Annotated in this window: 58 protein-coding genes and 1 pseudogene (2 of these 59 only partly in view); 29 read left to right on the top strand and 30 right to left on the bottom strand. The window is 60.5% G+C overall.

Annotated features, from left to right (window positions below; translation table 11 throughout):
* On the bottom strand, window positions 1-1,999 hold the 5' portion of the coding sequence (locus BW33_RS23950) for an NADP-dependent isocitrate dehydrogenase (RefSeq protein WP_047601680.1). It extends 227 nt beyond the left edge of the window; 1,999 of the gene's 2,226 nt are visible here — the first part of the coding sequence; its start codon is at window positions 1,997-1,999; the stop codon falls past the left edge of the window.
* 481 nt (window positions 2,000-2,480) lie between these two features.
* Between BW33_RS23950 and icd the strand changes: the two genes are divergently transcribed.
* Window positions 2,481-3,737 (top strand): NADP-dependent isocitrate dehydrogenase, encoded by a 1,257-nt coding sequence (gene icd / locus BW33_RS23945; RefSeq protein ID WP_047601677.1) that lies wholly within the window; start codon window positions 2,481-2,483, stop codon window positions 3,735-3,737.
* 61 nt (window positions 3,738-3,798) lie between these two features.
* Here the strand turns inward: icd and BW33_RS23940 are convergent, their stop codons facing one another.
* Window positions 3,799-4,080 carry a cold shock domain-containing protein gene (locus tag BW33_RS23940; protein ID WP_047602023.1) on the bottom strand — a complete coding sequence of 94 codons (282 nt, stop codon included), beginning with the start codon at window positions 4,078-4,080 and terminating at the stop codon, window positions 3,799-3,801.
* A 224-nt stretch (window positions 4,081-4,304) separates the two neighbouring features.
* Between BW33_RS23940 and clpS the strand changes: the two genes are divergently transcribed.
* Together clpS and clpA are read left to right on the top strand one after the other, a co-directional pair.
* Window positions 4,305-4,688: an ATP-dependent Clp protease adapter ClpS gene (gene clpS, locus BW33_RS23935; protein ID WP_027614670.1), complete on the top strand. Its 384-nt coding sequence runs from the start codon at window positions 4,305-4,307 to the stop codon at window positions 4,686-4,688.
* Window positions 4,689-4,718: 30 nt separating this feature from the next.
* Window positions 4,719-6,989, top strand: coding sequence for an ATP-dependent Clp protease ATP-binding subunit ClpA (gene clpA, locus BW33_RS23930; protein ID WP_007964841.1), 2,271 nt, complete (start codon window positions 4,719-4,721; stop codon window positions 6,987-6,989).
* Between the two features lie 969 nt (window positions 6,990-7,958).
* On the opposite strand, the gene infA is transcribed toward clpA, so the two are convergent.
* From infA to trxB, 4 genes are all read right to left on the bottom strand, one after another.
* A complete protein-coding gene (gene infA, locus BW33_RS23925; protein ID WP_002553999.1) occupies window positions 7,959-8,177 on the bottom strand; it encodes a translation initiation factor IF-1 in 219 nt (72 codons plus the stop codon).
* Between the two features lie 112 nt (window positions 8,178-8,289).
* Window positions 8,290-8,997, bottom strand: coding sequence for an arginyltransferase (locus BW33_RS23920; RefSeq protein ID WP_047601675.1), 708 nt, complete (start codon window positions 8,995-8,997; stop codon window positions 8,290-8,292).
* A gap of 57 nt (window positions 8,998-9,054) precedes the next feature.
* Window positions 9,055-9,735 (bottom strand): leucyl/phenylalanyl-tRNA--protein transferase, encoded by a 681-nt coding sequence (gene aat, locus BW33_RS23915; protein WP_047601673.1) that lies wholly within the window; start codon window positions 9,733-9,735, stop codon window positions 9,055-9,057.
* Between the two features lie 62 nt (window positions 9,736-9,797).
* On the bottom strand, window positions 9,798-10,757 hold the full coding sequence (gene trxB / locus BW33_RS23910) for a thioredoxin-disulfide reductase (protein ID WP_047601671.1): 960 nt from the start codon (window positions 10,755-10,757) through the stop codon (window positions 9,798-9,800).
* A gap of 309 nt (window positions 10,758-11,066) precedes the next feature.
* On the opposite strand from trxB, the gene BW33_RS23905 reads away from it, so the two are divergent.
* The 6 genes from BW33_RS23905 (at window position 11,067) to cysG (ending at window position 18,763) form a co-directional block, all read left to right on the top strand.
* On the top strand, window positions 11,067-13,475 hold the full coding sequence (locus BW33_RS23905; protein WP_047601669.1) for a DNA translocase FtsK: 2,409 nt from the start codon (window positions 11,067-11,069) through the stop codon (window positions 13,473-13,475).
* Window positions 13,476-13,553: 78 nt separating this feature from the next.
* Entirely contained in the window at window positions 13,554-14,174 is a 621-nt protein-coding gene (lolA, locus tag BW33_RS23900) for an outer membrane lipoprotein chaperone LolA (protein WP_047601668.1), read from the top strand.
* A 201-nt stretch (window positions 14,175-14,375) separates the two neighbouring features.
* Entirely contained in the window at window positions 14,376-15,698 is a 1,323-nt protein-coding gene (locus tag BW33_RS23895) for a replication-associated recombination protein A (protein ID WP_003223849.1), read from the top strand.
* Window positions 15,698-16,072: a fluoride efflux transporter CrcB gene (gene crcB, locus BW33_RS23890; protein ID WP_027614675.1), complete on the top strand. Its 375-nt coding sequence runs from the start codon at window positions 15,698-15,700 to the stop codon at window positions 16,070-16,072. Before BW33_RS23895 ends, crcB begins: the two co-directional genes overlap by 1 nt.
* A 15-nt stretch (window positions 16,073-16,087) precedes the next feature.
* Complete coding sequence (gene serS, locus BW33_RS23885) at window positions 16,088-17,368, top strand: serine--tRNA ligase (protein WP_003223852.1); 1,281 nt, start codon at window positions 16,088-16,090, stop codon at window positions 17,366-17,368.
* Entirely contained in the window at window positions 17,369-18,763 is a 1,395-nt protein-coding gene (cysG, locus tag BW33_RS23880; RefSeq protein ID WP_047601666.1) for a siroheme synthase CysG, read from the top strand.
* Window positions 18,764-18,886: 123 nt separating this feature from the next.
* Here cysG and BW33_RS23875 read toward each other — a convergent pair whose 3' ends face one another.
* From BW33_RS23875 to BW33_RS23840, 8 genes are all read right to left on the bottom strand, one after another.
* Complete coding sequence (locus BW33_RS23875) at window positions 18,887-19,888, bottom strand: glutathione S-transferase family protein (RefSeq protein WP_047601664.1); 1,002 nt, start codon at window positions 19,886-19,888, stop codon at window positions 18,887-18,889.
* A 91-nt stretch (window positions 19,889-19,979) separates the two neighbouring features.
* Window positions 19,980-20,981 (bottom strand): glycosyl transferase family protein, encoded by a 1,002-nt coding sequence (locus BW33_RS23870; protein ID WP_047601663.1) that lies wholly within the window; start codon window positions 20,979-20,981, stop codon window positions 19,980-19,982.
* Window positions 20,978-21,313 (bottom strand): TusE/DsrC/DsvC family sulfur relay protein, encoded by a 336-nt coding sequence (locus tag BW33_RS23865; protein WP_047601662.1) that lies wholly within the window; start codon window positions 21,311-21,313, stop codon window positions 20,978-20,980. Before BW33_RS23865 ends, BW33_RS23870 begins: the two co-directional genes overlap by 4 nt.
* Window positions 21,310-21,603, bottom strand: coding sequence for a sulfurtransferase complex subunit TusB (gene tusB, locus BW33_RS23860; protein WP_047601660.1), 294 nt, complete (start codon window positions 21,601-21,603; stop codon window positions 21,310-21,312). The genes BW33_RS23865 and tusB overlap by 4 nt, the downstream gene beginning before the upstream one ends.
* The gene (tusC, locus tag BW33_RS23855) at window positions 21,603-21,959 is read right to left on the bottom strand and encodes a sulfurtransferase complex subunit TusC (RefSeq protein ID WP_047601658.1); all 357 of its coding nucleotides are present in this window, start codon (window positions 21,957-21,959) and stop codon (window positions 21,603-21,605) included. The genes tusB and tusC overlap by 1 nt, the downstream gene beginning before the upstream one ends.
* Before the next feature lies 1 nt (window position 21,960).
* A complete protein-coding gene (tusD, locus tag BW33_RS23850; RefSeq protein WP_047602022.1) occupies window positions 21,961-22,353 on the bottom strand; it encodes a sulfurtransferase complex subunit TusD in 393 nt (130 codons plus the stop codon).
* 220 nt (window positions 22,354-22,573) lie between these two features.
* Window positions 22,574-23,278, bottom strand: a complete 705-nt coding sequence (locus BW33_RS23845) for a YoaK family protein (RefSeq protein ID WP_047601656.1) — start codon at window positions 23,276-23,278, stop codon at window positions 22,574-22,576.
* 25 nt (window positions 23,279-23,303) lie between these two features.
* Entirely contained in the window at window positions 23,304-23,633 is a 330-nt protein-coding gene (locus BW33_RS23840) for a DUF6388 family protein (protein WP_047601655.1), read from the bottom strand.
* 134 nt (window positions 23,634-23,767) lie between these two features.
* Between BW33_RS23840 and BW33_RS23835 the strand changes: the two genes are divergently transcribed.
* Window positions 23,768-24,118 carry a hypothetical protein gene (locus tag BW33_RS23835; protein ID WP_047601654.1) on the top strand — a complete coding sequence of 117 codons (351 nt, stop codon included), beginning with the start codon at window positions 23,768-23,770 and terminating at the stop codon, window positions 24,116-24,118.
* Between the two features lie 110 nt (window positions 24,119-24,228).
* Here the strand turns inward: BW33_RS23835 and BW33_RS23830 are convergent, their stop codons facing one another.
* Window positions 24,229-24,654, bottom strand: coding sequence for a GNAT family N-acetyltransferase (locus tag BW33_RS23830; RefSeq protein ID WP_047601653.1), 426 nt, complete (start codon window positions 24,652-24,654; stop codon window positions 24,229-24,231).
* A 147-nt stretch (window positions 24,655-24,801) separates the two neighbouring features.
* Here BW33_RS23830 and BW33_RS23825 point away from each other — a divergent pair, with 147 nt between their 5' ends.
* From BW33_RS23825 to BW33_RS23810, 4 genes and pseudogenes are all read left to right on the top strand, one after another.
* Window positions 24,802-25,239 carry a hemerythrin domain-containing protein gene (locus BW33_RS23825; RefSeq protein WP_041074240.1) on the top strand — a complete coding sequence of 146 codons (438 nt, stop codon included), beginning with the start codon at window positions 24,802-24,804 and terminating at the stop codon, window positions 25,237-25,239.
* Between the two features lie 222 nt (window positions 25,240-25,461).
* Entirely contained in the window at window positions 25,462-26,097 is a 636-nt protein-coding gene (locus BW33_RS23820) for a lytic polysaccharide monooxygenase auxiliary activity family 9 protein (protein WP_047601651.1), read from the top strand.
* Window positions 26,098-26,137: 40 nt separating this feature from the next.
* Window positions 26,138-27,139 (top strand): annotated as a pseudogene (locus BW33_RS23815) (chitinase); the annotation flags it as partial.
* Window positions 27,140-27,291: 152 nt separating this feature from the next.
* Window positions 27,292-27,882 carry an NUDIX domain-containing protein gene (locus tag BW33_RS23810; protein WP_047601649.1) on the top strand — a complete coding sequence of 197 codons (591 nt, stop codon included), beginning with the start codon at window positions 27,292-27,294 and terminating at the stop codon, window positions 27,880-27,882.
* 129 nt (window positions 27,883-28,011) lie between these two features.
* On the opposite strand, the gene BW33_RS23805 is transcribed toward BW33_RS23810, so the two are convergent.
* Window positions 28,012-28,527 carry a methylated-DNA--[protein]-cysteine S-methyltransferase gene (locus tag BW33_RS23805; protein ID WP_047601648.1) on the bottom strand — a complete coding sequence of 172 codons (516 nt, stop codon included), beginning with the start codon at window positions 28,525-28,527 and terminating at the stop codon, window positions 28,012-28,014.
* A gap of 150 nt (window positions 28,528-28,677) precedes the next feature.
* Here BW33_RS23805 and ggt point away from each other — a divergent pair, with 150 nt between their 5' ends.
* Together ggt and BW33_RS23795 are read left to right on the top strand one after the other, a co-directional pair.
* Window positions 28,678-30,405, top strand: coding sequence for a gamma-glutamyltransferase (gene ggt / locus BW33_RS23800; protein WP_047601646.1), 1,728 nt, complete (start codon window positions 28,678-28,680; stop codon window positions 30,403-30,405).
* A gap of 69 nt (window positions 30,406-30,474) precedes the next feature.
* Window positions 30,475-31,008: a cysteine hydrolase family protein gene (locus BW33_RS23795; RefSeq protein ID WP_047601645.1), complete on the top strand. Its 534-nt coding sequence runs from the start codon at window positions 30,475-30,477 to the stop codon at window positions 31,006-31,008.
* 1,093 nt (window positions 31,009-32,101) lie between these two features.
* On the opposite strand, the gene BW33_RS23790 is transcribed toward BW33_RS23795, so the two are convergent.
* The gene (locus tag BW33_RS23790; RefSeq protein WP_047601644.1) at window positions 32,102-32,743 is read right to left on the bottom strand and encodes a TetR/AcrR family transcriptional regulator; all 642 of its coding nucleotides are present in this window, start codon (window positions 32,741-32,743) and stop codon (window positions 32,102-32,104) included.
* Window positions 32,744-32,887: 144 nt separating this feature from the next.
* Here BW33_RS23790 and BW33_RS23785 point away from each other — a divergent pair, with 144 nt between their 5' ends.
* Window positions 32,888-33,346, top strand: coding sequence for a GNAT family N-acetyltransferase (locus BW33_RS23785; protein ID WP_047601643.1), 459 nt, complete (start codon window positions 32,888-32,890; stop codon window positions 33,344-33,346).
* A gap of 128 nt (window positions 33,347-33,474) precedes the next feature.
* Window positions 33,475-34,110, top strand: a complete 636-nt coding sequence (locus tag BW33_RS23780) for a hypothetical protein (protein ID WP_047601642.1) — start codon at window positions 33,475-33,477, stop codon at window positions 34,108-34,110.
* A gap of 41 nt (window positions 34,111-34,151) precedes the next feature.
* Here the strand turns inward: BW33_RS23780 and BW33_RS23775 are convergent, their stop codons facing one another.
* On the bottom strand, window positions 34,152-34,697 hold the full coding sequence (locus BW33_RS23775; RefSeq protein WP_047601640.1) for a hypothetical protein: 546 nt from the start codon (window positions 34,695-34,697) through the stop codon (window positions 34,152-34,154).
* Window positions 34,698-34,779: 82 nt separating this feature from the next.
* Window positions 34,780-35,070, bottom strand: coding sequence for a DUF7693 family protein (locus tag BW33_RS23770; protein WP_047601639.1), 291 nt, complete (start codon window positions 35,068-35,070; stop codon window positions 34,780-34,782).
* 157 nt (window positions 35,071-35,227) lie between these two features.
* Between BW33_RS23770 and BW33_RS23765 the strand changes: the two genes are divergently transcribed.
* On the top strand, window positions 35,228-36,673 hold the full coding sequence (locus BW33_RS23765) for a SulP family inorganic anion transporter (RefSeq protein ID WP_047601638.1): 1,446 nt from the start codon (window positions 35,228-35,230) through the stop codon (window positions 36,671-36,673).
* A 104-nt stretch (window positions 36,674-36,777) separates the two neighbouring features.
* Here the strand turns inward: BW33_RS23765 and BW33_RS23760 are convergent, their stop codons facing one another.
* Window positions 36,778-37,671: a DMT family transporter gene (locus tag BW33_RS23760; protein ID WP_047601637.1), complete on the bottom strand. Its 894-nt coding sequence runs from the start codon at window positions 37,669-37,671 to the stop codon at window positions 36,778-36,780.
* 90 nt (window positions 37,672-37,761) lie between these two features.
* Here BW33_RS23760 and BW33_RS23755 point away from each other — a divergent pair, with 90 nt between their 5' ends.
* Both BW33_RS23755 and BW33_RS23750 read left to right on the top strand, forming a co-directional pair.
* Window positions 37,762-39,093: an aminotransferase-like domain-containing protein gene (locus BW33_RS23755; RefSeq protein ID WP_047601636.1), complete on the top strand. Its 1,332-nt coding sequence runs from the start codon at window positions 37,762-37,764 to the stop codon at window positions 39,091-39,093.
* A 64-nt stretch (window positions 39,094-39,157) separates the two neighbouring features.
* Window positions 39,158-39,544 carry a c-type cytochrome gene (locus BW33_RS23750; protein WP_047601635.1) on the top strand — a complete coding sequence of 129 codons (387 nt, stop codon included), beginning with the start codon at window positions 39,158-39,160 and terminating at the stop codon, window positions 39,542-39,544.
* Window positions 39,545-39,607: 63 nt separating this feature from the next.
* On the opposite strand, the gene BW33_RS23745 is transcribed toward BW33_RS23750, so the two are convergent.
* The 3 genes from BW33_RS23745 to BW33_RS23735 all read right to left on the bottom strand — a co-directional run bounded on the left by BW33_RS23745 (window position 39,608) and on the right by BW33_RS23735 (window position 42,652).
* Entirely contained in the window at window positions 39,608-41,251 is a 1,644-nt protein-coding gene (locus tag BW33_RS23745) for a sensor domain-containing diguanylate cyclase (RefSeq protein WP_047601634.1), read from the bottom strand.
* A 227-nt stretch (window positions 41,252-41,478) separates the two neighbouring features.
* The gene (locus tag BW33_RS23740; RefSeq protein ID WP_047601633.1) at window positions 41,479-41,958 is read right to left on the bottom strand and encodes a hypothetical protein; all 480 of its coding nucleotides are present in this window, start codon (window positions 41,956-41,958) and stop codon (window positions 41,479-41,481) included.
* A gap of 124 nt (window positions 41,959-42,082) precedes the next feature.
* The gene (locus BW33_RS23735) at window positions 42,083-42,652 is read right to left on the bottom strand and encodes a chorismate mutase (protein ID WP_152546150.1); all 570 of its coding nucleotides are present in this window, start codon (window positions 42,650-42,652) and stop codon (window positions 42,083-42,085) included.
* Window positions 42,653-42,778: 126 nt separating this feature from the next.
* Between BW33_RS23735 and BW33_RS23730 the strand changes: the two genes are divergently transcribed.
* Window positions 42,779-44,137 (top strand): MATE family efflux transporter, encoded by a 1,359-nt coding sequence (locus tag BW33_RS23730; RefSeq protein WP_047601632.1) that lies wholly within the window; start codon window positions 42,779-42,781, stop codon window positions 44,135-44,137.
* A gap of 98 nt (window positions 44,138-44,235) precedes the next feature.
* On the top strand, window positions 44,236-44,796 hold the full coding sequence (locus tag BW33_RS23725; protein WP_047601631.1) for a YceI family protein: 561 nt from the start codon (window positions 44,236-44,238) through the stop codon (window positions 44,794-44,796).
* Between the two features lie 15 nt (window positions 44,797-44,811).
* On the opposite strand, the gene BW33_RS23720 is transcribed toward BW33_RS23725, so the two are convergent.
* Both BW33_RS23720 and BW33_RS23715 read right to left on the bottom strand, forming a co-directional pair.
* On the bottom strand, window positions 44,812-45,024 hold the full coding sequence (locus tag BW33_RS23720) for a YXWGXW repeat-containing protein (RefSeq protein WP_047601629.1): 213 nt from the start codon (window positions 45,022-45,024) through the stop codon (window positions 44,812-44,814).
* A 41-nt stretch (window positions 45,025-45,065) separates the two neighbouring features.
* Window positions 45,066-45,389 (bottom strand): YXWGXW repeat-containing protein, encoded by a 324-nt coding sequence (locus BW33_RS23715; protein ID WP_047601627.1) that lies wholly within the window; start codon window positions 45,387-45,389, stop codon window positions 45,066-45,068.
* A 255-nt stretch (window positions 45,390-45,644) separates the two neighbouring features.
* On the opposite strand from BW33_RS23715, the gene BW33_RS23710 reads away from it, so the two are divergent.
* Window positions 45,645-46,331, top strand: coding sequence for a GNAT family N-acetyltransferase (locus BW33_RS23710; protein ID WP_047601625.1), 687 nt, complete (start codon window positions 45,645-45,647; stop codon window positions 46,329-46,331).
* Between the two features lie 354 nt (window positions 46,332-46,685).
* Here BW33_RS23710 and BW33_RS23705 read toward each other — a convergent pair whose 3' ends face one another.
* Together BW33_RS23705 and BW33_RS23700 are read right to left on the bottom strand one after the other, a co-directional pair.
* Window positions 46,686-47,804 carry a DmpA family aminopeptidase gene (locus tag BW33_RS23705; protein WP_047601622.1) on the bottom strand — a complete coding sequence of 373 codons (1,119 nt, stop codon included), beginning with the start codon at window positions 47,802-47,804 and terminating at the stop codon, window positions 46,686-46,688.
* A 75-nt stretch (window positions 47,805-47,879) separates the two neighbouring features.
* On the bottom strand, window positions 47,880-48,995 hold the full coding sequence (locus BW33_RS23700) for a polyamine ABC transporter substrate-binding protein (protein WP_047601620.1): 1,116 nt from the start codon (window positions 48,993-48,995) through the stop codon (window positions 47,880-47,882).
* A 111-nt stretch (window positions 48,996-49,106) separates the two neighbouring features.
* On the opposite strand from BW33_RS23700, the gene BW33_RS23695 reads away from it, so the two are divergent.
* Entirely contained in the window at window positions 49,107-49,886 is a 780-nt protein-coding gene (locus BW33_RS23695) for a helix-turn-helix transcriptional regulator (RefSeq protein WP_047601618.1), read from the top strand.
* 127 nt (window positions 49,887-50,013) lie between these two features.
* On the opposite strand, the gene BW33_RS23690 is transcribed toward BW33_RS23695, so the two are convergent.
* On the bottom strand, window positions 50,014-50,955 hold the full coding sequence (locus BW33_RS23690) for a class I SAM-dependent methyltransferase (protein ID WP_047601616.1): 942 nt from the start codon (window positions 50,953-50,955) through the stop codon (window positions 50,014-50,016).
* A gap of 199 nt (window positions 50,956-51,154) precedes the next feature.
* On the opposite strand from BW33_RS23690, the gene BW33_RS23685 reads away from it, so the two are divergent.
* Both BW33_RS23685 and BW33_RS23680 read left to right on the top strand, forming a co-directional pair.
* Window positions 51,155-51,568 (top strand): response regulator, encoded by a 414-nt coding sequence (locus BW33_RS23685; RefSeq protein WP_047601614.1) that lies wholly within the window; start codon window positions 51,155-51,157, stop codon window positions 51,566-51,568.
* 78 nt (window positions 51,569-51,646) lie between these two features.
* Entirely contained in the window at window positions 51,647-52,315 is a 669-nt protein-coding gene (locus BW33_RS23680) for an HAD-IA family hydrolase (RefSeq protein ID WP_047601612.1), read from the top strand.
* 117 nt (window positions 52,316-52,432) lie between these two features.
* On the opposite strand, the gene BW33_RS23675 is transcribed toward BW33_RS23680, so the two are convergent.
* A complete protein-coding gene (locus BW33_RS23675) occupies window positions 52,433-53,092 on the bottom strand; it encodes a methyltransferase family protein (RefSeq protein WP_047601608.1) in 660 nt (219 codons plus the stop codon).
* Between the two features lie 181 nt (window positions 53,093-53,273).
* Here BW33_RS23675 and BW33_RS23670 point away from each other — a divergent pair, with 181 nt between their 5' ends.
* The gene (locus tag BW33_RS23670; protein WP_047601606.1) at window positions 53,274-54,071 is read left to right on the top strand and encodes an SDR family NAD(P)-dependent oxidoreductase; all 798 of its coding nucleotides are present in this window, start codon (window positions 53,274-53,276) and stop codon (window positions 54,069-54,071) included.
* Between the two features lie 30 nt (window positions 54,072-54,101).
* On the top strand, window positions 54,102-54,512 hold the full coding sequence (locus tag BW33_RS23665; protein ID WP_047601603.1) for an SRPBCC family protein: 411 nt from the start codon (window positions 54,102-54,104) through the stop codon (window positions 54,510-54,512).
* A 126-nt stretch (window positions 54,513-54,638) separates the two neighbouring features.
* Here the strand turns inward: BW33_RS23665 and BW33_RS23660 are convergent, their stop codons facing one another.
* Window positions 54,639-55,034, bottom strand: partial view of a sensor histidine kinase gene (locus tag BW33_RS23660; protein ID WP_047601601.1) — the 3' end only. Its footprint extends 999 nt past the window's final position; the window shows 396 of its 1,395 coding nt (coding positions 1,000-1,395); the start codon falls outside the window, past its right edge; its stop codon occupies window positions 54,639-54,641.

Below are 55,034 nucleotides of genomic sequence, written 5' to 3'. Positions count from 1 at the left end.
AGTACATCGCCAGGTAGAAGTGGCTGCCGCGGTTGTCGATGTTGCCGACTTTGCGCGATGGCGACTTGTTGTTGTCGAGGAACTGGCCAGTGGCCTGATCCAGGGTTTTCGACAGAACCAGCGCTTTCGGGTTGTTGTAGTTCACACCCAGATGCTCGAGGGACGCTGCCAGCGCGAGGAATTCGCCCAGCGAATCCCAGCGCAGGAAGTTCTCTTCGACCAGTTGCTGCACGTGCTTCGGAGCCGAACCGCCGGCGCCGGTTTCGAACAGACCACCGCCGTTCATCAGCGGCACGATCGACAGCATCTTGGCGCTGGTGCCCAGTTCCATGATCGGGAACAGGTCGGTCAGGTAGTCGCGCAATACGTTGCCGGTTACCGAAATGGTGTCCTTGCCTTCGCGGGTGCGCTGCAGGGTGTACTTCATGGCATCGACCGGCGCCATGATCTGGATGTCCAGACCGCTGGTGTCGTGATCCTTCAGGTAAGCCTGAACCTTCTCGATCACCACGCCGTCGTGGGCTCGCATCGGGTCCAGCCAGAAGATCGCCGGGGTGCTGCTGGCGCGAGCACGGTTGACGGCCAGTTTGACCCAGTCCTGGATCGGCGCGTCTTTGGTCTGGCACATGCGGAAGATGTCGCCGGCTTCAACAGTCTGTTCCATCAGCAGGTTGCCCTTGCTGTCGGTGACGCGAACCACGCCGTCAGCCTTGATCTGGAAAGTCTTGTCGTGCGAGCCGTACTCTTCGGCTTTTTTCGCCATCAGGCCAACGTTTGGCACGCTGCCCATGGTGGTCGGATCAAACGCGCCGTGGGCTTTGCAATCTTCGATCACGGCCTGGTAGATGGTTGCGTAGCAACGATCCGGGATTACTGCCTTGGTGTCGTGCAGCTGACCGTCGGTGCCCCACATCTTGCCGGAGTCACGGATCATTGCCGGCATCGAGGCGTCGACGATGACGTCGCTCGGCACGTGCAGGTTGGTGATGCCCTTGTCGGAGTTGACCATCGCCAGCGATGGACGCGCGGCGTAGACCGCTGCGATGTCAGCTTCGATCTGTGCTTGCTGTTCGGCCGGCAGGGCCTTGATGCGAGCGTACAGGTCGCCGATGCCGTTGTTCAGGTTGAAGCCGATCTGGGCCAGCACATCAGCGTGCTTGGTCAGGGCGTCTTTATAGAACTCGGCAACGATCTGGCCGAACATGATCGGGTCGGAGACCTTCATCATGGTCGCTTTCAGGTGCACCGAGAGCAGCACGCCTTGCGCCTTGGCGCTTTCGATTTCAGCGGCGATGAACGCGCGCAGGGCGTTTTTGCTCATCACGGCGCAGTCGAGGATCTCGCCAGCCTGAACGCTGGTTTTTTCTTTCAGGACGGTCGCGGTACCGTCTTTGGCGATCAGCTCGATTTTCACAGCGTCAGCGGCGTCGATCAGGGCAGCTTTTTCGCTGCCGTAGAAATCGCCGGTGCTCATGTGAGCGACGTGGGACTTGGAGTCTTTGGCCCAGGCGCCCATTTTGTGCGGGTGCTTGCGCGCATAGTTCTTGACCGACAGCGGAGCGCGGCGGTCGGAGTTGCCTTCACGCAGAACCGGGTTCACGGCGCTGCCCTTGACCTTGTCGTAACGCGCCTTGGCTTCTTTTTCGGCGTCGTTGGTCACGGTTTCCGGGTAGTCCGGCAGGTTGTAACCCTGGGCTTGCAGCTCTTTGATCGCCGCTTGCAGCTGAGGCACCGAAGCGCTGATGTTCGGCAGCTTGATGATGTTGGCTTCAGGCGTAACGGCCAGGTCGCCCAGTTCGGCGAGGTGGTCGGCTACGGCTTTGTCGCCCAGTTGCTCGGGGAAGCTGGCCAGGATGCGCGCTGCAAGAGAGATATCGCGGGTTTCCACGGCGATATCGGCCGAGGCAGTGTAAGCCTCGATGATCGGCAGCAGGGAATAGGTGGCGAGGGCTGGAGCTTCGTCGGTGAAGGTATAGATGATCTTCGAGCGGGTGGGCATATTCGGATTAACTCTCTCTTCTTTGCTAAAGCGTGCGCAGAAACTCGAGGGGCGCCGGGTAAGCGCGTTCGTTCAAAGTCATCCATGAACCGAATGTCGAGATTCTTCGCGGTGATGTTGGGTGCATCAGTAGAGCGTCAAGCAGTCAGGCTGCGATAACAACCCGACCAATCAGGCGGAAAGTCTCGTTCTAGAGAGGCCAGCCGTCGTGACCCTTTGGTCAGCGGGCGGCATTATACATAGGTAGCTGGCAATCTGCCGATGGTTCATATGCAACCCGTCTCGTCCATTGGTCTAAAGGTCGCAGGGGCGGGTGGGGCGTAGAGTCGCTGCGAATGCTTGAGTTTGGCGCTTTTCCCTTTGCTTTCAGGCTTGTACGAAGCCAGATGTGCCCGCGCCGTGAACAGAGGGTTTGCGTGTTGATTTAACTGGGTTACGCTCGAACCAAGCCAGATGTTCAATCCAAACAATGGAGTTCAGCATGGGTTACAAGAAGATTCAGGTTCCAGCCGTCGGCGACAAAATCACCGTCAATGCAGACCATTCTCTCAATGTTCCTGATAACCCGATCATCCCCTTCATCGAAGGTGACGGCATTGGCGTCGACGTCAGCCCGGTGATGATCAAAGTGGTTGATGCTGCCGTGGCCAAGGCCTACGGGGGCAAGCGCAAGATTTCCTGGATGGAGGTTTATGCTGGCGAAAAAGCGACTCAGGTCTATGACCAGGACACCTGGCTGCCCCAGGAAACCCTGGACGCCGTGAAAGATTACGTGGTCTCCATCAAGGGCCCGCTGACCACCCCGGTCGGTGGTGGCATCCGCTCCCTCAACGTTGCCCTGCGCCAGCAACTCGATCTTTATGTATGCCTGCGCCCGGTGGTGTGGTTCGAGGGTGTACCGAGCCCGGTGAAAAAGCCCGGCGACGTCGACATGGTGATCTTCCGCGAGAACTCCGAAGACATTTATGCCGGTATCGAATGGAAGGCCGGCTCCCCTGAAGCCACCAAGGTCATCAAGTTTCTGAAAGAAGAAATGGGCGTCACCAAGATCCGGTTCGACCAGGATTGCGGTATCGGCATCAAGCCTGTTTCCAAGGAAGGCACCAAGCGTCTGGTGCGCAAGGCCCTGCAATACGTGGTGGACAACGACCGCAAGTCGCTGACCATCGTGCACAAGGGCAACATCATGAAATTCACCGAAGGTGCCTTCAAGGACTGGGGTTACGAGGTGGCGAAGGAAGAATTCGGCGCCGAGCTGCTCGATGGCGGCCCATGGATGAAATTCAAGAACCCGAAAACCGGCCGTGAAGTCATCGTCAAGGATGCCATCGCCGACGCCATGCTCCAGCAGATCCTGCTGCGTCCGGCCGAGTACGACGTGATCGCCACGTTGAACCTCAACGGTGACTACCTCTCCGACGCCCTGGCGGCTGAAGTGGGTGGTATCGGTATCGCGCCGGGCGCCAACCTGTCCGACACCGTGGCCATGTTCGAGGCGACACACGGTACCGCGCCGAAGTACGCCGGCAAGGACCAGGTCAACCCGGGTTCGGTAATTCTGTCGGCCGAGATGATGTTGCGTCATCTGGGCTGGACCGAAGCGGCGGATCTCATCATCAAGGGCACCAACGGCGCCATCAAGGCCAAGACCGTGACCTATGACTTCGAGCGTCTGATGGACGGTGCCACGCTGGTATCGTCTTCGGGCTTCGGTGAGGCGATCATCAAGCACATGTAAGTAGTGCAGGTACAAAAAAACCGCCTTCGGGCGGTTTTTTCATGACCGGGTAACGGTTAGGTCAGCCCGGTACCTTTTCTGTATGAGGGGCATGCGTAGCCGCTTCGCTTGCCACGGGCGCCGCTGTGATCTTTACCGCGTGCAGGCCTTTGGGCCCCTGGACGATGTCGAAGTTGACGATCTGTCCGGCCTTGAGGGTTTTATACCCGTCCATGTCAATGGCGGAGTAGTGCGCAAAGAAATCGACCTCTTTGCCGTCCTCGTCTCGTCCTTCGCGGGCATCGGTGTTGATGAAGCCGAATCCCTTGGCATTGTTGAACCACTTGACCTTGCCGACAGCCATGCTCAAATCCCTCTGCAACAGACTCCATCGCTGGAGTATCATCCAGGACATCCGCAATCTAATCCGTTAAAAGGATTGACTCCGCGGATCTTTTTTACCCACTGTGGGCTCTATTGGTTGTAACACCGTTTTCCCGATAGTCAAGGTGACCGGGCAGTCGGAGTTGAAAAGGTGTACAGCCGCCCCCACCACTGTATTTGCACAACTGACGAACCTTTCTTTCCATGCATGCAATCAGCCAGATTCGACTAACATTCAATCAGGATCGCCCGCTTCTCCAAAAGGATCATCCAGAGGAGCACGACGACGATTCGGCAGGCGTTGCTGTTCAGGAAGCAAAGCCTGCGTTACAGGCGCCGCCGATGTACAAGGTGGTTTTGTTCAACGATGACTACACACCGATGGATTTCGTCGTCGAAGTGCTCGAGGTGTTTTTTAACCTGAATCGCGAGCTGGCGACCAAGGTCATGCTGGCCGTTCACACAGAAGGACGGGCAGTATGTGGAGTGTTTACCCGCGACATCGCCGAGACAAAGGCCATGCAGGTCAACCAGTACGCCAGGGAAAGCCAGCATCCGCTACTCTGTGAAATCGAGAAGGACGGTTAATCGCCGACCACTTGGGTATGAGGTGAAGCTATGTTAAACCGCGAGCTCGAAGTCACCCTCAATCTTGCCTTCAAGGAGGCTCGTTCGAAGCGTCATGAATTCATGACCGTCGAACACCTGCTGCTGGCCCTATTGGACAATGAGGCTGCCGCCACCGTATTGCGTGCCTGCGGCGCAAACCTCGACAAACTCAAGCACGACCTGCAGGAGTTCATCGACTCCACCACGCCACTGATCCCCGTCCACGACGAAGATCGCGAAACCCAGCCAACCCTGGGCTTCCAGCGTGTACTGCAACGTGCTGTCTTTCATGTGCAGAGCTCGGGCAAACGCGAAGTAACCGGCGCCAACGTGCTGGTTGCAATCTTCAGTGAGCAAGAGAGTCAGGCCGTATTCCTGCTGAAACAGCAGAGCGTTGCGCGCATTGATGTCGTCAATTACATCGCCCACGGCATTTCCAAAGTGCCAGGGCACGGCGATCACTCTGAAGGTGAACAAGATATGCAGGACGACGAGGGCGGTGAGTCTTCTTCTTCAGGCAATCCGCTGGATGCTTATGCCAGCAACCTCAACGAACTCGCGCGCCAGGGTCGCATTGACCCGCTGGTCGGCCGCGAATCGGAAGTCGAGCGTGTCGCGCAGATTCTCGCGCGTCGGCGCAAGAACAATCCGTTGCTGGTCGGTGAGGCAGGCGTGGGTAAAACCGCGATTGCCGAGGGTCTGGCCAAGCGTATTGTCGACAACCAGGTGCCGGATCTGCTGGCCAATAGCGTCGTCTATTCGCTCGACCTCGGCGCTCTGCTCGCAGGCACCAAGTATCGCGGTGATTTCGAGAAGCGCTTCAAGGCGCTGCTCAATGAACTGAAAAAGCGTCCGCAGGCGATCCTGTTCATCGACGAGATCCACACCATCATCGGTGCGGGCGCTGCGTCTGGTGGCGTGATGGATGCCTCCAACCTGCTCAAGCCGCTGTTGTCGTCTGGCGACATCCGCTGCATCGGCTCGACCACTTTCCAGGAATTCCGCGGCATCTTCGAGAAGGATCGTGCGCTGGCACGACGCTTCCAGAAGGTCGATGTCGTCGAACCGTCGGTGGAAGACACCATCGGTATTCTGCGCGGCTTGAAAGGGCGTTTCGAACAGCACCACAACATCGAATACAGCGATGAGTCGTTGCGCGCCGCTGCTGAACTGGCATCGCGCTACATCAATGACCGGCATATGCCGGACAAGGCCATCGACGTGATCGACGAGGCCGGTGCCTATCAGCGCCTGCAACCGGTCGAGATGCGCGTCAAACGCATCGAAGTGCCGCAGGTTGAAGACATTGTGGCGAAGATCGCGCGGATTCCGCCGAAACACGTCACCAGCTCCGACAAGGAACTGCTGCGTAACCTGGAGCGCGACCTGAAGCTGACGGTGTTTGGTCAGGATGCGGCGATCGATTCGCTGTCCACCGCGATCAAGCTGTCCCGTGCCGGGCTCAAGTCGCCTGACAAGCCAGTCGGTTCGTTCCTGTTCGCAGGTCCCACCGGTGTCGGTAAAACCGAGGCGGCGCGGCAACTGGCCAAGGCGTTGGGGATCGAGCTGGTGCGCTTCGACATGTCCGAGTACATGGAGCGCCACACCGTATCGCGTCTGATCGGTGCGCCTCCGGGCTATGTCGGCTTTGATCAGGGCGGTCTGTTGACCGAAGCGATCACCAAGCAACCGCACTGCGTGTTGCTGCTCGATGAAATCGAGAAGGCGCATCCGGAAGTCTTCAACCTGCTGCTGCAGGTGATGGACCACGGCACGCTCACCGACAACAACGGGCGCAAGGCGGACTTCCGCAACGTGATCGTGATCATGACCACTAACGCCGGTGCCGAAACCGCGGCGCGTGCTTCGATCGGTTTCACCCATCAGGACCACTCGTCTGATGCGATGGAAGTGATCAAGAAGAGCTTCACGCCGGAGTTCCGTAACCGTCTGGACACCATTATCCAGTTTGGTCGCCTCAGCCATGAGGTCATCAAAAGCGTGGTGGACAAGTTCCTTACCGAACTGCAGGCGCAGCTGGAAGACAAGCGTGTGTTGCTGGAGGTTACTGATGCGGCGCGCAGTTGGCTGGCGGCCGGTGGTTACGATTCGGCGATGGGCGCACGTCCGATGGCGCGTCTGATTCAGGACAAGATCAAGCGTCCGCTGGCGGAGGAGATTCTGTTTGGCGAGCTGGCTGAGCATGGCGGTGTGGTGCACATCGACATCAAGGATGGTGAGTTGACGTTTGACTTCGAAACCACGGCTGAGATGGCCTGACAGCTGTAAAACAAGAGGGCGCCTTCGGGCGCCTTTTTGTTGTCTGATATTTTGGGTGTATATCCGTTTCTGCGGTAACGGCTGCTTAGGGTTCCGCCCTTACGGCGGGTCACCTTTTCCAAACGCCGAAAAGGTAACCCAAAAGGCTTTACCCTGACGTTCGGCCCTCGCTTAGGCTCGGGTTCCTTCGCTCCGGGATTCATCCGGGGAGCAGCGCCTACGGTTTGCTTCGCTGCACCTCCTCTCGCTGTGTTTGGCTGCGCCAAACGGTCGCTGCGCTCCCACCCCCGGATAAATCCCTCCACTCAGCCTGCCGACGGGCCCTCAGATCAAAAGCTTTCGGCGAGCTGACACTCGGCCATTGAGTGGGGCGGCTTCGCCGCATGGGGTGCACGCAATCTGAACTGTAGGAGCCAGCCTGCTGGCGATGGCGGCCTGCGAGCCGACCAGTCTCTAACTGACCACACCCCATCCCCCTGTGGGAGCGAGCTTGCTCGCGAAGGCGGCGGCCTGACAGCCGACCAAATCCCAAACTGAATACACCCAATCCCCTGTAGGAACTGCCGAAGGCTGTGATCTTTTGATCTGCTTTGGCTCTGGCTCTGGCTTTTGATCTCCAGCCCCTTCGGCAGGCCGAGCGTAGGTGTCCATCAGGGGGTGGGCGCGCAGCGCCATGCGGCGAAGCCGCATACATCGAGAGGAGGTGCAGCGAAGCAAACCGTAGGCGATGCCCCCTGATGGGCACCGTAGCGAGGGAACACTGAGCCTCAGCGAAGTGCCGTACGCCGGGGCAAAGCCTTTTGGGTTACCTTTTCGCTGGGCCGGCACTCCGGCGTCTGGAAAAGGTGACTCGCTGTAAGAGCGAAACCGCCAGCGGCAGCATCCGAAGCAACGGATATACACACAAAACCAACAAATCGCAGACAAACAAAAACGCCCGGCAAAGCCGGGCGTCTTGTATTGACTTGATTAACGAGCGCGGTAAGTAATGCGCCCTTTGCTCAAGTCATAGGGCGTCAGCTCGACGCGCACTTTGTCACCGGTAAGAATACGAATGTAGTTCTTGCGCATCTTGCCGGAAATATGCGCGGTTACGACGTGCCCATTTTCCAACTCCACACGAAACATGGTGTTGGGCAGGGTGTCGACGACAGTGCCTTCCATTTCGAAGCTGTCTTCTTTCGACATGCAGTAAAGCCCTCGGTATCCAATGAATGGCCCGGTGCAACTGCGCCAGGCAAAAGCGGCGTGCATTGTGCCCGAAAAAGGGGGTTTAAGCCAAGGGGTTTACGGCTTGCGATCAGTTCAGGATCACCCAGCGCTGATTAATCAGCAATTCGATGGGGCGATATTGGGTCTTGTAGTTCATCTTTTTGCAGTTCTTGATCCAATAACCGAGGTACACCGCTTCCAGCCCCAGGCGCTGGCTTTCGGCGATTTGCCACAGGATTGCGAAACGGCCCAGGCTGCGGCGATCCTCGTCAGGCTCGTAAAAGGTATAGACCGCCGACAAGCCGTTGGGCAGCAGATCGGTCACCGCAACGGCGAGTAACCGTCCGTCGAGACGAAATTCGTAGAAACGCGAGAAGGGCAGATCGCGCACCAGAAAGGTCGAAAACTGGTCGCGGCTCGGCGGGTACATGTCGCCGTCGGCATGTCGCTGCTCGATATAGCGCTGGTACAGATCGAAATATTCTTCGCTGAAGTGCGGTTTTACCGGGCGTACCTGCAGGTCGGCGTTGCGTTTGAAAATACGTTTCTGTTGGCGGTTGGGGCTGAACTGCGACACCGGGATGCGCGCAGGCACGCACGCATTGCAATTCTGGCAATGGGGCCGATACAGATGATCGCCGCTGCGACGAAAACCCATTTCCGACAGGTCTGCGTAGACGTGCACATCCATGGGCTGACTCGGGTCGAGAAACAGCGTCGTCGCCTGCTCCTCGGGCAGATAACTGCAGGAATGAGGCTGAGTGGCATAGAACTTCAAGCGCGCCAACTCGGTCATGATCAACCCTCGGGATAAGCTGGTGAATTAAGTGTAAGCCACGCGCGCAAAAGTCGCTCAGCAAACCCAGGTGGCACGACTGGGTTGATCCAGGTGGCGAGCCAGATAGTCGGCGAATTCGTGGCGGGGGATCGCCCGGGCACCGAGGCTGTGCAGATGATCGGTCGGCATCTGGCAGTCAATCAGGACGAATCCGGCGTCTTTCAGATGCTGCACCAGTGTGGCAAAGCCAAATTTGGATGCATTGTCGGCGCGGCTGAACATCGATTCGCCGAAAAACAGCTGACCCATCGCCAGGCCATACAGGCCGCCGACCAGTTGGCCCTGATCCCAGACCTCGACCGAGTGAGCGAAACCGCGGCGATGCAGTTCGAGGTAGGCGTCCTGCATGGCTTCGGTGATCCAGGTGCCGTCGGCGTAGTCCCGTGGCGCGGCGCAGGCGCGAATAACGGCATCGAAATCCTGATCGAAGGTCACCTGGTAGCGTTGCTTGCGCAGCAGTTTGCCGAGGCTGCGCGAGACATGCAGTTCGTCGGGAAACAGCACGGTGCGCGGGTCCGGCGACCACCAGAGGATCGGCTGGCCTTCGGAAAACCACGGAAAACAGCCGTGCCGATAAGCCTGCACCAGGCGATCAGCGGACAGATCGCCACCGGCAGCCAGCAATCCATTGGGATCGCGCATGGCCTTTTCCAGAGGCGGGAAAGTCAGGGAGTTGCGTTGTAACCAAGTCAGCATGGCGTCCAGGCTTGCAGAAGGGGAGGGCGGTGCGGGCGTAAGGCCCGCGATAAAGTGTGCCGTTAAATGACAGGAATGTCGTCCAGATACTTCTCGGCGTCCAGTGCCGCCATGCAACCGGCGCCGGCCGAGGTTACGGCCTGGCGGTAGACGTGGTCGGCCACATCGCCTGCGGCGAAGACGCCGGGAATCTCGGTGGAGGTGGCGTCGCCGTCGCTGCCGCCCTTGACCAGCAGGTAGCCATCGCGCATTGGCAATTGGCCCTGAAACAGGTCGGTGTTGGGTTTATGGCCGATGGCGATGAACACGCCGGCCAGTGCCAGTTCGCGGGTCTGCCCGGTGTGGCTGTCACGCAGGCGCGCACCGGTCACACCGCTGGCATCGCCCAGCACTTCGTCCAGATTCTGGTTCCAGTGCAGGCGAACGTTGCCGTTGGCGGCTTTTTCGAACAGTTTGTCCTGGAGGATTTTCTCCGAGCGCAATTTGTCGCGACGGTGGATCAGATGCACCTCCTTGGCGATGTTCGACAGGTACAGCGCCTCCTCGACAGCGGTGTTGCCGCCGCCCACCACGGCGACCACCTGATTGCGATAGAAAAAGCCGTCACAGGTCGCGCAGGCCGACACCCCTTTGCCGGCAAAGGCCTCTTCCGACGGCAGGCCCAGATACTGCGCCGAGGCACCGGTGGCGATGATCAGCGCGTCGCAGGTGTAAATGCCGCTGTCGCCAATGAGTTCGAACGGGCGCTGCTGCAACTTGGCGGTGTGGATGTGGTCGTAAACGATCTCTGTGGCAAAGCGCTCGGCGTGTTTTTGCATGCGCTCCATCAGCGCAGGACCGGTCAGGCCTTCGACGTCGCCGGGCCAGTTGTCGACTTCGACGGTGGTGGTGAGCTGACCACCGGCCTGCAGCCCGGTAATCACCACCGGTTTGAGGTTGGCACGGGCGGCGTACACGGCGGCGCTGTAACCGGCAGGGCCGGAGCCGAGAATGATCAGGCGTGAATGCTTCGCTGCGTTCATCAAATACACCTCATAAGCCTTTGTCACAAAAGACAATGCATGCTCAAATTGAACCGCAGGATTTGTGGCAATGGCTATGCTCTGCTATGGGTTTTGAAGCATGGCATCAGCCGCACAAACCCGTACAATGCCGGGCTGTTACAGAATATTTGTAGAGCGCTGTGTTTATAGCTGTGTTTATAAAAGCTGCGGCACAGTGTTAAAAGTAGTCTCAGTTGCGCCGGTTCACTTTTTCACCTGCCTGGATTGGGCAGTTTTTTATCGTCATTCAATAGATGGACGCGCCCCGGGCGCAGGAAAAGAAGCGTTTTGAAGAAATCCACCGAAGCACCAAAAACAGTCGTTCCGCTCTGGCGCCAGCAATTGCACTACCGGCTCAAGGAAGGTGCATTGATCGCCATCGGTGCCTTGTGCCTGTTCCTGATGATGGCCTTGCTGACCTACGGCAAGGATGATCCGGGCTGGAGCCACAACAGCAAGATCGACGACGTGCAGAACTTCGGCGGCCCGGCCGGTTCCTACAGCGCCGATATCCTGTTCATGGTGCTGGGTTACTTCGCGTACATCTTCCCGTTGCTGCTGGCGGTCAAGGCGTATCAGATCTTCCGTCAACGTCACGAGCCGTGGCAGTGGAGCGGTTGGCTGTTCTCCTGGCGTCTGATCGGTCTGGTGTTTCTGGTGCTGTCGGGCGCGGCGCTGGCGCATATCCATTTTCATGCGGCCACCGGGTTGCCGGCGGGTGCGGGCGGGGCGCTGGGCGAAAGTCTCGGCGATCTGGCGCGCAACGCGCTGAATATCCAGGGCAGCACGCTGTTGTTCATTGCGCTGTTCCTGTTCGGCCTGACGGTGTTCACCGATCTGTCGTGGTTCAAGGTGATGGACGTCACCGGCAAGATCACCCTGGACCTGTTCGAATTGTTTCAGGGCGCGGTCAACCGCTGGTGGTCGGCGCGTACCGAGCGCAAGCAACTGGTTGCGCAACTGCGTGAAGTCGATGACCGCGTCCACGATGTGGTGGCGCCGACCGTCACCGACAAGCGTGAACAGGCCAAGGTCAAGGAGCGCCTGATCGAGCGTGAGCAGGCCCTGAGCAAGCACATGTCCGATCGCGAGAAGCAGGTGCCGCCGGTTATCGCCCCGGCTCCGGTGAAGGCGCCAGAACCAAGCAAGCGCGTGCAGAAAGAGAAGCAGGCGCCGTTGTTCGTCGACAGCGCTGTGGAAGGCACCTTGCCGCCGATTTCGATTCTCGATCCTGCGGAAAAGAAACAACTCAATTATTCGCCGGAATCCCTGGCTGCGGTCGGCCACTTGCTGGAGATCAAGCTCAAGGAGTTCGGCGTCGAGGTCACCGTGGACTCGATTCATCCGGGCCCGGTGATTACCCGTTACGAAATCCAGCCTGCCGCCGGCGTCAAAGTCAGCCGCATCGCCAACCTGGCGAAAGACCTTGCACGTTCGCTGGCCGTGACCAGCGTGCGGGTGGTCGAGGTGATTCCGGGCAAGACCACGGTCGGTATCGAGATTCCCAACGAAGACCGACAGATCGTGCGTTTCTCCGAAGTGCTCTCGACCCCCGAGTACGACAATTTCAAGTCGCCGGTCACCCTGGCCCTGGGCCACGACATTGGCGGCAAGCCGGTCATCACCGACCTGGCGAAGATGCCGCACCTGCTGGTTGCCGGTACGACCGGTTCCGGTAAGTCGGTGGGTGTGAACGCGATGATCCTGTCGATCCTGTTCAAGTCCGGCCCGGAAGACGCCAAGCTGATCATGATCGACCCGAAAATGCTCGAGCTGTCGATCTACGAAGGCATTCCGCACCTGCTGTGCCCGGTAGTGACTGACATGAAAGACGCCGCCAACGCCCTGCGCTGGAGCGTTGCCGAGATGGAACGCCGCTACAAGCTGATGGCGAAGATGGGCGTGCGTAACCTGTCCGGCTTCAACGCCAAGGTCAAGGAAGCGCAGGATGCGGGCGAGCCGTTGAGCGATCCGCTGTACAAGCGCGAAAGCATTCACGACGAAGCGCCGCTGCTGCAGAAGCTGCCGACCATCGTCGTGGTGGTCGACGAATTCGCCGACATGATGATGATCGTCGGCAAGAAGGTCGAAGAGCTGATCGCCCGTATCGCACAGAAAGCGCGTGCCGCCGGTATTCACCTGATCCTCGCGACCCAGCGTCCTTCGGTGGACGTGATCACCGGTCTGATCAAGGCCAACATTCCGACACGTATGGCGTTCCAGGTATCGAGCAAGATCGACTCGCGGACCATCATCGACCAGGGCGGCGCCGAGCAACTGCTCGGTCACGGTGACATGCTCTACATGCCGCCGGGCACCAGCCTGCCGATCCGGGTACACGGCGCGTTCGTTTCCGACGATGAAGTACACCGCGTGGTGGAAGCCTGGAAACTGCGTGGCGCACCGGAATACAACGATGACATCCTCAACGGTGTCGAAGAGGCGGGCAGCGGCTTTGAAGGCAGCAGCGGTGGCGGCGACGGTGATGATCCGGAAACCGACGCGCTGTATGACGAAGCTGTGCAGTTCGTTCTGGAAAGCCGCAGGGCGTCGATTTCCGCGGTACAGCGCAAGCTGAAGATCGGTTACAACCGCGCTGCGCGCATGATCGAAGCCATGGAAATGGCTGGCGTGGTGACGGCGATGAACACCAACGGTTCGCGTGAAGTACTGGCCCCGGGCCCGATGCGCGACTGATTCGGCCGCTCCGATTTGCAACAAAGGATGGCGCAATGACGCGCCGTCCCTTCCCCACAAGTATTCAAGAGGACTCCCATGCGTCTTATCCGCATGCTGTTGCCAGTACTGGCGCTGACCACGCTCACGGCCCACGCCGACGACAAGGACGTGGCGCGTCTGACCCAACTGCTGGAAACATCGAAAACCCTGACCGCGAATTTTTCCCAGCTGACCCTCGACGGCAGCGGCACCCAGTTGCAGGAAACTCGCGGTGATATGGTCCTGCAGCGTCCGGGCCTGTTCTACTGGCACACCGAAGCGCCAAACGAGCAGACCATGGTCTCCGATGGCAAGAAGGTCACCCTGTGGGACCCGGATCTGGAGCAGGCAACCATCAAGAAGCTCGACGAGCGTCTGACCCAGACCCCGGCGCTGCTGCTGTCCGGTGATGTGTCGAAGATCAGCCAGAGCTTCGAGATCAGCGCGAAAGAGGCGGGTGGCGTGATCGACTTCACCCTAAAGCCAAAGACCAAGGACACCTTGTTCGACAGCCTGCGTCTGTCGTTCCGCAACGGCCTGGTCAATGACATGCAACTGATCGACAGCGTCGGCCAGCGCACCAACATCCTGTTCACCGGGGTCAAGGCCAACGAAGCGGTGTCGGCGTCGAAGTTCAAGTTCGACATCCCGAAGGGTGCTGACGTCATTCAGGAATAAACCCCGGATCCCGGCTTGGACTCTTGTGGCTTGGCGCTTTTGTGGCGAGGGGATTTATCCCCGATGGGCTGCAAAGCAGCCCCAAAAAAGGTGACTGCTGCGTAGTCCATCGGGGATAAATCCCCTCACCACAGGGTCACCAACAGGTGTCCACAGGTATTCCAACAGGTTTCAGACAATCAGAGGTTTCAACGCTACGTGATGGATCTGTTTCGCAGTGCACCGATTGCCCAGCCACTGGCCGCGCGTTTGCGCGCGACCAATCTGGATGAGTACGTCGGTCAGGAGCATGTGCTCGCTCGCGGCAAGCCTCTGCGTGAGGCGCTGGAGCAGGGTGCCCTGCATTCGATGATCTTCTGGGGGCCGCCGGGCGTGGGCAAGACCACCCTCGCGCGATTGCTCGCGGAAGTCTCGGATGCGCACTTCGAAACGGTCTCGGCGGTACTTGCCGGGGTCAAGGAGATCCGTCAGGCCGTTGAAATCGCCAAGCAGCAGGCCGGCCAGTACGGCAAGCGCACGATCCTGTTCGTCGATGAAGTGCACCGCTTCAACAAATCGCAGCAGGATGCGTTCCTGCCGTACGTCGAAGACGGCACGCTGATTTTCATCGGTGCCACCACCGAAAACCCTTCGTTTGAATTGAACAACGCGCTGTTGTCGCGGGCCCGCGTCTATGTGCTGAAAAGCCTCGATGAGACGGCGCTGCGCAAACTGGTGCATCGCGCGCTCACCGAAGAGCGTGGTCTCGGTAAGCGCAACCTGACCCTCAGCGATGAAGGCTTCCAGATGTTGCTGTCGGCCGCCGATGGCGATGGCCGGCGCCTGCTCAATCTGCTGGAGAACGCCTCGGATCTGGCCGAAGACAACAGCGAGATGGGCACCGAGTTGCTGCAAAGCCTGCTCGGCGACACCCGGCGGCGCTTCGACAAGGGTGGCGAAGCGTTCTACGACCAGATCTCCGCGCTGCACAAATCGGTACGCGGGTCCAACCCCGACGGCGCGCTGTACTGGTTTGCGCGGATGATCGATGGCGGCTGCGATCCGTTGTACCTGGCGCGGCGCGTGGTGCGCATGGCCAGCGAAGACATTGGCAACGCCGACCCGCGCGCCCTGAGCCTGTGCCTGGCGGCGTGGGAAGTGCAGGAGCGCCTTGGCAGCCCAGAAGGCGAGTTGGCAGTCGCCCAGGCAATCACCTATCTGGCCTGTGCGCCGAAAAGCAACGCGGTGTACATGGGCTTCAAGACCGCGCTACGCGCCGCTGCCGAGTACGGTTCGCTGGAAGTGCCGCTGCACTTGCGCAATGCACCGACCAAGCTGATGAAGCAATTGGGCTATGGCGACGAATACCGCTATGCCCACGACGAACCGGACGCCTATGCCGCCGGCGAAGATTATTTCCCGGAAGAGCTCGAGCCGATCCCGTTCTATCAACCGGTGCCCCGTGGCCTGGAATTGAAGATCGGCGAGAAGCTCAACCACCTTGCCCAACTCGACCGTTTAAGCCCAAGACAGCGGAGAAAATAGTGCTTCCATTGATCGTTGCAGTCTCCGTCGGCGGGATTGCCGGCACCTTGTTGCGCTTCGCCACCGGCAATTGGGTCAACGCCAATTGGCCGCGGCACTTCTATACCGCGACGCTGGCCGTTAATATCGTGGGCTGTCTGCTGATTGGCGTGTTGTACGGCCTGTTTTTGATACGCCCGGAGGTGCCGATCGAGGTGCGTGCCGGGTTGATGGTCGGCTTCCTCGGGGGGCTGACGACTTTTTCATCCTTTTCACTGGATACGGTGCGCCTGCTGGAAAGCGGGCAAGTGCCGCTGGCCCTGGGCTATGCGGCGATCAGCGTATTCGGCGGGCTGCTCGCGACATGGGCCGGCCTGTCCCTGACCAAACTTTGATAACGAGAAACCGACATGCTCGATTCCAAACTGTTACGTAGCAACCTTCAGGACGTAGCGGACCGCCTGGCTTCCCGTGGCTTTGCCCTGGATACCGCGCGCATCGAAGCGCTGGAAGAACAGCGCAAGACCGTCCAGACCCGCACCGAAGCACTGCAGGCTGAACGTAACGCGCGTTCCAAATCCATCGGTCAGGCCAAGCAGCGTGGCGAAGACATCGCGCCGCTGATGGCGGACGTCGAGCGCATGGCGGGCGAGCTGAGCGCCGGTAAAGTCGAGCTGGACGCGATCCAGACCGAACTGGACTCGATCCTGCTGGGTATCCCCAACCTGCCGCACGAATCGGTACCAGTCGGCAAAGACGAAGACGACAACGTTGAAGTGCGCCGCTGGGGCACGCCGACGCAGTTCGATTTCGAGGTCAAGGACCACGTGGCGCTGGGCGAGAAATTCGGCTGGCTGGATTTCGAAACCGCCGCCAAGCTGTCCGGCGCCCGTTTCGCTCTGCTGCGCGGCCCGATCGCCCGACTGCACCGCGCTCTGGCGCAGTTCATGATCAACCTGCACGTCAACGAGCATGGCTACGAAGAGGCCTACACGCCTTATCTGGTTCAGGCCCCGGCGCTGCAAGGCACCGGCCAGCTGCCGAAGTTCGAAGAAGATCTGTTCAAGATCGCTCGCGAAGGCGAAGCCGATCTGTACCTGATCCCGACCGCCGAAGTGTCGTTGACCAACATCGTCGCCGGTGAAATCGTCGACTCGAAACTGCTGCCAATCAAGTTCGTCGCCCACACCCCGTGCTTCCGCAGCGAAGCCGGTGCGTCGGGTCGCGACACCCGCGGCATGATCCGTCAGCACCAGTTCGACAAGGTTGAAATGGTGCAGATCGTCGAGCCGTCGACTTCGATGGAAGCGCTGGAAGGCCTGACCGCCAACGCCGAGAAAGTCCTGCAACTGCTGGGTCTGCCTTACCGCACCCTGGCGCTGTGCACCGGCGACATGGGCTTCAGCGCCGTCAAGACCTACGACCTCGAAGTGTGGATTCCGAGCCAGGACAAGTACCGCGAAATTTCGTCGTGCTCCAACTGCGGCGACTTCCAGGCTCGCCGCATGCAGGCGCGTTTCCGCAACCCGGAAACCGGCAAGCCTGAGCTGGTACACACTCTCAACGGTTCGGGTCTGGCGGTCGGTCGTACACTGGTGGCGGTGCTGGAAAACTACCAGCAGGCCGACGGTTCGATCCGCGTGCCGGACGTACTGAAGCCTTACATGGGTGGCCTTGAGGTCATCGGCTAAATGAAATATCTGCCGCTGTTTCACAACCTGCGCGGCAGTCGTGTGTTGGTGGTCGGTGGGGGGGAAATTGCCTTGCGCAAATCCCGCCTGCTGGCCGATGCCGGTGCGCTGCTGCGGGTGGTCGCACCTGAAATCGAAGCACAACTGCGCGAACTGGTCAGCGCCAGCGGTGGCGAATGTCTGCTGCGCGGTTACGTGGAAGCGGATCTGGACGGTTGCGGGCTGATCATCGCCGCCACCGACGACGAAACGCTCAACGCCCAAGTCTCCAGCGATGCCCATCGGCGTTGCGTGCCGGTCAACGTGGTCGACGCGCCGCAGCTATGCAGCGTGATCTTCCCGGCGATCGTCGATCGCTCGCCGCTGATCATCGCGGTGTCCAGCGGCGGCGATGCGCCGGTGCTGGCCCGTTTGATTCGCGCCAAGATCGAAACCTGGATTCCTTCGACCTACGGCCAGTTGGCCGGGCTTGCCGCACGTTTCCGCAATCAGGTGAAAAACCTGTTTCCGGATGTGCAGCAGCGTCGCGGTTTCTGGGAAGACGTATTTCAAGGCCCGATTGCCGACCGCCAACTGGCCGGGCAGGGCACTGAAGCCGAGCGTCTGTTGCAGGCCAAGATCGATGGTGAAGCGACCGTTACCACCGGTGAGGTGTATCTGGTGGGGGCAGGGCCGGGTGATCCGGATCTGCTGACCTTCCGCGCCTTGCGTCTGATGCAGCAAGCCGACGTGGTGCTGTACGACCGTTTGGTGGCGCCGGCGATTCTTGAGCTGTGCCGTCGCGATGCCGAGCGTGTCTACGTCGGCAAGCGTCGCTCTGATCACGCGGTGCCGCAGGATCAGATCAACCAGCAACTGGTGGATCTGGCCAAGGCCGGCAAACGCGTGGTGCGCTTGAAGGGCGGTGATCCGTTCATCTTCGGTCGCGGCGGTGAAGAGATCGAAGAGCTGGCGGCCCACGGGATTCCGTTCCAGGTGGTGCCGGGGATCACGGCGGCCAGCGGTTGCGCGGCGTATGCCGGGATTCCGTTGACCCATCGCGATTACGCGCAGTCGGTGCGCTTCGTCACCGGTCACCTGAAGGACGGTTCCACCGATCTGCCGTGGGCCGACCTCGTCGCCCCGGCGCAGACGCTGGTGTTCTACATGGGCCTGGTGGGCTTGCCGGTGATCTGCGAGCAGTTGGTCAAGCACGGTCGCAGCGCGGATACCCCGGCGGCGTTGATCCAGCAGGGCACCACGGTCAATCAGCGGGTCTTTACTGGCACGCTGGCCGACCTGCCGCGCCTGGTGGCAGAGCATGAAGTGCATGCACCGACGCTGGTGATCGTGGGGGAAGTGGTGCAGCTGCGCGAGAAACTGGCGTGGTTCGAAGGGGCTCAGGCGCAGGTCTGAGTCAAAGCAAAAAGATCGCAGCCTGCGGCAGCTCCTACAGGGAACGCATTCACATGTAGGAGCTGCCGCAGGCTGCGATCTTTGCTTTTGCTTTTGCTTTTGCTTTTGCTTTTGCTTTTGCTGTTAGCCCTTCAACCAAACCCCTTTCCCGTTCAACCGCGCCCGATCATGTGCCACGCTGAAATCCTGCTCAGGCCCCTTCGGCACAATCCCCGTCGGATTGATGGTCTTGTGGCTACCGTAGTAGTGATTTTTGATGTGCTGGAAATCCACCGTCTCGCCAATCCCCGGCCACTGATACAGCTCACGCAGCCAGTTCGACAGGTTCGGATAATCGGCAATCCGCCGCAGATTGCACTTGAAGTGCCCGTGGTACACCGCGTCGAAGCGAATCAGCGTGGTGAACAAACGCACGTCTGCTTCAGTCAGGTATTCGCCGGTCAGATAGCGGTTGGCGCCCAGTACTCGCTCCAGATGATCCAGTTCGGCAAACACGTCATCGAAGGCTTGTTCATAAGCTTTTTGCGAGGTGGCGAACCCGGCGCGATACACGCCGTTGTTCACCGCCGGATAAATCCGTTCGTTCAGTGCATCGATCTCGCCGTGTAATGGCGCCGGATAGAAGTCCAGCTCGTTACCGGTCAGGCCATCGAATGCGCTGTTGAACATGCGGATGATTTCCGCTGATTCATTGCTGACGATGCGCTTGAGCTTCTTGTCCCACAGCACCGGCACGGTGACGCGGCCGGTGTAGTCCGGCGCGTCGACGGTGTAGCGCTGGTGCATGAAGTCGAAGTGGTCAAGCTTATCGCCCGTCGAGCCAAGGGTCTGATCGAAGGTCCAGCCGTTTTCCAGCATCAGCCAGCTGACCACGGACACGTCGATCAGGCTTTCCAGGCCTTTGAGCTTGCGCAGGATCAGCGTGCGGTGCGCCCACGGGCAGGCGAGCGACACATAGAGGTGATAGCGCCCGGCTTCGGCAGCAAAGCCGCCTTCACCGCTCGGCCCGGGCTGGCCGTCAGGGGTGACCCAATTGCGCCGTTGTGCCTGTTCGCGCTGAAAGGCGCCGTCTTTGCTGCTTTCGTACCACTTGTCCTGCCAGTGGCCGTCGACGAGTAAACCCATGATCAAGACTCCTGATTCCAATAAGCGTTGGAGCCGAGTCTATTCCAATGAGTTCGAACAAAAAGCGCAAAGATCGGGCGCCAATGATCGGTTAAATCGATTTGTTGCGCGCCGCCCAGTATTGCTCGGCGGTTGCGAACGCTTGCTCGCGACTCTGGCCGAGGCCGCGCAGGGCCAGGGCCATGGTCGAAATAAGCGCCATTTGCGGATAACTGTCGACCACCTCGCCGCGCCACACCGCCTTGAGATGTTCAACGTCCAGCGTGGCCGGTTTGACGTGGCGCTGGCTCGACAGCTGCGGCCATTCCTCGTCCCAGCTTTCGCCGCCCTGGGTGCCGTACAGATGGCTGTCGGCATCCGGGTTGATCTCGATTTCGCCGCCATCGCCCTTGACCACGATCGCCGTGTCGCCGAGCAGGCCGCTGGCCTCGCGATGCACCGCTTGATAGCCCGGGTGGAAAATACTCTGCAGACCACAACGGGCGCGCAGTGGATTGAGGATGCGTGCCAGCGAATGGATCGGCGAGCGCAGGCCCATGGTGTTGCGCAGGTCGATCATCTTCTGCAACTGCGGCGCCCAGTCCATCAGCGGCATGAACGCCAGACCACCGTTGTCCAGCGCGCTGCCGACCTGCTGCCAGGTGCGGCACAGCGGAATGTTCAGCTCGCCAAGCAGTTGTTCGGTGTACAGGCGCCCGGCGGTGTGCGCGCCGCCGCCGTGCATGAAAATCCGCACGCCGTTTTGCGCCAGGCACTTGGCCGACAGCAGGTACCACGGCAGATGGCGTTTCTTGCCGGCATAGGTCGGCCAGTCCAGATCGACGTTCAGCGTTGGCGCTGACAGGCGCTCGCGCAACGCTTCGGTGAAACCGGCCATTTCCTCGGCGCTTTCTTCCTTGTGCCGTAGCAGCATCAGAAAGGCGCCGAGTTGGGTGTCTTCGACTTTGTCGTCGAGCACCATACCCATGGCTTCCCACGCTTCTTCACGGGTCAGGTCGCGGGCGCCGCGTTTGCCCTTGCCGAGGATCCGTACGAACTGCGCGAACGGGTGCTCGGCGGGCGTTTCAAGGGTCAGCGCTGGAAAGTCGGTCATAAGCAATTCGTCGGTTTGGGCAGGCCCGCCAGTTTCGCGGCGAGTTTGGCAGGGGTGCCTTTGAACAGTCGGTTCAGGTGCAGGCTGTTGCCTTTGTCCGGGCCGAGTTTGAGTGCGGTGTACTTGATCAGCGGACGGGTGGCCGGCGACAGCTGGAATTCTGCGTAAAAGCTGCGCAGCAGTTCGAGGACTTCCCAGTGTTCGGCCGTCAGTCCGATGTCTTCAGCGGCGGCGAGGGCGCTGGCAACGTCATGGGACCAGTCGTCGAGGTCGACCAGAAAGCCGTCCTTGTCCAGTTCGATGGCGCGGGCGCCGACAGTCATCGAGTTCATAGCCAACTGTTGACCTTGTTGTGGTGGATCGACAGTTCAACGAAGGCCGGGTAGTCGATGGCTTCAGCCCAGTCGGGAGCAACGATGGCCCGGGCCTGCAGGTCTTCGGCGAGGGCGAACAGCTTGACCCGGCGCTCGTTCAGCGTGGCGAATGGCGCAGTGCCCGGTTGCAGGGCGTAGACCGCGTCGCCGGATAACAGCACGGCGTCGGCAGCGCCAATCACGCGCAGGCAACTGCTCAGGCGCTCGTCGCCGAACGGGGAATGAGACAACACATGCAAAGTCGACATCAGAGGGTGATCACCTGGTCGTAACGGTCAATAAGGGCGGTGATTTCGCTGGCAGCGAGCGGCTGCGCTTCGTCCAGCGACAGACTGCTCAGGCCACGATTGCTGGCGCTGTCGGAGCAGTAAAACAGCTCTTCAACGCCGAACATCGGCAGCGCCTGCAGGTTGGCGCTCAGGTCTTTCTGTTGCAGAGTCTTGGCGTTCTGCCCAGCGGCCAGTTGCAGCACGCCGTCATCGAGAAACAGCAGGCCGATCGGCAGATCGAACGCGCCGCCGGCCAGGACGATGTCCAGCGCTTCGCGGGCGCCGGGGCCGGACCATGGCGACTGGCGGCTGATGATCAACAGGGATTTGGCCATCTCACGCGCCTCCGAAACAGATCAATCGATCGGCGTCCTGCACCGCATCGTGCAACTGGCCGAGGCCGGACAATTCCCACGGCGCGCTGACCGCGACGGCATCACGCTGGTAGCGTTTGGCTTCTTCGTCATTCAGTACGCCACGGCGCAAGGCAGCGGCGATGCATACCACGCCGTCCAGTTGCTGCTCGGTGATGAACGCGCGCCACTGTTTGGGCAGGTCCAGCTCGTCCTGCGGGGTGACCACCGCGTCGGAGGCGTTGTACACGCCGTCCTGATAGAAAAACAGCCGGACAATTTCATGCCCGCCGGCCAGCGCAGCCTGCGCAAACAGCAGGGCACGGCGCGAGGAGGGCGCATGGGCGGCGGAAAACAGCGCAATGGCGAACTTCATGACGGACTCGATCAGCAAAACTGCGGCCATGATAAAGCTTTATCGAGGCAGCCGCGAAACCCAAGTTGCACACACCGATTTCTGCTGCTATCGGTCATACATGCGAGTCCATGCAGGAGCTGCGGCACGCTGCGATCTCTTGATCTTTACAAGCAAGATCAAGAGATCGCAGCCTCGTTTCACTCGACAGTTCCTACAGGGTATTTGACTGAGGTTTCGATCAGCGCGGCATATAGCCGAGTTGCCAACGCCGCGGAATGCTCAAGGACAGCACGCCCAGCCCTGCCGCCAGCAAGCCGCTGGCGAACAACGCCCGAAGCCCGAAATGCTGTTCCAGCACCGCGCCGAGAATCGCGCCGATGAACATGCCTGTCCAAGGCACCAACTGCACCCGCCAGCCGTTACGGCGTTCGCCGAGCATCCAGCGCCCGAGTCCACGGCCGAACCGCGACAGCGCTCCGGTCACGTACGTCAGGCCCACCGGCAGGCCATTCACTTCCTCGACCGCCGCGTTGAGCATGCCCATTGCGATGATCGCCGCCAGCAACGCCGGCAGTTGCGTGTCATACGGCCACGCGGCCGCGAAGCAAAGCAGGGTGGCGATGCACAGCAACAAGGGCAATGTGCGCCGCCCACCGAGGCGCCCGATCACGATCCCCAAGGCATTACCGATCACGAAGGTGACGACGAGGATGATCAGGCGCACGGTCAGTCCGAGGTCGCCGTCACTGATCGCCACCGCCAGCCGCGTGGTATTGCCGCTCATGAAAGAAACGAAATCGCCGCTGGCCATGAAGCCGATCGCGTCGGTCATCCCGGCGAGTACCGACAGGCTGGCCACCAGCGCCAGACCGATGCGGCCGCGCCATTTCTGCCGGTGCAGATGCCCGGAAGTGGCGCGGTGAGTCGAGGTCGAAGGCAGCATCGGTGACGGTATCCTTGCGCAGTGGTTACGGTTCCAACCCATACAGGTCGCAATAATCGACCCAGCTCATGTGCGCCATTTCCGCTACCTCGCGATGCACCTCCATGCGCTGGGTCTGATACTCCTCGGGCGTTGCCGCTGTGAGCAGCAAGGTCAGTTCCCAGGCAAACAGTCCCTGATCTTCAGCTTCGGCCTCGAAGGCTTCATGCAAGCGTTCTTCGCGATACTGCGCAACGGTTTCACCCTTGGCCTGGGCCAGCAGCGGGTTGAGGTGATCGAGGGTTTCGCGCAATTCGGGGCGCGCGTCGAGAAACAGTTTCAGGGCTTGTTCATGTCGCTGGTCGGTGGGCGCCATGTGTATTCCTTGTGAGGCTGATGACCCTAGGGTGCCGGAGCGGCCGGTGCGTGTCGCGCTATAAATGCAGTAAAGCAGAATGATTTTGCCTGTTGCGGTGATACAGTCCGCTTTTTTCTGAATGAGCGAATGCAATGCGAATTCTGATGGTAGCGCTGGCCGCGACTGTGCTGGCTGGCTGCGCGGGTTCGGTAATGGACGATTCTCGCACCAAAGCCCCGTACAAGGTCCTGACCTCGGACAAGCCCGAGAAAGTTGTCGCTCAGTGCGTACAGTTCGGCTGGCAGGACGAAGCGGTGTTTGGCGTGGATGCCGGGGCGTACCTGCAACCGGGCAAGAAGGGTGGTTCGACGGTGTACACCCGTTCGGCGGAATCGTTTGTCGACGTGACCAGCGATGCTTCGGGAACCGTGCTCAACTACTACGCGCAGAAGGATGATTTTGTTGCCAAACGCCGATTGGCGGCGTTGGCGACCTGCCTCTGATCATGCGTTGAGGCGGCTGCCGTCATCGCCAGCAGGCTGGCTCCCACACTGGATTTGTGTTCGCCACCGATCCTGTAGGAGTGAGCCTGCTCGCGATAGGGCCAGTGAATTCAACCGATCAGACGCTTCTGGAAATAATGCCGGCTATGCCCCGGCGGGTAATCAACGATCTCGCCAAATTGGCTGAATCCCAGCTTCTTGTAAAACTCCGGCGCCTGAAAATCGAAGGTGTCCAGCCAGATGCCCAGGCAGTTCTTCTCCTTGGCCAGATTTTCCGCCATGGCCATCAGTTCCGAGCCGATGCGTTGCCCGCGACCCTGTTCCGGGACGCACAGCAATTCAATGTACATCCAGGTAAAGATCACCCGACCATACAAACCGCCGAGAATTGCGTCGTGCTCATCGCGCACCAGCAGGGCAAAGGGCTCGGATTTGGAGCCGCCGGTCTGGGCGTCGTTGTACGCAATCAAAGGCTCGAGGATGGCCTTGCGCTGTTCTTCCGTAGGGTTCTGCGACAGCTCGATTCGCAACGTCATGCGCAACTTCCTTGTGAGATGAACACGCAGCCTATCCTGCCCGGCGGGCGCTTTCCAAGTCCTTCCTCAACCCTTTGGAACCGTCGCTGATACGCCGGGGTCTAGGTTTTACAGCGTCATTCCGAACGCGGTTGATGAGGATCCCCCATGAATATTTTCGAAGCCCTTCGCGAAAGCCACGACCGCCAGCGCAATTACGCCAAAGCCCTGGTCGAAACCAGCGGCGACACCCCGGAGCGGGTTGAAGCCTACAAGCAGCTCAAGGCCGAACTCCAGGCCCACGAAACCGCCGAAGAACGCCACTTCTATATCCCGTTGATGGAGTTCGACAACGGCGTCGATCTCAGTCGTCACGCGATCTCGGAACACCATGAAATGGACGAGATGATGGAAGAACTGGACGAAACCGAGATGTCCAGCCCGGCGTGGCTGGCAACGGCGAAGAAGCTCTCGGACAAGGTTCATCACCATCTCAAGGAAGAGGAGCAGAAATTCTTCCAGATGGCCGGCAAGCTGCTCGATGACAAGCAAAAGGAACAGCTCGCCGGGCAATATGAAAAGGAATACCAGGCACAACTGGAGTGAAGGGTGAATGCGGGTTTTTGCAGTGTCGACGTGTAGGCCTTTAGCCATGCGTCAGGTGGGCGTTGTCGTAATTGACTGTATATTCATCCAGTATTTTCGGCGTTTTCCGCTTGAGGCGCCGATGGCCTGCGACAAAACCGCCGATGGACAAAAAAACCACCTCCGTTAGCTTGAAGGCCTCTCCTCGGACAGGAGAGTTCTTAAATCAACGGAGTGAAAAACATGAACCAACCACAAGCTCAAACCCAACTGCGACACGGTCGCGTCACCTCTCCAGCCAGCCGCGGTGCGGTAGCCATCGAGCAAGGATTGCTCGGTGCCTGGCAGGTCAACGAAATGGAAGGCGGCAAGAACTTCCCGGCGCTGACGGCAGGGCCTTTTCCTGCTCCGTATGGCAGCGACAGTGACAGCGTCACGCCGCCCGCCGACGGTTACATCCTCAGCGGTGGCAAGACCGATGCCCGTGACTGCGTGAACTTCACCGACGAGGAAATGAGCAAAAAGCTCAACCGCCCGTTCAGCTGGCCATTGCTCAGTGTCACCCCGGGCCAGACGCTGGAAGTGAAGTGGGAATACACCGCGCCACACACCACCCGTGGCTATCGCTGGATGATCACCAAAGATGGCTGGGATCCGAAACAGCGTATTTCCCGTGCACAGCTCGAGGCGCAGCCTTTCGCCGAAGACTTCTACACTCAGGTGCCGTATTACAGCTATCCGGGGGAGTTGAAGGCCAAGGTCGATCATTCGGTGAAATTGCCGGCCAACAAAAAGGGCCGTCACGTCATCGTGTTGATGTGGATCGTCGCCAACACCGGTAACGCGTTCTATCAGGCGTTCGACGTCGACTTCAAATAACGGCGTTACGCTCAACCCACAGGTTCTGAAGGATTAGAACATGTCAAATATCGACTTCACACTCGTGCAAAACCAGGCGGCCGATGCGGCCTCGCTGATGCCGAGCATCGCCGGCAAAAAAATACTCATGGGCTTCTGGCACAACTGGCCGGCGGGTCCGAGTGACGGCTACCGTCAGGGCCGCTTCGCCGAGATCGCTCTGGAAGCGGTACCCAAGGAGTACAACGTGGTCGCGGTGGCGTTCATGAAGGGCAGCGGGATTCCGACCTTCAAGCCCTACAACGTCTCCGATGCCGAGTTCCGGCGTCAGGTCGGCGTGCTCAACAGTCAGGGACGGGCGGTGCTGCTGTCCCTGGGTGGCGCCGATGCGCACATCGAGTTGCGCAGCGGGCAGGAACAACCGCTGGCCAATGAAATCATCCGTCTGGTGGAAACCTACGGCTTCGATGGGCTGGACATCGATCTTGAACAGAGCGCGATTGATTTCGCTGCCAACAAGACTGTGCTGCCAGCCGCGCTGAAACTGGTCAAGGATCACTACGCAGGTCAGGGCAAGCACTTCATCATCAGCATGGCCCCGGAGTTTCCGTACCTGACCACCAACGGCAAATACGTCGGATACCTGCAGGCACTGGAAGGTTACTACGACTTCATTGCGCCGCAGTTCTACAACCAGGGCGGCGACGGGGTCTGGGTGCCGGAAGCCAATAATGGCAATGGAGCGTGGATCGCGCAGAACAACGATGCGCTGAAAGAGGACTTCCTTTATTACCTGACCGAAAGTCTGGTGACCGGGACTCGGGGCTTCACCAAAATCCCCGCTGACAAATTCGTCATCGGCCTGCCGGCCAACGTCGATGCGGCCGCCACCGGTTATGTGATCGACAGCACCGCGGTGGGCAATGCGCTCAAGCGTCTGGCGATCAAAGGGCTACCGATCAAAGGGCTGATGACCTGGTCGGTGAACTGGGACAACGGCGTCAGCAAGGATCGCGTGCCGTACAACTGGGAGTTCAGTCGGCGTTATGGGCCGCTGATTCACGGCGCCCGAACAGCGGTGCAGGAAACGGACGACGTGTTGTCGCGCCTCGCCCGTTAATCGCAGATAAAGAAGCCCGGTAGCGCTGCCGGGCTTTTTTTGTGAACGCGATTAATCGACTATGGGCGTTTTCCGATGACAAAGGATCAGGCGTCATGATCAAGACAGCCGAGCGGGTCAACATTGTCGACACTGAGGTGTTGTCCCACGACTGGTACCTGTTGAAGAAGATCACCTTCGACTACCTGCGCAACAACGGCGACTGGCAGCGGCAGACTCGCGAGGTCTACGACCGGGGCAATGGTGCGGCGATCCTGTTGTTCAACCGCGCACAGCGCACGGTGGTGCTGACCCGCCAATTCCGTCTGCCGGTGTTCGTCAACGGTCACGATGGATTGCTGATCGAAGTAGCGGCCGGGCTGCTGGAAGGTGCTGCGCCGGAACAGCGGATTCGTGACGAGGCCGAAGAGGAAACCGGCTATCGCGTGCACGACGTGAAGAAGATATTCGAGGCTTACATGAGCCCCGGTTCGGTGACCGAGAAACTGCACTTTTTCATTGCCGAGTACGACGCAAAGTCGAAGGTCAGTGAGGGCGGTGGCCTGGAAGAAGAAACCGAAGAACTGGAAGTGCTGGAGTGGGACTTCGATGAAGCACTGGCGGCGTTCCAGCGTGGCGAGATCTGCGATGCCAAGACCATCATGCTGTTGCAGTATGCAGCAATGAATAACCTGTTCAACACCTGATTCAGCACCAATCCATTGTGGCGAGGGAGCTTGCTCCCGCTGGGCTGCGCAGCGGCCCCAGGTTTTTTTGCCAGTGCTACGCACTGGAGCGGGAGCAAGCTCCCTCGCCACACAATGGCATTTGCAGGGTTAAAACAGGTCGCCTGTTCTACCGACATCAGGCCAGTCACCCCCCTCCAGCACCAGCAATCGCTCCTTGGCCTCAAGTCCTCCCGCAAACCCGGTCAACTTCCCCGAAGCGCCAATCACCCGATGACACGGCGCCACAATCGAAATCGGATTGCGCCCATTCGCCGCTCCTACCGCGCGCACGGCTGTCGGGTTACCGATCTGCTCGGCGATCTGGCTGTAAGTGCGGGTTTCGCCAAACGGAATGGTCAGCAATGCTGCCCAGACCTTTTTCTGAAAATCGGTGCCGACAAAGTCCAGCTCCAGGTCGAAGCGATCACGCTTGCCGGCAAAATATTCTTCAAGCTGCTGCGCGGTTCGCTGCAGCAGCGGATTGTCCGGCGCTTGGCTCATCGGCCCGAGGCGCACCCGGCCCGGTTTGTCGTTTTCCCAGAGGATGGCCGCCAGTCGCGAGCCGTTCGCAACCAGCTTCAATTCGCCGACCGGTGAGGGCAGGGTGATGAACGTGTAGGGCATGGGCAAAACTCCGGGGCGGCGCGGCAACGGCGCCCAGCATACTGCCTGATCGGGGAGGCGCAAATCGCAATAGCGACCATACTGCTTGGTGCTTTTGCAGCGTTCCTCTCTGTTCTGCACAGAATCCAATAACAAAAAAGAGATCGACTCATGAAGTACGAACCTTTGGCCAAAACGCTGATCGCGACTTCACTGGCACTGAGCTGCCTGATGGCCCACGCCGCTTCGGTGGCCCCGGTTGCCGCCGAGAACGGCATGGTGGTCACCGCCCAACATCTGGCTTCCCATGTCGGCGTCGATGTGTTGAAAAACGGCGGCAATGCGGTGGATGCAGCGGTCGCTGTGGGCTATGCGCTGGCGGTGGTGTATCCCGCAGCAGGCAACCTCGGCGGTGGCGGTTTCATGACCATTCAACTGGCGGACGGGCGCAAGACCTTCCTCGACTTCCGCGAAAAAGCCCCGCTGGCGGCGACGGCCAACATGTACCTGGACAAGGACGGCAACGTCGTTCCGGATCTGAGTACCCGTGGTCACCTCGCTGTGGCGGTGCCGGGCACCGTGTCGGGCATGGAGTTGGCGCTGAGCAAGTACGGCACCAAACCGCGCAAGGAAATGATCGCCCCGGCGATCAAACTGGCTGAAGACGGTTTCGAACTGGAGCAGGGCGATGTCGATCTGCTGGACTACGCCACCGATGTGTTCAAAAAGGACATGCGCGATTCCGGCTCGATCTTCCTGCACAACGGCGAGCCGATGCAGGTCGGGCAGAAACTGGTGCAGAAGGATCTGGCGAAAACCCTGCGCACCATCTCGGAAAAAGGCGCTGACGGTTTCTATAAAGGCTGGGTGGCCGACGCCATCGTCACGTCCAGTCAGGCCAACAAGGGCATCATTACCCAGGCCGACCTCGACAAGTACAAGACCCGCGAACTGGCCCCGGTGGAGTGCGATTACCGTGGCTACCACGTGGTTTCGGCGCCACCGCCAAGCTCCGGCGGGGTGGTGATCTGCGAGATCATGAACATCCTCGAAGGCTATCCGATGAAGGATCTGGGCTTCCATTCGGCCCAGGGCATGCACTACCAGATTGAAGCGATGCGCCATGCTTACGTGGACCGCAACAGCTATCTGGGCGACCCGGATTTTGTGAAGAACCCGATCGAGCATCTGCTGGACAAGAACTACGCCACCCAGCTGCGCAACGCGATCCAGCCGCAGAAGGCCGGGATCTCCGCCGAGCTGAAACCCGGCGTCGCCCCGCATGAAGGCAACAACACCACGCACTATTCGATCGTCGACAAGTGGGGCAACGCAGTGTCGGTGACTTACACCCTCAACGACTGGTTTGGCGCCGGGGTGATGGCGAGCAAGACCGGGGTGATCCTCAACGACGAGATGGACGACTTCACCTCCAAGGTCGGCGTGCCGAACATGTACGGTCTGGTGCAGGGCGAGGCCAATGCCATCGCCCCGGGCAAAACCCCGCTGTCGTCGATGAGCCCGACCATCGTCACCAAGGACGGCAAAGTGGTGATGGTGGTCGGTACGCCGGGTGGCAGCCGGATCATCACCGCGACCTTGCTGACCATGCTCAATGTCATCGACTACGGCATGGGCCTGCAGGAAGCCGTCGACGCGCCGCGTTTCCACCAGCAATGGATGCCTGAAGAAACCAACCTCGAAGACTTCGCCGCCAGCCCCGATACCAGGAAGATTCTCGAGAGCTGGGGCCACAAGTTTGCCGGGCCGCAGGACGCCAACCACATCGCCGCGATCCTGGTCGGCGCGCCGTCGCTGGGCGGTAAACCGGTGGGCAAGAACCGTTTCTACGGGGCCAACGATCCACGGCGCAACACCGGGTTGTCATTGGGCTACTGAGAGGCGTAAAACAGGCGGCGGGGCTCGGCTCTGCCCCCTGTCTCAAGGATCGATCAAGGAAGGCCCATCATGTCCAGCGCATTGTTGATCATCGATGTCCAACAGGCTCTCTGCTCGGGCGAGTATCAGTGCTTCGACATCCACCGCGTGATCGCCACCATCAACCAGCTCAGCACGCGTGCGCGTGAGGCGGGCGTGCCGGTGGTGCTGATTCAGCATGAGGAAAAGGACAGCCCGCTGGCCCATGGGGCCGAAGGCTGGCAACTCGCCGACAGCCTGCTGACGGCGGAGCAAGACCTGCGCGTACGCAAAACCACTCCGGATTCGTTTTATCAGACCGACCTGGGCAAACTGTTGCCCAGCGAAGACTTCGAACGCCTGATCATCTGCGGCCTGCAGACCGACTACTGCGTCAACGCCACCATGCGTCAGGCCCATCAGCTGGGTTACGACGTCGTGCTCGTGGCAGACTCCCATTCCACCGTCGACAACGGCACCATGAGCGCCGAAGACATCATCGCCGAACACAACAAGGATCTGGCGCACCTGACGGGGGCCACGGCCCGGGTCGACGTCAAACCCGCAGCCGAGATCACTTTCTGAAACCCGAAAACACCTCTGTTGTTCTTACTGGCCTCATCACTGCCTGCCAGCGACAAGGGTTGGTGGTGCTCACCAATTCCCAAGCCCAACACAAATCCCCTGTAGGCGCTGGCCTGCCAGCGATGGCGGTGGGTCCGCCAATGAAGATGCAAGCTGTGCCGACCCAATCGCCAGCAGGCTGGCTCCCGCAATGATTGGTGGTGTTCACCAATTCCCAAGCCCGGCACAAATCCCCTGTAGGCGCTGGCCTGCCAGCGATGGCGGTGGGTCCGCCAATGAAGATGCAAGCTGTATCGACCCAATCGTCAGCAGGCTGGCTCCTACAAGGGTTGGTGGTGCTCACCAATTCCCAAGCCCAACACAAATCCCCTGTAGGCGCTGGCCTGCCAGCGATGGCGGTGGGTCCGCCAATGAAGATGCAAGCTGTACCGACCCAATCGCCAGCAGGCTGGCTCCTACAATGATTGGAGGTGCTCACCAATTCCCAAGCCCAACACAAATCCCCTGTAGGCGCTGGCCTGCCAGCGATGGCGGTGGGCCTGTCAATGAAGATGCAAGCTGTGCCGACCCAATCGCCAGCAGGCTGGCTCCCACAATGATTGGTGGTGTTCACCAATTCCCAAGCCCGGCACAAATCCCCTGTAGGCGCTGGCCTGCCAGCGATGGCGGTGGATCTGTCAATGAAGATGCAAGCTGTGCCGACCCAATCGCCAGCAGGCTGGCTCCTACAATGATTGGTGGTGCTCACCAATTCCCAAGCCCAACACAAATCCCCTGTAGGCGCTGGCCTGCCAGCGATGGCGGTGGATCTGTCAATGAAGATGCAAGCTGTGCCGACCCAATCGCCAGCAGGCTGGCTCCTACAATGATTGGTGGTGCTCACCAATTCCCAAGCCCAACACAAATCCCCTGTAGGCGCTGGCCTGCCAGCGATGGCGGTGGATCTGTCAATGAAGATGCAAGCTGTGCCGACCCAATCGCCAGCAGGCTGGCTCCTACAATGATTGGTGGTGCTCACGGATCTCCATGTCCAGCATGAGTCCCTGTGGCGAGCGAGCTTGCTCGCGCCGGGCTGCGTAGCAGCCCTCATACCTCAAGTCGCAAACAATACCCGACGAATCTCCCCAACCTGCGGTGGCACGACGCCCTCCAGCACCATTCGCGTAATCGTCTGCGCCGCTGTCTGATAATCCTCATCCTGCGGCACTGCGCGCCCGGTGATGCAGCCCATCTGCCAGCCGATATTGGTGTAGGTGCGGGTCGCCGACCAGATGAACAGCATCAGATGCTCCGGGTCTACCGGCGCCAACAGGCCGCGTTCGATCCAACTGCGCAGGCATTCGACGTTGCGTCGGGCTTCGGCGTGCAGCAGGTCGCGGCATTCGTGGGGCAATTGGCGGGCGCCGAGCAGCAGTTCGCCGCTGAAAACCTTGGCGATGGCCGGGTGTTCACGGGCGATGCGGATGCGCGCGGCGATGTAGGCGCGCAGGCCGATCATGGGGTCGTCGCTTTCGCGTAGCGCCGCCGAGGCTTCCAGCAGCGGTTCGACAAATCCCAGCAAGACTTTGGAATAGAGGTTTTCCTTGGTCTGGAAGTAGTAATACAGGTTGGCCTTGGGTACGCCGGCACGGGCGGCGATGTTGCTGGTCTGGGTGGCGTCGAAACCGTTGGCGGCAAACTCTTCGCTGGCGGCGGCGAGGATCAGTTGCTCGTTGCGTACACGGATGGCGCTCATGGGAATACGGTGTGAGTGAATGGCATGGGCAGGTACTGACATTTTCGGTTTCGCAATATACAAAACTATATAGCGATGAGGCCAGCTAACTCGTTCGAGAGCGCTAAGCGGGTTCGATAATCAAAAAATCGGGGGGGAGGGAACATGGCCATCAAGGCACTTCGCGCTACGGCGACTCATTTGGAGGCGGTGGCAAAACTGTTCGACGCCTATCGCGGTTTCTATCAGCAGCCGTCGAACCTTGAGCAATCGCGCGCCTTCATCGCCGAGCGCATGGCCGGCAACGAGTCGGCTATTTTCCTCGCACAGGATGAAAACGCCGAAGCGCTGGGTTTCGTGCAGCTGTATCCGACGTTTTCCTCGATTGATGCCCATCGCAGCTGGTTGCTCAGCGATTTGTTCACCGCGCCCGCCGCCCGTGGTTGTGGCGTCGGACGGTTGCTGATGAATACCGCGCGGGACTTCGCGCTGCAAACCGGCGCCAAAGGGCTGGTGCTGGAAACCGCGACCGACAACCTCACGGCGCAGGGTTTATATGAGTCGCTGGGTTATGTGCGTGATACCGGCTACTACACCTACATGCTCGATTTGCGGCAGGGCTGATCCGCATATTTTGTGTAAATTTTCCGCTTCAGCCTTTCCTCAAGCGAGCGCTCTCTCTAGAATCCGCCCGGCTTCCGCAATGGAGGCTCATTGCTATCATTTGGCTCGGTTCACATAGGGAAGACAACATGCAATTCGGGAAAATCCTGGCGCTGGGCCTGGTGCTTGCGCTCGGTGGTTGTGCCAGTTTCACCAAAGACGAAGTCCCGCCGGTCAAGCTGCCATCTATGGCCAGCTACGCCAACAAACCCAATGTCTATGTGGACTTCGACTTCTATCAGGGCGAACCGAAAAGCGCTTCGGCCGTAGAAGTGCCGCAGGCGCGTGACCAGCTCAAACCAGAGCTGCAAAAGATTCTGAGCGATTCGGGTCTGTTCGGCCGCGTTACCCTGGACGAGTTCCAGAAGCAGCCGGGTGACTACAGCCTGCGTCTGAAAATGTACAACCATCCGCCGAATGCCGGTTCGATGGTACTGGGCTTCATCAGTGGTTTCAGCCTGGGGGTGATTCCGGCGTACGGCACCGATCAGTACACCATGAGCCTCGAAGCCGTGGACGGAACGGGTCAGGCGCTAACCACCGCGAGCAACCATGATGCGGTCGGTACCTGGATCGGTATCTGGTTCATCCCGTTGATGGGCAACACCCCGAAGGCGGCGGTCAACGATACGTTCGCCCGTCAGGTCAACGCGCTGCTGAAGCAGATGATCGACAACAACAACCTGAAATACTCGGCACTCGAGACTCGTACTCCGCGGGCCTGATGTCAAAAAAAAGAGCCGCAATCGCGGCTCTTTTTTTGCCCTTACTTCAGGGCTTGGATGAACTGAGGATCGCTGTACAGTTCCTTCAACAGATCACGCAGCATCGGGTTATAGGCGTTGACCGCGTTCGGAATCGCAATGAAACCGAAGAAGCTGCTGCTCCACTGGCTGCTGACATGCTTGGTCGCGTCGTAGACCACGTTCTGCCCATTAAGCAGAGTGAAGCGTGCAGCGAGTTCGCCATCGCCCGTGCCCATGCCGGCCGACAGATTGTTCTTCACCACCAGCACTTTCAACTGACGCTGGGCCTGCGGATCAAGCAGACCGGCCTTGCGCAGTTCTTCGGTGATCGCGTCCTGGATATGCGCCGGGATGCTGCCGGATGGCGAGCGCACCGGGTTGGCCCGCACTGTCAGCGAACCTTCGCCGGACTCGGCAGTTACCTGAGGATTGCTGATCGCCTGCAGGGGCGGGGTCTGCTTGAGCTTTTGAACGTTTTCGAAGCTCGGCTCATAGCGGGTCATGGTCATGCCACAACCTTGCAGCAGCACTGCCAGCATCGGGATCAACAACAGAGACTTTTTCACGGCGTTTCCTTGCGTGAGGAATAAGGGGGCCGAATTATGGGCAGAGTGCCATCATTGAGCAATCGACTTCACCGTGAAGCGCTCAGTGCTTCAACAGATTCTCGATCTGCGCCAGTTCCCAGGTACTGAGCAGATTCACCGGGTCGGTGCCATAACGACTGTTGAAATGCCATTCGCGGCCATCCGGGCAGCGGCACTGTTCACAGTGATGCAAGCGCCCACCCTCAACATCCAGCAACAGGCGCCAGCCCTCGATATCGACCGCAACCAGTCCGGTATCAGCGGGCGTCTCGGATCTGTTGAACATCAGCACGCCCAGCGCAGCCTCGCGCAAGCGCTGGCAAACGTCGCGGGCGGTCAGCAATGCAGTCATGGTCGTACTCGATGGAGGCAGAAGCGCGTCAGCATAAATCGTGCGTCGACGGGTGTCAGCGATCGCTGGCCCGATTCCGAACTATTCCGTAACATCCGCACCCCACTTTTTTACGAACATCAGCGGCCGCGCTCGTCGGCCGTCAGACAGGTAAGCCATGAAACCGAAACGTCTGCGCGCCGATGTCCTGGCCGGACTCACCACCTCGTTTGCCCTGTTGCCCGAATGCATTGCGTTCGCGCTGGTGGCGCATCTCAATCCGCTGATGGGCCTATACGGCGCCTTCATCATTTGTACGCTGACCGCGTTGTTCGGTGGCCGGCCGGGAATGGTCTCCGGGGCGGCGGGCTCGATGGCGGTGGTGATCGTCGCGCTGGTGGTGCAGCACGGCGTGCAATACCTGCTGGCAACGGTGTTGCTCGGTGGTCTGATCATGATGGCGTTCGGCTTGTTGCGCCTGGGAAAACTGGTGCGCATGGTGCCGCACCCGGTGATGCTCGGCTTCGTCAACGGTCTGGCGATCATCATTGCGCTGGCGCAACTGGAGCATTTCAAGAGCGGCGAACACTGGCTCAGCGGCACGCCGTTGTACCTGATGACCGGGCTGGTACTGCTGACCATGGCCATCGTCTACATTCTGCCGCGCCTGACCCGCGCGGTGCCCCCGGCATTGGTGGCGATCCTCGGCGTGGGCCTGCTGGTCTATCTGTTCGGTCTGCCGACGCGCACCCTTGGTGACATGGCGCACATCGCCGGCGGTCTGCCGAGCTTCGCGCTGCCGGACATCCCGTGGAACCTGGAGACCCTGCGCATCATCGCCCCGTACGCGATTCTGATGGCACTGGTTGGTCTGCTGGAAACCCTGCTGACCCTGAACCTCACCGATGAAATCACCGAAACCCGTGGTTACCCGGATCGCGAATGCGTAGCGCTGGGCGCGGCGAACATGGTCTCGGGCGCGTTCGGTGGCATGGGCGGTTGCGCAATGATCGGCCAGACCGTGATCAACCTCAGCTCCGGCGGCCGTGGGCGTTTATCCGGTGTGGTGGCGGGTGGCTTGATTCTGCTGTTCATCCTGTTTCTGTCGCCGCTGATCGAGCGTATTCCGCTGGCGGCACTGGTGGGCGTGATGTTCGTGGTCTCGCAACAGACCTTCGCCTGGGCCTCGTTGCGGGTGGTGAACAAAGTGCCGCTCAACGATGTACTGGTGATCATCGCCGTGACCAGCATCACCGTGTTCACCGACCTGGCCACCGCCGTGCTGTGCGGGATCATCATCGCCGCGCTGAATTTCGCCTGGCAGCAGGCCCGCGAGCTGTACGCCGATGAACATCTGGAAGCCGACGGTAGCAAACTCTACCGTCTGCACGGCACACTGTTTTTCGCCTCGACCACGCCGTTTCTCAACCAGTTCGACCCGGCCAATGATCCGTCCCGGGTGACGCTGGATTGCCGGCATTTGAGCTTCGTTGACTATTCGGCGATTGCCGCGTTGAAAACCTTGCGTGAGCGATACGCCAAGGCCGGGAAGGAGTTGCAGGTGTTTCATCTGTCCGAGCGCTGCAAGAAACTGCTCAAGCGCGCGGGCGTCGAACACCACTGATCCCCTGTAGGAGTTGCCGAAGGCTGCGATCTTTTGATCTGGTTTTTTAAAAGATCAACGTCAAAAGATCGCAGCCTGCGGCAGCTCCTACAGGGACGGTGGGGTTATTTGGCGAATTTCTTTGCCCCGGCTACGCAGAAGATGACGCCTACCGTCACCGCCAGCATGCCGACGCTGACCTGCTCATGCAGCAACGTCGCCGCCAGCGTCAGACCGAAAAACGGCTGCAGCAATTGCAGTTGACCGACCGCCGCGATCCCGCCTTGGGCCAGGCCGCGATACCAGAAAACAAAGCCGATCAGCATGCTGAACAACGCCACGTACGTCAGGCACATCCAGGCCGACAGGCTGACGTGGCTGAACGAGGCGGGCGCCAGCCACAGGCTGAGCAAGGCCATCACCGGCAGCGATAACACCAGCGCCCAGCAGATCACCTGCCAGCCGCCGAGGATCCGTGAGAGTTTCGCGCCTTCGGCATAACCCAGGCCACAGGCCAGAATCGCCGCGAGCATCAGCAGGTCGCCGGTGGGTGAAGCGGTCAGCCCCTGTGACAGGGCGAAGCCGACGACCAACGCGCTGCCGAGAATCGAGAACAGCCAGAACACCGGTCGCGGGTGCTCGCCGCCACGCAGTACGGCAAAAATCGCCGTTGCCAGTGGCAGCAATCCTACAAACACAATCGAATGCGCAGACGTCACGTGTTGCAGCGCCAATGCCGTCAGCAGTGGAAATCCCAACACCACGCCCAACGCCACAATCAATAACGACCACCACTGATCGCGTGCCGGACGCCGTTCACGAAACAGCCACAACAGAAAGACCGCCAATACGCCGGCAATGGCCGCGCGCGCCACGGTGAGAAACACCGGATCGAATTCCAGCACCGCCAGACGTGTGGCGGGTAGCGATCCGCTGAAGATCAGCACGCCGATAAAGCCATTGATCCAGCCGCTGGTTTTTTCCAGGGCCGGGTTAACCAGGTTCGAAGTCCGTTCCATACAAGGTCACGCTCAAGAGGTGGGTTGCGTTCGAGCCATCCTGAGGCTGAGAATCAGCACAATCAAATAATTGTCATGGATACATGCAGCATGCCGCGCTCGCGCTACAAGACCCTGGTTGACGCCTATGCTGCGGACATTCGCGCGGGGCGTCTGGCGCCCGGAACCCGATTGCCGACTCACCGGGAACTGGCGGCCAGTGCGGGGCTGGCACTGGTCACTGCGTCGCGGGTATACGCCGAGCTTGAGGCGATGGGGCTGGTCAGCGGCGAAACCGGGCGCGGGACGTTTGTGCGCGAAACCTCGTTGTCGCCGGGGCAGGGCATCGACCAGAAAGACGTGGCAGTCGGCATGATCGACCTGAATTTCAACTATCCATCGCTGCCCGGTCAGGCCGACCTGTTGCGTACGGCGTTACGCCAGTTGGCGCTGTCGGGTGACCTGGAAGCCTTGCTGCGTTATCAACCCCACGCCGGGCGCCAGCATGAGCGCGCCTCGATTGCGCAGCATTTGCAGGCTCGCGGGGTGTTGGTTGATGCCGGGCAAGTGTTGATCGTCAACGGTGCCCAGCAAGGGTTGGCCGTGACGCTGATGGCCTTGCTCAAACCCGGTGATGTGATTGCGGCGGATGCGCTGACTTATTCCGGCTTCAAGGTGTTGGCCGAAGCGCTGCATCTGGAAGTGGTGGCTATTCCGTCCGGTGATCACGGGCCGGATCTGGTGGCGCTGGAAAAACTTTGCCGCAGCCGTTCAGTGCGTGCGATTTACAGCATGCCGACCCTGCACAATCCATTGGGTTGGGTGACGCCGATCGAACAGCGCGAGCAATTGGTCGCGCTCGCCCGCCGCCATGATCTGACCCTCATCGAAGACGCGGCCTACGCCTTTCTGGTGGAAAACCCACCGCGTCCCCTGGTCGATCTGGCACCGGAACGCACGGTGTACGTGTCGGGACTCTCGAAGAACATTGCCACTGGCCTGCGCGTCGGTTTCATTGCCGCACCGCTGCACGCGGTGCCGGCGCTGGAGCGGATCATTCGCGCGACCACCTGGAACACCCCCGGCGTGATGACCGCGATGGCTTGCGGCTGGCTCGACGACGGCACCGTGACCCTGCTGGAACAACAAAAACGCGACGACACCAGGGCCCGGCAAATGCTCGCCGCCGAGTTGTTGCAAGGGCTGACTTGCATCGGTCATCCATCCTCCTATTTCCTGTGGCTGCCGCTGCCGGAGGACGTGCGCGCCGATCAGATTGTGGTGGAGTTGATGCACCAGCAGATTTCGGTGACCACCGCCGAGCCGTTCGCGGTGTCGGCGCATGTGCCGCATGCGATTCGGCTGGCGTTGGGTTCGGTGCCGATGGATGTGCTGCGTCAGGCATTGATCACCGTCAGAAAGGTCATCGGCGCTTATCTGTAAAAAGCTCCCTCGCCACAAAGTGTTAGCCTTGCCTCAACTGCATCACACCGTTTTGGAACGCCCGATGAAAAACACCGTTTCACTCCTTCTTGCCCTGACCGCAACCGCCGTGCTGTTCAGCTCAACCGCCCGTGCCGCAGGCGATCCAGCCGCCGGCGAGAAGATCTTTCCGCGTCTGTGCGGCGGCTGCCACCAGGTTGGCCCGGACGCGCGCCCGGGGTTCGGTCCGCAACTCAACGGCATCATCGGCCGACCCGCCGGGACGTCGGCCAATTACGTGTATTCCGAGGCGATGAAAAACTCCGGCAAGACCTGGGATCGCGACACGCTGACCGCGTATCTGAAAGATCCGAAGGGCGTGGTACCGGGGACGCGGATGATTTTCTGGGGGCTGAGCGATCAGGAGAAGGTCGATAATCTGTTGGCGTATCTGCAGCAATTCTCCGATTAAAGATTTTGCTCGGCCGGTCCGGCAAACCAGGCCAACGGCATTTGCGAAGTCAAGGAGGGCTGATCAAGCCACCTGATTACGGCCCGCCGCTTTCGCCTGATACAGCTGCTGATCGGCACGTTTGATCAGCATCGTGTGGCTGTTGTCCGCCGGATCGGCCAGAGCGACGCCAATGCTCACGGTGACTTGTCCGATGTTGGGGAAGTGCGCCTGGGCCACGGCGGCACGGATTTTCTCAGCGACCACCTCCGGAGTATCAGGCTGGGCGACTTCCGGCAGCAGCACGGCGAACTCCTCGCCGCCGTAACGGGCGACGAAGTCGGTGGCACGCACGCTGGCCTGGAGGAGTTGCGCCAATTGCTGCAGGACGTCGTCGCCAATCGCATGGCCGTAGGTGTCGTTGATGCGCTTGAAGTAATCGGCGTCGATCAGCAGCAGGGCAAACGGTCGCCCGGTGCGGCGGAACAGCAGGCTGTATTCGCTGAGTTTCTCGTCGAAACGGCGGCGGTTGTAGACGCCGGTCAGGGCATCGTGGGTCGCCAGGTTCAACAGTTCGGCATTGGCCTGCATCAGTGCGGCGGTGCGCTGGGCGACGGTAGCTTCCAGCGAGGCATTGGCTTCCTGCAGTTCGCGCTCCTTGGCCAGCAGCGACTGGGTCATGGCGTCGAGCGACTGTCCGAGCTGGGAGATTTCCTGTACCGGGTGTTGCAGCGGGAAGTGTGCGCCGGGCTGCTGGTTCTGCACCTGTTTGGCCGAGTGCGCGAGTTGCTCGATCGGCCGGCTCAGGTACTGCGCCAGGTAATACGCCACCAGCCCGAACGCCACTGCGGCGGCTACCCCCAGCAGCAACAATTTGTAGAGCAGCAGGTGCGCCGGCTCCAAGGCAGTGTCCAGTGGCTGGCGCACGGCAATCGACCAGGACAGCGCAGTACTCGAAGGCGTCGGTACGGTGACCATGCTGGTCAGGTAACCGTTGCCGACCGACCAGCTCGACAACTTCGGAGCATTCACCGCCAGTTGCTGGCCCATCAGGGCTTCCGGGTACAGCACCTTGCCGTCGTGATCGATGATCAGCGCTTCGAGATCCGGCGATGCATTTTTATGCGAGAACGCTGCCGACTCGACAATGCGCGTGACCCAGCTCCAGTGCGCGTGCGCCCCCAGCACGCCAATCACCTGGCCGTCGGCGTTGCGGATCGGGGCGGCGAAGTCGATGAAACGCAGCGGTTCACCGTTGGGCGTTCCCGGTAGCAGTTTGGCCAGCAACACCGCTTCGTGCGGATCACCGGTGTACTCACCCCGCAGGCCAGCCTGGAACCATGGCCGCTGCTGTACCGATTGCCCGACCAGCAAATTATTGACCGCTTGATGCACGTGGCCATTGGCATCGGTCACGCCCATCCACGCATACTCGGTACGGGCCTGGGTGCGCAGTTGCATCGATTTGAGAATCGCCGGGTTGTCGAGATCGCCGCGTTCCAGATGCGGCGCACGGCTGAGCAGGTAGACCTCCAGCTGGCGCTCGCGCAACTGGTCACCGAGCAACGTCGCCGCCGAACGCGCGGTATTGAGCAGGGCATTGCCGCTGGCCTGCTTCATCTGTTCGGTGGCGATATGACCGACATAGAAGCCGACGCTCACCAGTGTCAGCAGGGACAAACCGGCGAACCAGAGGGTCAGGTGGCTTCGCAGACTGGCTTTGAGCATGGGCAGGAAAATTCTGTTTGGAAGTTGTGGCCGCATGGTATGCGCATTAAGCGTCGGGCTGCCAGTCGGTCGTTTCGGATAAGCATCGTCGGAAGTTTCGCCGATGCTCCATAGGGCAAAGACCTTTCTGACGCTGATTGTTGGAAAGAACCACGCCTGCAAACGATAAAATGAAAAAGCCCGGCTGATCAGGCCGGGCTTTCTTTGACTGCTTCAGAACCAATGTTTTACGCGTTGCGGCTTTCGATCAGACGATCCGAGCCACCTTCAGCCACGCGGCGTTCTTGCAGACGATCCGAACCACCTTCGGCCACGCGGCGTTCCAGCAGACGATCCGAACCTCCTTCAGCCACGCGGCGTTCTTGCAGACGATCCGAACCACCTTCAGCCACGCGGCGTTCCAGCAGACGATCAGAACCACCTTCGGCCACGCGGCGTTCCAGCAAACGATCAGAACCACCTTCGGCCACGCGGCGTTCCAGCAGACGATCAGAACCACCTTCGGCCACGCGGCGTTCCAGCAAACGATCCGAACCACCTTCGGCCACGCGGCGCTCCAGCAAACGATCAGAACCACCTTCAGCCAAACGGCTTTCAATCAACTTGTCCGAGCCGCCTTCAGCGACCAGGGTATGAGCGGGCGTTGCTGCAAAAGCGTTAACTGCGAGAACCGAGAAAGCGATGCCGAGGATGGTTTGGCGTTTCATGATCGTGTGCTCCGGGGTGTATTGGGTTGGTATGGAGCCGATGTTACGCCGCGGATTTTTTATGAGAACTTCATTGGCGTGATGGTGACTATCGACGCCAGCGATGTGTGCCGGAACTGTTGATCTAGAGCTTCTGCGCCCGAATGCATAGCTCCCCGGTAGCGCGGGTCAGGGCCAGATCATGCAGTGCGTCGTGGGTCAGACCCTGTCGCGCCTTCGCCAGAAAGGCCGGGCAATTCGGGTCGCGGCGATAGGGCGCGAAGTCGGCGTACTGGCGCAGCAAGCGGGTTTGCAGCTCGTCCAGGCGTGGGCGAATCTGCTTCGCCAGATCCGGTCGCGGGGTGTCCGGCGCCGCACCGGCCGCTTGCCATTGCGCGAGCAATCCGTACTGCACCAGTTTGTTCGCCTCCATTTGCGCGGCGATCAACTGGGCCACGTCTTCGGGGTCGAGCTGGTGTTCGGTTGCCAAGGTGCGGGCATTGGCGATGACCTGGGCTTCGCGCGGGCTGTCCTGAATCGGCTTGCCGCTGTCCCATTTGGTCAGCGCCACCAGGTCGCCGATGTTCAGGCGTTCGTTCAAGGTTGCCAGCAAGGGACGCAACGATTCGGCGGGGACAGGGGCGTCGGCCGCGCCGGCAAGGTGGCTGAAAACAACCAGCAGGGAACAGCTCAGGGCATTTCGCAACGGGGTCATGGGCAGGCGCATTCCACGGAAAATAGTGCCGACATTTAAGCCTTGAGCAGAGGCGATGTCGACCGACTTTAACCCGCCCATCTAGCGTAATATCCCTCGCATCTCCCAGCCCGAGACCGATCTTCAATGCAAACCCCTGCCACCAGCAAACCCCTCTGGCAAACCTACCTGCTGTTCCTCGCGCCGATGGTGCTGTCCAACTTCCTGCAATCGATGTCGGGCACGGTCAACAGTATCTACATCGGGCAGATGCTCGGGACGCAGGCGTTGGCGGCGGTGTCGGGGATGTTCCCGATCATCTTTTTCTTCATCGCGCTGGTGATCGGCCTGGGCGCGGGGGCGGGGGTGTTGATCGGCCAGGCGTGGGGCGCGCGTGAGGCGCACATGGTCAAGGCAATTGCCGGGGCAACGCTGTTGCTGGGGGTGATGATCGGCTTGCTCGCGGCGGTGCTGGGCAGTGTATTTGCGCGGCAGGCCTTGCAGGGGCTGGGGACGCCGGCGGATGTGCTGGACGACGCGGTGGCGTATGCGCACGTGATGATGTGGATTCTGCCGTCGATGCTGGTGTTTGTGCTGTTCACGCAATTGCTGCGCGGAGTCAGCGACACGGTGTCGCCACTGTTGGCGCTGATGGTGTCGACCTCGGTCGGGCTGGCGCTGACCCCGGCGCTGATCCGTGGCTGGTTCGGTTTGCCCCAGCTGGGAATCCAGAGCGCCGCTTTCGCAGGGCTTGCCGGTAACCTGTCGGCGATGGCGTGGCTGGCGTGGCGGCTGATTCGCAAGCACCATCCACTGGCGCCGGATCGCGAGTTCTTCGCGGCGCTGCGGCTGGACGCGGCGATTCTCGGCAAGGTGCTGCGCATCGGCCTGCCGACCGGGGTGCAGATGATCGTGTTGTCGCTGTCGGAGCTGGTGATTCTGGCGCTGGTCAACCAGCACGGCTCGCAGGCGACAGCGGCCTATGGCGCGGTGACGCAGATCGTCAACTACGTGCAGTTTCCGGCGCTGTCGATTGCCATCACCGCCTCGATTCTCGGCGCCCAGGCCATTGGTGCCGGGCAACTGCAGCGTCTGGGAGCGATTCTGCGCACCGGGCTGTTGATCAACGTGTGCCTGACCGGTGGTTTGATCGTGCTCGGTTACCTGTTGTCGCACTGGTTGCTGGGATTGTTCCTGACCGAGGATTCGACCCGGGCGATGGCTGAACACTTGCTGCACATCATGTTGTGGAGCCTGTTGGTGTTCGGTTTCCAGGCGATCATCGGCGGCATCATGCGCGCCAGCGGTACGGTGCTGGTGCCGGTAATTATTGCGATTGTCTGCGTGGTCGGCGTGCAGTTGCCGGCGGCTTACTGGCTGGACGGTCAGTACGGTTTGCAGGGTGTGTGGATGGCGTTTCCGGTGGCGTATCTGGGCATGCTGGTGTTGCAGACACTGTATTACAAACTGGTCTGGCAGCATCAGAAGATCGAGCGGCTGGTCTGAGCCTGAGCCACACCGGCAGACAAATGACATGGCGCATTCGCGGGTTGTTTGCTTAAGTCAGTCGAGGCCTTGAAGGTTTGCCCTGTCCGGAGAATCCCATGCGTGCCCGATTCACCGCTGCGGCATTGTTTGCCTGCCTGTGCGTCACGAGCGCGGCGCAGGCCGCTGAATACAACCGCGTCAACACTACCGCCAGCAAGATCAGCTTCATTTACAAGCAATTCGGCAATCAGGTTTATGGCACCTTCGGCAAGTTCGACGCGACGCTGCAGTTCGACAGCGACGACCTCGCCAGTGCCCACACCACGTTGCATATCGACCTCAACAGCATCGACGCCGGCAGCGAAGACGCCAACACCGAGCTGGTGAAGCCAGCGTGGTTCGACACCCAGCGCTTTCCGGTGGCGGTATTCGAATCCAGCCGTTTTACCCGGGTGAAGGACAATCGCTATCTGATCGCCGGCCAGCTCACCCTCAAGGGCGTCACCCGCGAGGTCGAGGTGCCGGTCGAGCTGAAACCGGACAGTTCGATCGGCATTTTCGACGGCGAACTGGTGCTCAAGCGGGACCAGTTCGGACTCGGTGCGGGGGCGTGGGCGGACACCGTGGTGTCCAACGACATTTCGATCACCTTCAAGGTCGTGGCGCCACAGCAGTGACGCCAGCCGGTCAGATCAGTAGGCGCGCCAGTGTCCCGGCGCCCAGCGCCACTCACGCCCATCCCAACGATAGTGACCGGCGACCCAGTGATAACCGGGCGCTGGCATGACCGGCACGACTTCCACCGGCGGCGGTGGCCGATGCGGCCGTACCGGTTCGACAATGCAGCCCGACAGGGTGATCGCGACCAGTGAGGCGGCGAGCAGGGTTTTCAAGGTTCGTGACATGGTGGTGTTCCCTATAGATGAAGTTTGCAGGCGAGGCGGTTTCAACGGGCCCAGTGGCCTTCGATCCAGTACCAGTTCGGCCCGCGTGCCTGCCAGTGCCCCGGCCGCCAGTGCGCGCCATGGCGCACCGGTTGCCAGTGGCCGGGCAGCCACACGTAGCCGCGTCCTTCCCAGCGCCAGTGGCCCTGGTCCCAGACATACCCGGGACGCGCGCCGGGCATCACTTCCATGCGCACCGGTGGTGGGGCTTGCTGAACAATCACCACTTGCTGGGCAAACACCGGCGCGCTGGCCAGCGCCGCCAGCGTCATCGGCACCAGCAGCAGGGTCTTTCGCCATTTGAACAGTGAACGCCAAACGCTCATGGCAACTCCTCAAGGCCTGCGTGAAAAAGTCAACGCAGCTGAGGAATTGGACGCCAAATCGGCGAAAGATCCGGTCCGCGGAGGATGAAATTTTCTTCAGGTCAACCGCGAGCCTCCCTGTAGGAGTTGCCGCAGGCTGCGATCTTTTGATCTTGCTGGTAAAAATCAAAAGATCGCAGCCTGCGGCAGCTCCTGCACAAAGCAGGTGGCGGGAGGGGGTATGATGTCGCGGTTTTCCGCCGGAGTTCAGCTGTCATGCCACGCATCACCCACTACAAATCCCCATGCCCCGAAAGCGTCAACAGCCAGATTCTGCAACTGGTGGTCGATTACCTGACCGACATCAGCGCGGTCGGTCTTGGCCCGAGCAATCTGCTGTACAACGTCTATCAGTACGCGGTCGGCTATGAGGTGCATCTGTATCTGGAGGCGCTGAATGGCGAGAAGGGCACCGAGGTCGAATTGCTGGTGGCGACGGCCGAGGATGATCCGGAGCGGGTTACCGGTTTCCTCTTGTACCTGCCGGTGCAGGGCGATTGGGAAGCGTGCAGCGTCGCCTATATGGCGGTGCGCGAAGGCTATCGGCGCCAGGGCGTGGCGCGGGCGATGATTGGCGAGATGGTCAGCCGTTATCCGCACGCCGAACTGACCTGCAGTGTCGGCAAGGTGCCGTACTTCGAAGCGCTGGGCTTCGAGGTGATTGGCGCTCGCGAAACCCAGGTGCTGATGAGCACCCGCCATTACCGCAGCAACGGTCTGCGCGGTTTTATCGACACCACGCCGATCTATCGCTCGCTGGAAGTGCAGCAGATCCACACCTACCTGCTGCAGAAAAACGGCAAGCGCGCGATGCTCGATGCCGAGAAACAGCGCGACCGGCATCTGGATCAGGTCACCCGGCACACTGAAGAATTCGTGCGTCAGCGGCTGACGTTGCACTGAGTCAGCAGCAAAAAACGGACAAAAAAAGAGCCTCAAGGCTCTTTGATGGGGAGAGTAGAGCCACGAGGCTCAAGTTGCGCATGGAACAGGGAGCAGGCTTGATTTGGGGTTCAGAACACCCGTTCCCTACGCAGTCGCTCAGGAGTGAAGCGCCTGCGTACCTTCATCATGGGAACACGCGGGGGCTGACTCAAGTACCGCGTGTCGAAATCCCGATACAGCGCCGAGCGGGTGGTGAAGTGGTCGTTGAGCACCGCTGACTCCCTCTGCAGGAGCTGCGGCACGCTGCGATCTTTTGATTTTTTGAAAGCAAGATCAAAAGATCGCAGCGTGCCGCAACTCCTACAGGTTTTGTCAGCGTGATCCGGGCCAGCCGGCCTTGTCCAGTGCGGCGAGCAGTGTTTCCTTATCCAGCCCCGGTACCGCGTGCCCGTTGCCCTCGGTGCTCTCGCTGGCGAGCAGGGCGTTGATGATCGCTTCTTCGACCGCTTCGGTGGCGGCCAGGAACAGCTCGCTGATGTGGTCGTTGTTGACCATGCGCAAACCGTCACAGGTCGGCGCGCCTTTGCCCTCGTAAGCAGCGGGCGGCACCTGGTCGTTGCCGGTGGCGAAGGCGATGAAGATGTCACCGCTGTGATCTTCGTTGCCACCACCGCTGCGGGCCAGACCAAGGCTGGCGCGCTGTGCCAGGCGCGTGCATTGATGCGGCAGCAGTGGCGCGTCGGTGGCCAGGCAGACCACGATCGAACCCATGCCCGGATGCGGCAGCGAAGCACGCAGGAACGGCGAATCCACCTGCTCCATGTAGCGGCCCACCGGATAACCGTCGACGCGCAGCTCGCTGCGAATGCCGTGGTTGGCCTGCACGATCGCACCCACCGTCCAACCGCCCTGAGCGCTGCTCAGACGCCGTGACGCGCTGCCGATGCCGCCCTTGAATTCATGGCAGATCATGCCGCTGCCGCCGCCGATTGCACCTTCTTCAACGGCGCCGTCATGCGCAGAACTCAGCGCCTCGGCGACATGCTCGGGCTTCACGTGAAAACCATTGATGTCGTTGAGCAGACCATCGAAGGTTTCCAGCACCACCGGCATGTTCCAGTAGAGGCGTCCGTCGTCCGGTTGCTGCTGGCGATCCAGCGCAATCAGCGCATCGCGCACCACGCCGAGGCTATGGGTGTTGGTGAAGGCGATGGGACTGGTCAGCAGCCCGGCCTCGCGGATCCACTCAAGGCCGGTGGCATCGCCATTGCCGTTGAGCACATGCACGCCGGCGAAACACGGCTGCTGGTTGGTCGAGCCGCGACGCGGTTCGATCACTGTGACGCCGGTGCAGATGTCGCGTCCGCTGTCGCTGCGGCCACGCACGTTACTGTGGCCGACGCGCACGCCGGGGACGTCGGTGATGGCGTTGAGTGGGCCGGGTTGCAGCTGGCCGATGCGGATGTTGAGGTCACGGGCACGGGGTTTCATGGGCTGTCTCTCTATAAAAATCTGAAGGATTCACGGACCTTGCAGGAGTGAGCCTGCTGGGGAGATGTGCTGGTTTTACTGGCCGTTCTTTACCTTGCTCCACACCCGCGTGCGCACGCGTTCGGTGGCTTTGGGCAGCGGCTCCAGGGTGTACAACGTGGCCATCGCCGCCGCGGACGGATACACCGCCGGGTTATCCCGCGTGGCCGCGGCCACCAGGGGCGTCGCCGCACGATTGCCGTTGGGGTACGACAGGTGATCGCTGACCGGCGCGATGACTTCCGGGCGCAGCAGGTAGTCGATGAACGCCAGGCCCTGAGCGCGGTTCGGCGCATCCTTGAGCAGCACCAGCGTGTCGAACCACACCGGCGCGCCTTCCTTGGGCAGGCTGTAGGCGATCTTCACGCCGTTGTTGGCCTGCTCGGCGTTGGTCTTGGCTTCGAGCATCGCCCCGGACCAGCCCACCGCCACGCAGATGTTGCCGTTGGACAGGTCACTGATGAATTTCGACGAGTTGAAGTAGGCAATGTGCGGGCGCAATTTGAGCAGCAGCGCTTCGGCTTTCTGATAGTCCTCGGGATTGGTGCTGTTGGGCGGCAGCCCGAGGTAGTGCAGCGCTACCGGGAGCATTTCCGACGGCGAATCGAGCATCGCCACCCCGCACTGGCCAAGTTTGGCGAGGTTCTCTTCCTTGAACACCAGATCCCACGAATCCAGCGGCGCCTTGTCGCCGAGCGCGGCACGCACCTTGTCGACGTTGTAGCCGATGCCGTTGGTGCCCCACAGGTACGGCACGGCGTATAGATTGCCGGGGTCGTTGTTGGCCAGTTTGCTCAGCAGACCGCTGTCGAGATTGTTCCAGCCCGGCAGCTGATCGCGCGGCAGCGGGGCGAGGGCGCCGGCCTTGATCAGCGTCGGCAGGCTGAAGTTGCTCGCCACCACCACGTCGTAACCGCTGCGGCTGGTCAGCAGTTTGCCTTCGAGCACTTCGGCGCTGTCGAACGTGTCGTAAACCGGCTGAATGCCGCTGTCGCGCTTGAAGTCAGCCAAGGTCGTGGGGCCGATGTAGTCGTACCAGTTGTAGACATGCACGCTCGGTGTGTCGGCGGCACTGGCGGCGGATGCGACGCCCAGACAGGCGAGCAGGCCAAGGTTGATGCCCCGGTTGATATAGCCACGACGACAACGCATGATGCGGCACTCCTGGCCTGCGGCAGGCCGGTGATTGACAGGAGTGCTCAGCCTATCGGGGCGGGCACGCCTGACCCATTCCCATCATGGGTTACTCAAAAGGGGTAGTGCGTGGACGCGTTGTTGCAGGAGTTGCCGGTGCATCAAAGTCTGGCGCGGGTGTTCGCCACAGTCGGGCAGGAGGGCTTCTGGCGGGCGCTGGTCGACACGTTGCGCCTGCTGGTGCCGCTGGACAACGCGCTGGTGGCGCTGATGAAGGCGGGGCAGGCGCCGCAGTTGCTGATCGACTTCGACAGTAAGGGTCGCGCCGATGAACAGGAAGAACTGGCCAGCTACAGCGCCGGCATGTACCTGCTCGATCCGTTTTATCAAACCGCCACGACCGGGATCGCCGACGGCCTGCACAGCCTGGCCTCGGTGGCGCCGGACCAGTTTCTGCACAGCGAGTATTACCAGAGCTACTTTCGCTCGGTGGTCGGTGAGGACGAGTTGCAGTTCATGATCAACATCGAGGGCGGGGTGCTTGGCCTGTCACTCGGACGTTCGACACCTTTCGATCTGGCCGAGCAGGGCCGTCTGCTGTGTGTGCGCGACTGGGTGCTGGCGGCGATGCGTCGCCATGTGCAGCTATTGCCGCCGCAAGGGACTGGCACCGAGCCAGTGGCGGGGGATCTGGCGACGCTGCTCGATCGCTTCGATGCGCGCCTGACCGCCCGTGAAGTCGACACCGCGCGGCTGATTCTGCAGGGCTTCTCGAGCAAGGCCATCGCTCAGCAGATGGGCATATCGCCGGAGACGGTAAAGGTGCATCGGCGCAATCTCTATCACAAGCTCAATGTGACCGGGCATGGCGAGCTGTTTGCGCTGGTGCTGCGCCCACCCACTGCCTGACTCAGCACAACCCCCCCTGTAGGAGTGAGCCTGCTCGCGATAGCGTCTGTTTATCCAGAACAAGGTTGAATGACACACCGCTATCGCGAGCAGGCTCACTCCTACAGGGGGCGGGCGGGGTGCAAGGTCACTCTGTGCGTTTGAAGACAAGCGCCTTCAGGCCACTTTCAGGATCAATATCCGGAAACTCCGGCGGATTCTCCAACCGCTGCTCAAAGCGCAGACTCGGCGCTTCTTGCGTCACGCCGTCGATCAAAAAGTCCGAACCGAACGACGGATCATTCATGCACGCCAGCACCGTGCCGTTCGCTGTCAGCAGTTCCGGCAAGCGGCGGAGCACGCGCTGGTAATCCTTGGTCAGCAGAAAACTGCCTTTCTGGAACGATGGCGGGTCGATGATCACCAGATCGTACGGGCCGCTGTTGATCACCTTGCCCCACGACTTGAACAGGTCGTGGCCAAGGAAACTCACCTTGCTCAGGTCATGCCCGTTCAACCGGTGATTGTCGCGACCACGGCTCAGCGCGGCGCGGGACATGTCGAGGTTGACCACATGGCTGGCGCCGCCTTCGATGGCCGCCACGGAAAAACCGCAGGTGTAGGCAAACAGGTTCAGCACGCGTTTGCCCGCTGCCTGCTCACGCACCCAGTTGCGTCCATAGCGCATGTCGAGAAACAGCCCGGCGTTCTGCTTGCGACCGAGATCGACGCGGTAGTGCAAGCCGCCCTCGACGATGCTCATCTCGTCGATTTCATCCCCCAGCAACCATTCGGCGGTGCTCTGCGGCAGGTAACGATGTTGCACCAGCAAGGTGTGGGCAGCGGACTGCTGCCACTCGGCCGAGCGGCTGATGTCGAGCAGCAATTGCTTGAGCGCTTCGAGCTGTTCGGGCAGCGGTTCCTTGAACAGCGACACCAGCACTACGCCTTGCAGCCAGTCCACCGTCAATTGCTCCAGCCCCGGCCAGCAACGTCCGCGGCCATGGAACAGGCGACGGGTTTCGCTCGGGGCGGCCGCCAGTGCAGGCAACAAATGGGCGCGGAGGGTGGCGAGGGCTTCAGGGTTCATCAGTCACGGTCAGCAAGCAAAAGGGCCGGCATTTTAACCACAAAAACTGTCTGGCGAACGCCCGTCAGCCAAGGCCATTGATGACTGTTAAGAAAAGACCTGTATCAAAAATGAATTTATGCAGGGCGCGCTGCTCATACCAGATAAGCAGCGGATTCGAGCCGCTAAGTCGTTAATGCAATTCAGGGAGTGCCAGTTCATGAGTCCAACACCGACACCGAGCGCGCTCCTTCCTGGCGGGTTGATTCTGGTGGTTGAGGACGACCCGTTGATTCTGGAGTTTCTCTGCGAAATTCTTCAGGAGGAAGGTTTCAAGGTCGAGCCGCAAACCAGCGCGGATGCAGCCAAGCTGTATCTGGAAGAGCACGCGCCGGACGTCGCGCTGCTGCTCACCGATATCACCATGCCCGGTGAAATCAACGGAGCGGGGCTGGCCAATCTGGTCGGCGAGCGCTGGCCGGACAAACCGGTGATGGTCATGTCCGGTTATGAAACCCCGGAGACTTCCGGGGTCAAGCATCCGGTGGCGTTCATCAAAAAGCCGTGGGCCATCGGCCAGTTGCTTGACTGTGTCGACAGCGCGTTCAAGTCCAAGGCGCCACGTCTGCACTGAAGTGCCGGGTCGAAACGCCGGGTAAAAATGCTACATTGCCCGGCCAATCCGCCCAGTTCTGTCAAAGGATGCGACCTTTTGTCTGCTTACGATAACGTCTTCGACCGCGCGTTCGGCGCGTTCCTGTTCGACATGGACGGCACCGTCCTCAACTCCATCGCTGCTGCCGAGCGCGTCTGGGCGGCGTGGGCTGAGCGCCACGGGGTTGATGTCGAGAGTTTCCTGCCGACCATTCACGGCGCCCGTGCCATCGACACCATTCGCCGGCTGAACTTGCCGGGCGTGGATGCCGAGGCACAAGCCGCGTTTATCGCGCAGGCGGAAATCGATGATGTCGAAGGGATTGTGCCGATTCCCGGGGCCGTGGCGTTTCTCGATGCGTTGCCGAGAGAGCGCTGGGCCATGGTGACTTCGGCACCACGGGATCTGGCGTTGCGGCGGATGGCCGCGGCGGGGATTTGCGAGCCTGCAGTGATGATCACGGCGGAGGATGTGACCGCTGGCAAGCCTGACCCGGCGGGTTATCGTCTGGCGGCAAAGCGCCTCGGGCTTGAGGCTGGCGACTGCCTGATTTTCGAAGACGCCACTGTCGGTATCCAGGCCGCCGAAGCTGCCGGAGCGGCGCTGATGATCATCACCACCACCCACCAGCATCCGCTCGAAACCCGCCACGCGACTACCGACAGTTATGAGCCCCTGAGCGCCACCGTCGACAGCCAAGGCCAACTGCGCCTGCAAAAAAACTGACACAACACCGTCCCCGTAGGAGCTGCCGCAGGCTCGGGCCGCGATCGGACGATCTTTTGATTTTATTTTTCAAGATCAAGATCAAAAGATCGCAGCCTGCGGCAGCTCCTACAGGGGTCAGTAGATGCCAGGCAGAAGCCGCCAGCTGCGCGCGCAATAAGCCTCGTACTCAGCACCAAACTGCCCGCGCAGCAGCGCCTCTTCCGAGTGAATGCGCGCGATCAGCGGGATCAACGTCAGCGCCGCCAGAATCAAGCCGACACTGGAACGAAACGCCAGCGCCCAGCCCACGGCGTTGACCACCAACCCCAGATAACTCGGATTGCGCAGGCGCGTGTAAATGCCGTCGGTGACCAACCGATGCCCCGGCTGAATCGCCACCAAACCGCTGAACCGCCGGCCCAGCACAAACACCGGCCACAGCCGCAGCGTGCCACCGACGATAAACAGCAAGGCGCCGAGCCAGCGCACGCCTTCAGCGCCGAAGGTCCAGAAGTCGATGCGATCGCAGTACGCCGGAAGAAAACCGCTGACCAGACCAATGACGCCGAACGCCGGAATCACCCAGCGATTGGCGCGGTCCTCGCGCTCGCCCGAACTCATGTTCACATCGGTGAACAGCGACGCCACCACCATCAGCACCGTGGCCAGCGCCACCAGCACCAGCGCCCCATGCGAAAAGAACACCGCCGGCCCGCCAATGCCCCACACCGCCAGCCCCAGATAGGCAAGCGTGGCCAGCACCGCGACCACGGTCATTTGCGCAGACATTTTCATGGTTATCTCTTGACTGAGGGCTGACCCTTTCAGTGTAGGACGTCGCCACCAGCCATGATGTTGCCAAGAGCCTTGCAACGCCGGTCTTTGGTCGGCAACGCCTTCACCCGGCCAATATCGCGTCTACGCTGATTCATTCCTTCAAATTGTCCGTGTATTGCCCCATCGAAGAGGTGAACCCATGAAAATCGACTTGAGTGGAAAACTGGCCATCGTCAGCGGCAGTACGGGTGGCATCGGTCTGGGCATCAGTCAGTCATTGGCCGACGCTGGAGCCACTGTTGTGGTGATCGGGCGTGAAACGGCCAAGGTCGAGCAAGCGCTGGCAAGCATTCGCAAGCACGTGCCGGGTGCGCAACTGCGCGGTCTGACGGCCGACCTGGGCACAGCCGAAGGTGCGGAAAAACTGTTCGCCGCCGAACCGCGCGCAGACATTCTGGTGAACAACCTCGGGATCTTCGACGCCGTGGACTTCTTCGACACCCCGGACAGCGAGTGGACGCGCTTCTACGAGGTCAACGTGATTTCCGGCGTGCGCCTGTCGCGGCATTACGTGCCGGCGATGGTCGAGCAGGGCTGGGGGCGGGTGATCTTTCTGTCTTCGGAATCCGGCGTGGCGACCCCGGCCGACATGCTTAATTACGGCGTGACCAAAAGCGCCAACCTCGCGGTATCCCATGGCTTGGCCAAGCGTCTGGCGGGCACCGGTGTGACGGTCAATGCGATCCTCCCGGGACCGACCTTTACCGGTGGCGTGGAACACATGCTCAAGGATGCCGCCGCCGAGTCCGGTCGTAATCTGCGTGAAGAAGCTGATGCGTTTGTGCGCAGGGCGCGGCCGACGTCAATCATCCAGCGGGTGGCCGACGTTGCCGAGGTGGCGCATCTGGTCACGTACATCGCTTCGCCGTTTTCCTCCGCCACCACTGGCGCGGCCTTGCGCGTGGATGGCGGCGTAGTCGACAGTATGGCGATCTGAACCGCGAAGACTCTGGAGAAGCGTTTATTTATGGCAACTGCATCAGCAACGATCGACATCCCGGCGTCGGCCGATCAGGTCTGGCAATTGATCGGCGGCTTCAACACGCTGCCGGACTGGCTGCCGTCGATTTCCAAGAGTGAACTGAGCGACGGCGGACGCGTGCGCACCCTGCAAACCGCCGACGGCGCCGTGGTGATCGAGCGCCTGCAAGCGTTCGACAACGCCGCCAGGACCTACAGTTACTCGATCGAACAGGCGCCGTTTCCGGCCACCGATTACCTGGCGACGATCAAGGTTGAAGCCCTGGGGCAGGGCGCCCGGGTGACCTGGTCGGGACGCTTCAACGCCAAGGGCGTGAGCGATGAGGAAGTGGTGACGTTGTTCAACGGCATCTATCAAGGTGGCCTTGAGGCGCTGCGAGCCAATTACCCGGCCTGATCGAACACCACAAAACCTTTGTAGGAGTGAGCCTGCTCGCGATAGCGGTGAGTCATCCAACAAATATGTTGGCTGACTCACCGCTATCGCGAGCAGGCTCACTCCTACAGTGCATCGCGGTGATTCTCAGGACTGCGAAATCAGACTCTGCCGACAATCCAGCACCAGCTTCGCACCGCCCAGCTCACTGCCGCCCACCTCAAGATTGAAGCCATGCAGGCTGACAATCGCCGCGACAATCGATAGACCCAGGCCAAAGCCGCTCTGCGGTTGCCCACCCTCGGCACGATAGAAACGCTGGAACACCGCCTCGCGTTCAGCCTCGGGAATTCCCGGCCCCGAATCGTGAACCTCGATCCGCGTATGCCCGCCATCATTCACACCACGCAAAATCACCGTACCGCCGGCGGGAGTGAACTTGATCGAGTTGCTCAACAGATTCGCCAGCGCCTCGAACAACAACGCCCGGTCACCATTGAGCGGCGGCAGGGTTTCCGGCATATTCAGCACGAACAGCAATTC

This window comes from Pseudomonas sp. RIT288 (assembly GCF_000631985.1).
Classification (GTDB): Bacteria; Pseudomonadota; Gammaproteobacteria; order Pseudomonadales; family Pseudomonadaceae; genus Aquipseudomonas.
Note: the sequence above shows the minus strand (reverse complement) of the source record. Positions and strands in the feature narration are given on the sequence as shown.

Excerpts from the sequence above, each read along its gene's own strand:
- icd (WP_047601677.1), top strand. The coding sequence starts at position 2,481 with ATGGGTTACAAGAAGATTCAGGTTCCAGCCGTCGGCGACAAAATCACC.
- BW33_RS23940 (WP_047602023.1), bottom strand. The coding sequence starts at position 4,080 with ATGGCTGTCGGCAAGGTCAAGTGGTTCAACAATGCCAAGGGATTCGGC.
- clpS (WP_027614670.1), top strand. The coding sequence starts at position 4,305 with ATGCATGCAATCAGCCAGATTCGACTAACATTCAATCAGGATCGCCCG.
- clpA (WP_007964841.1), top strand. The coding sequence starts at position 4,719 with ATGTTAAACCGCGAGCTCGAAGTCACCCTCAATCTTGCCTTCAAGGAG.
- infA (WP_002553999.1), bottom strand. The coding sequence starts at position 8,177 with ATGTCGAAAGAAGACAGCTTCGAAATGGAAGGCACTGTCGTCGACACC.
- BW33_RS23920 (WP_047601675.1), bottom strand. The coding sequence starts at position 8,997 with ATGACCGAGTTGGCGCGCTTGAAGTTCTATGCCACTCAGCCTCATTCC.
- aat (WP_047601673.1), bottom strand. The coding sequence starts at position 9,735 with ATGCTGACTTGGTTACAACGCAACTCCCTGACTTTCCCGCCTCTGGAA.
- trxB (WP_047601671.1), bottom strand. The coding sequence starts at position 10,757 with ATGAACGCAGCGAAGCATTCACGCCTGATCATTCTCGGCTCCGGCCCT.
- lolA (WP_047601668.1), top strand. The coding sequence starts at position 13,554 with ATGCGTCTTATCCGCATGCTGTTGCCAGTACTGGCGCTGACCACGCTC.
- BW33_RS23895 (WP_003223849.1), top strand. The coding sequence starts at position 14,376 with ATGGATCTGTTTCGCAGTGCACCGATTGCCCAGCCACTGGCCGCGCGT.
- serS (WP_003223852.1), top strand. The coding sequence starts at position 16,088 with ATGCTCGATTCCAAACTGTTACGTAGCAACCTTCAGGACGTAGCGGAC.
- cysG (WP_047601666.1), top strand. The coding sequence starts at position 17,369 with ATGAAATATCTGCCGCTGTTTCACAACCTGCGCGGCAGTCGTGTGTTG.
- BW33_RS23875 (WP_047601664.1), bottom strand. The coding sequence starts at position 19,888 with ATGGGTTTACTCGTCGACGGCCACTGGCAGGACAAGTGGTACGAAAGC.
- BW33_RS23870 (WP_047601663.1), bottom strand. The coding sequence starts at position 20,981 with ATGACCGACTTTCCAGCGCTGACCCTTGAAACGCCCGCCGAGCACCCG.
- BW33_RS23865 (WP_047601662.1), bottom strand. The coding sequence starts at position 21,313 with ATGAACTCGATGACTGTCGGCGCCCGCGCCATCGAACTGGACAAGGAC.
- tusB (WP_047601660.1), bottom strand. The coding sequence starts at position 21,603 with ATGTCGACTTTGCATGTGTTGTCTCATTCCCCGTTCGGCGACGAGCGC.
- tusC (WP_047601658.1), bottom strand. The coding sequence starts at position 21,959 with ATGGCCAAATCCCTGTTGATCATCAGCCGCCAGTCGCCATGGTCCGGC.
- tusD (WP_047602022.1), bottom strand. The coding sequence starts at position 22,353 with ATGAAGTTCGCCATTGCGCTGTTTTCCGCCGCCCATGCGCCCTCCTCG.
- BW33_RS23845 (WP_047601656.1), bottom strand. The coding sequence starts at position 23,278 with ATGCTGCCTTCGACCTCGACTCACCGCGCCACTTCCGGGCATCTGCAC.
- BW33_RS23840 (WP_047601655.1), bottom strand. The coding sequence starts at position 23,633 with ATGGCGCCCACCGACCAGCGACATGAACAAGCCCTGAAACTGTTTCTC.
- BW33_RS23835 (WP_047601654.1), top strand. The coding sequence starts at position 23,768 with ATGCGAATTCTGATGGTAGCGCTGGCCGCGACTGTGCTGGCTGGCTGC.
- BW33_RS23830 (WP_047601653.1), bottom strand. The coding sequence starts at position 24,654 with ATGACGTTGCGAATCGAGCTGTCGCAGAACCCTACGGAAGAACAGCGC.
- BW33_RS23825 (WP_041074240.1), top strand. The coding sequence starts at position 24,802 with ATGAATATTTTCGAAGCCCTTCGCGAAAGCCACGACCGCCAGCGCAAT.
- BW33_RS23820 (WP_047601651.1), top strand. The coding sequence starts at position 25,462 with ATGAACCAACCACAAGCTCAAACCCAACTGCGACACGGTCGCGTCACC.
- BW33_RS23810 (WP_047601649.1), top strand. The coding sequence starts at position 27,292 with ATGATCAAGACAGCCGAGCGGGTCAACATTGTCGACACTGAGGTGTTG.
- BW33_RS23805 (WP_047601648.1), bottom strand. The coding sequence starts at position 28,527 with ATGCCCTACACGTTCATCACCCTGCCCTCACCGGTCGGCGAATTGAAG.
- ggt (WP_047601646.1), top strand. The coding sequence starts at position 28,678 with ATGAAGTACGAACCTTTGGCCAAAACGCTGATCGCGACTTCACTGGCA.
- BW33_RS23795 (WP_047601645.1), top strand. The coding sequence starts at position 30,475 with ATGTCCAGCGCATTGTTGATCATCGATGTCCAACAGGCTCTCTGCTCG.
- BW33_RS23790 (WP_047601644.1), bottom strand. The coding sequence starts at position 32,743 with ATGAGCGCCATCCGTGTACGCAACGAGCAACTGATCCTCGCCGCCGCC.
- BW33_RS23785 (WP_047601643.1), top strand. The coding sequence starts at position 32,888 with ATGGCCATCAAGGCACTTCGCGCTACGGCGACTCATTTGGAGGCGGTG.
- BW33_RS23780 (WP_047601642.1), top strand. The coding sequence starts at position 33,475 with ATGCAATTCGGGAAAATCCTGGCGCTGGGCCTGGTGCTTGCGCTCGGT.
- BW33_RS23770 (WP_047601639.1), bottom strand. The coding sequence starts at position 35,070 with ATGACTGCATTGCTGACCGCCCGCGACGTTTGCCAGCGCTTGCGCGAG.
- BW33_RS23765 (WP_047601638.1), top strand. The coding sequence starts at position 35,228 with ATGAAACCGAAACGTCTGCGCGCCGATGTCCTGGCCGGACTCACCACC.
- BW33_RS23760 (WP_047601637.1), bottom strand. The coding sequence starts at position 37,671 with ATGGAACGGACTTCGAACCTGGTTAACCCGGCCCTGGAAAAAACCAGC.
- BW33_RS23755 (WP_047601636.1), top strand. The coding sequence starts at position 37,762 with ATGCCGCGCTCGCGCTACAAGACCCTGGTTGACGCCTATGCTGCGGAC.
- BW33_RS23750 (WP_047601635.1), top strand. The coding sequence starts at position 39,158 with ATGAAAAACACCGTTTCACTCCTTCTTGCCCTGACCGCAACCGCCGTG.
- BW33_RS23745 (WP_047601634.1), bottom strand. The coding sequence starts at position 41,251 with ATGCTCAAAGCCAGTCTGCGAAGCCACCTGACCCTCTGGTTCGCCGGT.
- BW33_RS23740 (WP_047601633.1), bottom strand. The coding sequence starts at position 41,958 with ATGAAACGCCAAACCATCCTCGGCATCGCTTTCTCGGTTCTCGCAGTT.
- BW33_RS23735 (WP_152546150.1), bottom strand. The coding sequence starts at position 42,652 with ATGACCCCGTTGCGAAATGCCCTGAGCTGTTCCCTGCTGGTTGTTTTC.
- BW33_RS23730 (WP_047601632.1), top strand. The coding sequence starts at position 42,779 with ATGCAAACCCCTGCCACCAGCAAACCCCTCTGGCAAACCTACCTGCTG.
- BW33_RS23725 (WP_047601631.1), top strand. The coding sequence starts at position 44,236 with ATGCGTGCCCGATTCACCGCTGCGGCATTGTTTGCCTGCCTGTGCGTC.
- BW33_RS23720 (WP_047601629.1), bottom strand. The coding sequence starts at position 45,024 with ATGTCACGAACCTTGAAAACCCTGCTCGCCGCCTCACTGGTCGCGATC.
- BW33_RS23715 (WP_047601627.1), bottom strand. The coding sequence starts at position 45,389 with ATGAGCGTTTGGCGTTCACTGTTCAAATGGCGAAAGACCCTGCTGCTG.
- BW33_RS23710 (WP_047601625.1), top strand. The coding sequence starts at position 45,645 with ATGCCACGCATCACCCACTACAAATCCCCATGCCCCGAAAGCGTCAAC.
- BW33_RS23705 (WP_047601622.1), bottom strand. The coding sequence starts at position 47,804 with ATGAAACCCCGTGCCCGTGACCTCAACATCCGCATCGGCCAGCTGCAA.
- BW33_RS23700 (WP_047601620.1), bottom strand. The coding sequence starts at position 48,995 with ATGCGTTGTCGTCGTGGCTATATCAACCGGGGCATCAACCTTGGCCTG.
- BW33_RS23690 (WP_047601616.1), bottom strand. The coding sequence starts at position 50,955 with ATGAACCCTGAAGCCCTCGCCACCCTCCGCGCCCATTTGTTGCCTGCA.
- BW33_RS23685 (WP_047601614.1), top strand. The coding sequence starts at position 51,155 with ATGAGTCCAACACCGACACCGAGCGCGCTCCTTCCTGGCGGGTTGATT.
- BW33_RS23675 (WP_047601608.1), bottom strand. The coding sequence starts at position 53,092 with ATGAAAATGTCTGCGCAAATGACCGTGGTCGCGGTGCTGGCCACGCTT.
- BW33_RS23670 (WP_047601606.1), top strand. The coding sequence starts at position 53,274 with ATGAAAATCGACTTGAGTGGAAAACTGGCCATCGTCAGCGGCAGTACG.
- BW33_RS23665 (WP_047601603.1), top strand. The coding sequence starts at position 54,102 with ATGGCAACTGCATCAGCAACGATCGACATCCCGGCGTCGGCCGATCAG.